Here is a 53,233-nt window from a genome sequence, read left to right as displayed (position 1 = left end):
CGACAAGCAATTGCCAACCGTCTACCAACACAAACAGCATCAGCTTGAACGGTAGCGCGATCGTGGCCGGGGGGACCATCATCATCCCGAGCGCCATCAGCACGCTGGCGATGACCAGGTCGATAATCAGAAACGGAATAAAAATGGTAAAGCCTATCTGGAATGCCGTTTTCAGCTCGCTGGTGACATAGGCTGGAAGCAAAATCCGCATCGGTACGGCTTCTGGACCCTGTAGGGGACCGCTGTTTGCTAAGCGCGCGAAGAGTGCCAGATCGGCTTCACGGGTCTGGCGCAACATAAACTCGCGCAGCGGCTGTGCGCCTTTCTCCATGGCTTCCTGCATAGAGATTTTCTCTTCGCTGAACGGCTGATATGCGTCGACGTAGATTTTGTCGATTACCGGCGACATGATGAAAAAGGTCAAAAATAGCGCCAGGCCCAGTAGCACCTGGTTCGGGGGGGCCGAAGGGGTTCCCAGCGCATTTCGTAACAGACCGAAAACGATGATGATGCGGGTGAAGCTGGTCATCATCAATAAAATGGCGGGCAGGAACGTCAGCGAGGTGATAAACACCAGCGTTTGCACGGGTAAAGACCAGCTTTGTCCGCCGCCAGGCAGCGGCTGGCTAACCAGACCCGGGAGCTGGGCGAGGGCTACTGGGCTGAAAAGCCATAAGCCTGCCAGCGTGATGGATAACAAACGGCGCATCAGGATCTCCCGGGACGCTTAAGCAAACTCTTCATCATGGCCTGGAAATCCGCGGGGGAGGCCGGTTTTTCTTCTGCATCAGCAGGCGCCGGGGGCAGGGTGTGCAACACGTTAATTTGCGAGGCCGTGACGCCCAGTACCAGGCGCGCATCTTCAACCTCAACAATCACCACGCGCTCACGTGGACCCAGTGAGGTACTTGCCGCAACTTTCAGTCCGCGCGTACCGGCGCTTTTGGGGGCAAACCCCATACGCTTAATCACCCAGGCTGCAGCCAGGATCAATACGATGATCCCAAGCAGCGCGCCGCTTACCTGAACCAGCGGTGAGCCGGGTACGGCGGCTGGCTGAGAAACTGTAGCCTGGGTATTCATGATTAACGGCTCAGACGGCGCATGCGTTCAGATGGGGTAATAATGTCGGTGATACGTACGCCGTATTTGTCTGCGACAACCACCACTTCACCCTGGGCAATCAGGTAACCGTTGATCAGGATATCCAGCGGCTCGCCCGCCAGACCATCCAACGCGACGACCGAACCCTGCGTCAGACGCAGCAGCTCTTTGATGGTCATGCGGGTTCGGCCCAATTCGACGGTCAGTTTGACCGGAATGTCCATGATCAGGTCGATGTCCTGCAAGGCACCGCTGACGTCGCCGCCACCTAACTGCTGGAATACCGCATCGGCCGCACTTTTGGTGGGCGTAGTTTTTTGCTCGTTTAACGCGTCAGCCCACAGATCGTCCAATGCACCAGTGTTCTCATCGGACGGATTATTCATATCACTCATTTGGGCTGTTCCTCATTCAGCGAATTCAAAATCGGGTTTATCAGATGTTCTACGCGTAACGCATACTGACCGTTCACCGTGCCATACTGGCTGGTCAGTACAGGCACGCCGTCCACATGAGCAATAATGCGGTCGGGTTTTTCAATCGGCAGTACATCGCCGGGTTTCAGTTTTAAAATCTGGGATAGCCGTAGCGGAATGTCAGCAAAGTTTGCCACCAGCTCCAGCTCAGAATGCTGAACCTGACGCACCAGATTATTGCGCCAGTTCTGATCTTCATTACGCGAGTTTTCCAGCGGCGGGTTCACCAGCAGCTCACGCAACGGTTCAATCATGCTGAATGGCAGACAGATGTTAAATTCACCGGTCAGGTTGCCAATTTCAACGTGGAATGGGGTATTGACCACGATGTCGTTAGGAGACGTGGTGATATTGGTAAATTTCACCTGCATCTCGGAACGAACGTATTCCACTTCCAGCGGATTGATGGCCTTCCACGCGTCGCTGTAGCTTTCCAGCGCCAGCTTCAGCATGCGGTTGATAACGCGCTGTTCGGTATGGGTAAATTCACGGCCTTCCACTTTCGTCGGGAAGCGGCCATCACCGCCGAACAGGTTATCGACGGCGATAAATACCAGACTCGGTGAGAACACCACCAGACCCGTACCGCGCAGCGGCTTCAGGTGGATTAAGTTCAGGTTGGTCGGAACCGGTAAGTTGCGCGCAAACTCGTGGTATGGCTGGATACGGATCGCACCCACGGTAATATCCGGGCTACGGCGCAGCAGGTTAAATAATCCCATACGGAACTGGCGCGCGAAGCGTTCGTTAATGATCTCCAGCGCCTGTAAACGCTCACGTACCACGCGGCGCTGGGTGTTGGGATCGTAAGGACGAATATCGCTTTCTTTTGCGATACCGGAAATGGGTTCGTCTTTAGTTTCGCTATCGCCATTAAGCAATGCGTCGATTTCAGCCTGAGAAAGAATACTGTCGCCCATGTCTTTACCGCAGAATAAAAGCTGTATAAAGAACGTCGGTGACAACCTGTTTGGGTTGCCCAACAACGAGCGGAGTCGCGAGCGTCTCTTTGATGGCGGCAATGAGCTGTTGCTTACCTTCTTCGGTGGCGAGCGTAGCCGCGTTCTGGCGAGAGAACAGCAGCAGCAAGCGGCTGCGCACTTCCGGCAGATATTCGTTAAGACGTGAACGCGTTGCCTCGTCTTTCATGCGCAGCGTGATACCGATATACAGTACACGGTCCGCATCACCCAGATTGACGGTAAAGGTATCCAGCGCAAAGAATACCGGGGCTGGCGGTGGAGCCGGTTCCGCTTTGACGCTGGCGGACGGCTGCTGCTGCATGCGCCAGTAGCTATAACCCGCAGTTGCGCAGGCGGCGAGGGTAATCAATACCAGCAGAGGGATCCAAATAGCGCGTTTACTTTTTTTGTTAATCGCGGAGTCAGTCATCAGATACGGGCTTCCTGTTTCGGTACAGCTTATGGGCTGATTATCCCGTGTCCTGTCCACGACAAAGCGTGGAAAAGACGCGGATAATCATGCTACCTCTGGCGTTAGGCGAAGATGTCTACTGCTCCATCACCGCGTGCTGCGGCTTGCAGTGAGGCTGGCGCTGCCAGTACGGCGTCATCTTCAGCGGCAAAAATGTCTTGTCCCTGAGCGCGACCCGCCTGCTGTTGCTGCCCGGAAGACTGCTGATTACCGGCAAAGCTTTCACTGCTGATACTGCTTTGCCCAAGCTGGATCCCGCTTTCAGCCAACTGCGTACGCAGCATCGGTAACGCAGCTTCCAGCGCAGCGCGCACGTGACTGTGTGGCGATACCATTTGCAACTGCGCGAGGTTGTCATCCAGCTTGAGGGAAATGTGCACCTGGCCCAGATCCTGTGGATGCAGACGCAGTTCTGCGCTTTGCTGGCCCTGGCGAGTAAACAGGGTGACGTGCTGGCTCAGTGATTGCTGCCATTCCTGGCTACCCAATGGCGCGCTTAGCACAGGTGCGGCGGTCGGTAACGGCTGAGCGTGGGACTGCGGGCCACTTAACGGCGCCGTCGTCATGCCAATGCTGGTCGGCGAAGGGGAGCTTTCAATTTCCGCTCTGGTCGTCGCCGCTGCCGTCAACGGGGTTAATGTCGGATTGTTTGTCTGATCTACGCTGCTGGCAGGCGTTGCAATATCCGCTTTGCCTTTTTTGGCATCACCTGGCAGCAATTCGCCAGCATTATCGGCGATAGCGCTGTGTACCGAGCCTCGTGACAACGCCGAAAGCGTCGCATCAACGGGGGCTGGCGAGCTGTCGACGGCCGGCGTGGTCTGCGGTTGTCCTGGCAGCATGGCGAACAACGCGCTCAGGTTGGCGAGATCCTCATCGCTCAGTGCGGTGTTTTTTTCATCCTGCTGAGCGACTTTGCCCAGAGTCGTCAGGGCATTAACTTTCAGTGAGGGCGTGAGGGCAGACAACAGTTGCTGAGCGTCTGTCATGTCGACAAGAGAAGCATCAGTGTGCATCTCTTTTTGCGCCAGTAGTTCGGTCAACTTGAGCGACGGTGCTGAATCGCCATCTTTTTGCAATAACCCTTTTTGCAGTTTGCTACCGGCCGCCTGTAAGTCGGCAAACGACAGCGGGGCGTCTTTACCCTGCGCGTTGTCCGCACCTAATGCACCCGCCAGCAGCGCTAAAAAATCCTCGGGTGAATCAACCGCTTTGCCTGACTGAAGACCTGCGGCTACGTCGGTGTCGGTGGTAATCAGTTGGGGTAAAGTAATCATTCGGGTTTCCTCATAGCTGCGCGCTGAGCAAATTCATCCATTTTTTTCTGATCCAGGCGGTTTTCGGCCAGTAACGCCGCCGAGGTTTGTCTGTCCTGCAGAGTCTGCCACGCCTGTAAACGTTGTTTTTTGTCGCGCCAACTGTTCAATGCCTGGTCTACTTTCTGCGTCCACTGATTGAGCTGTTGGCGGTGTTGCTCAATCGCTTTTTCCAGCGTCTGAATAAATTGTTGGTAATTGATCCAGCGATTACTGGTAATCCCCTGACCCATGTCACTGTTCAGATTGTTGCGGTACTCATGCTGATAATCGATCAGCATTTTCAACTGCTCTTCCGCCTGCTGACAGCCACGACGCATCTCTCCCAATAAGACAGCGGCGTCATCTACCTCTTTTTCAGCCAGGTCTTTCAGTGTGGCTAATGCACCATGTTGTGCCATGACCTATGCTCTCCTGCTTACTCACACACCAGGGAAAATCAGTTCTAACGCGTGCAGAGAATCTTCCCAGTCCGCCCGTTCAAAAATGCCTTGCTGTAAGAATGCTTCCAGCTGTGGCCATAGGGCGATGGCTTTATCCAGCATGGGATCGCTGCCTTTGGCATACGCCCCCACGCTGACCAGATCGCGGTTGCGCTGGAAGCTGGATAGCAGCTGTTTAAAGTTACGTACCCGCGCATAGTGTTGTTCACTAATAAGCGCGGTCATGGCGCGGCTGATCGAGGCTTCAATATCGATGGCCGGATAGTGACCCGCTTCGGCCAGATGACGGGACAGCACAATGTGGCCGTCCAGAATCGCGCGCGCGGAATCCGCAATGGGGTCCTGCTGGTCGTCACCTTCGGTCAGTACCGTGTAAAACGCGGTAACGGAACCGCCGCCGTGAATACCGTTCCCGGCGCGTTCGACCAGCGCCGGTAATTTGGCGAATACTGAGGGGGGATAACCTTTCGTTGCCGGCGGCTCTCCGATCGCAAGGGCGATCTCACGTTGCGCCATCGCGTAGCGGGTGAGGGAATCCATAATCAGCAATACGTGCTGTCCACGATCGCGAAAATCTTCGGCGATACGCGTGGCATAGGCCGCGCCTTGCATACGTAACAGCGGCGAGACATCTGCGGGAGCGGCAATCACCACCGAGCGTGCACGACCGTCGGTACCGAGAATATTTTCAATAAAATCTTTAACTTCGCGACCACGTTCGCCAATCAGACCCACGACGATAACATCGGCCTGGGTATAGCGCGCCATCATGCCGAGCAGAACGCTTTTACCGACACCGGAGCCCGCGAAAAGTCCCATACGCTGACCGCGACCGACGGTTAACAACGCGTTGATGGGACGTACGCCGGTATCCAGGACGTGTTCAATCGCGGTGCGTTGTAGCGGGTTAAACGGCGGCGTAATCAGCGCCCCGGTTTCGGTGGTATCCGGGGCGGGCAGACCGTCGAGCGGTTTGCCGCTCCCGTCCAGCACACGACCCAGCAATGCAGGGCCAAGCGGTAATTGCTTCCCGCTTTGCAGGCCTTCTCCGGCAATGTTTTTTGCGTACACGCGTGCGCCGGGCAGAACGCCTTCAACCTCTTCGAGGGGCATCAGAAACAGACGCTGACCGTTAAAGCCCACGACTTCACTTTCGACCTCCTGGGTTTCGTTGCCGTCCTGGCGTTCAATAACGCAGGTGGCGCCCAGCGGTAACTGTAATCCCGTGGCCTCCAGCACCAGCCCGGTGGCGCGGGTCAGGCGACCGTAACGGCGCACCGCAGGCAGCAGCGACATTTTCTCTTCGAAGCTGTCCAGCGTGTTGAGCCAGCGAGTCAGGCGAGTGGTCATTACACGACTCCCGGCGCTGCCAGACGGCAGAGTTCTTGCCAGCGCGTGGCGACGCTGGCATCCAGATCGCCTTCATCGGCAGAGACTTTACAGCCGCCGTGATGCAGCGTCGGATCGCCGCGCAGCCGCCAGCCGTGCAGGCTGAGGGTCGCACCGAGCATCTCCTCTACACGCTGGAGATCGTCCGGATGTACGCGTAGCTGCGGTTTACCGCTAAACAGCGGTTCTTGCTGCAACAGCTGTTGGATTTGTTTAATCAGCGCAGCGTTATCCACAATAGGCGTCTGACCTATAACCTGACGCGCAGCTTCCAGCGCCATTTGCATCAGACGCGAGGCAATGACGCTGTCCAGCGCGTCCAGCGTATTCTGAAACTCGCTCACCAGTTGCTGCATGCGGGCGTGGATCGGCGCATGCTGAGCGCGCGCCTGGTTCTGGCCTTGCTCCAGCCCCTGACTCAGGCCTTCCTGATAACCTTGTTCGTGGCCTTTTTGTCGACCTTCCGCCAGACCCGCGTTATAACCTTGCTCATGGGCCTGCAGTTGCAGCTGTGCGAGCTGCTGTTCAAGCTGTTGCTCTGCGGAAAGCTCTGGTTCTTCTGTTTCTTCTGACAGCGGGGTTTCGCTGTGGTCAGCCAGGACGAACTCCGCCATCGGTGGGGCGAGGTCGTCCGGGGTCCAGACTTTCCACGGCAGTTCGTTAGACATAGGTATCCTCGCCGCTGCCTATCACCATCTCGCCGGTTTCCGCCAGACGACGCACAATAAGCAGAATGGCTTTCTGTTCGTTTTCCACCTGCGACAAACGCACCGGACCGCGGTTGGCGAGGTCGTCGCGCAGAATATCGGCAGCACGTTGCGACATGTTGCGCAGGAACTTCTCGCGCAGCGGCTGTTCGGCACCTTTCAAGGCAATCAGCAACGATTCGGAATCCACTTCCTGCAGCAGGCGCTGGATACTGCGATCGTCGACATCCACCAGGTTCTCGAACAGGAACATCTCGTCGATAATTTTCTGCGCCAGCTCGCCGTCGAATTCGCGTACGGCGGTAATAACCGCTTCTTCCTGCTGGGTTTTCATCAGGTTGATAATTTCTGCCGCCGTTCTCACGCCGCCCATTTTGCTGCGCTTGAGGTTCTGGCCATCGAGTAGGCCGTTGAGTACCTCGGTCAGTTCTGCCAGCGCGGCAGGCTGTACGCCGCCAAAGGTGGCGATACGCAGCATCACGTCGTGACGTAAACGCTCGTCGAACAGCGCAAGAATATCGGCGGCCTGGCCCCGCTTGAGGTGCACCAGAATGGTGGCGATAATCTGCGGATGCTCGTCGCGGATAAGGTCGGCGGCGCTTTGCGGCTCCATAAAGTTAAGCGTTTCAATGCCGCTGGTGGTATCGCGGGTTTCCAGAATATCTTCCAGCAGACTGGAGGCACGTTCCTCGCCCAGCGCTTTCACCAGCACGGAGCGCAGATATTCGTTGGCGTTGATATTCAGCGCGGCAAACTGTTCGGCTTCTTGTTCAAATTCGGCCAGCACTTCCGTCAACTGCTTGTTGGAAATCTGGCGAACGTTGGCCATCGCCGTACTGAGCGCCTGAACTTCGCGCGTGGAAAGGTGCTTAAACACCTCCGCCGCGCGATCTTCGCCAATGGTCATCAGCAGGATGACGCTTTTATCGGTACCGGTAAGATTACTCATGATCGTTACTCATCCACTGGCGAATGACCAGCGCCACGACGCGCGGATCGTTATCTGACATTTCACGAATACGCTGACTCATGACTTCTGCTCCCAGACGCTGATTAGTACGACGCTGCTGGGTTTGTTCGTCTTTGCTGAGGCGAACTTCTACCGCTTCTTCGGTTTCCTGACGGACACGCGTTTGTTCTTGTACGGCTTTCGCTTCTTCACTGCGACGGACCAACTGCGGACGAACGGCTTTCCGCCACAGGATCCACGCCACCAACAGAACCAGCAACCAACGACCTGCGGACATTAACTGATCAATAAAGAACGGCTGTTTCCAGAACGGTAGCTCGCCAATGGAATCGTCGGTCGCCGTGAAGGGAGAGTTCACCACGTTCAGGGTATCGCCACGCTTGTCGGAGAATCCCATCGCTTCGCGGGTTAGATCCTCAATCTGTTTCATCTGCTCGGCGGTTAACGGCAACGGTTTGCCGTCTGGTAACGTTTTGTAGTTGACCACGACAGCCACCGAGAGACGCTGCACATCGCCAACGTTCATTTTGGTATGGCGAATGGTGCGGTCAACTTCATAGTTGCTGGTTTCATTGCGCTGAGTATTGCGCGGGCCGGCATTATTACTGTTATTCGCCGTCTGTGCGTTTTGCGTATTTTGCGCGTTTTGCTGATTAGCGGGTGGGTTGGCGATTGGCGCAGTATTTGCCGGAGCGGGCTGATTTGACAACGCGCCCGGGACGCCGCCTGGTGCTCCGCTACCGACCTGCTCACTGACGTTCAACTGACGAGAACGCAGCACGGCCTGGGACTCATCACCGTTTGGACGGTACTGTTCTTCGGTTTGCTCTTTGTTGGCAAAATCCAGCTGCGCGGTGACCTGCGCATGTACGTTACCGTTGCCGACAATCGGCGACAGAATTGATTCGATACGGCGCTGAACGCGGCCTTCGACGTCGCTGGCGTATTTCAGCTGCGCATCGTTAAGATCGCGGCTACTGGTATTCGACTGGGTTAACAGATGCCCCGCCTGGTCGACCAGCGTAACGTTGCCCGGCGGCAAGCCTGCAACAGCGCTGGAAACCAGATGCGTGACCGCACTGATCTGACCTTCATCCAGCGCGCGACCCGGCTCCAGGTTGACGGTGACGGAGGCTGAAGGCGCTTTTTGCTCACGCACAAACAGCGACGGTTTCGGCATAGCCAGATGCACGCGGGCGCGTTTTACCGGTCCCAACGTTTCAATCGTACGGGCTAATTCACCTTCCAGCGCGCGCTGGTAGTTGACCTGCTCGCTAAACTGGCTGATACCAAACTTTTCCTGATCCAGCAGTTCAAAACCCACCGCGCCGCCTTTGGGCAGACCTTGCTGCGCCAGACGTAAACGCAGTTCGTGGACTTTATCGGCAGGAACTTCAATGGCGCCGCTTCCCTCAGTAAAACGGTAGGGAACGTTCATCTGCGTCAGTTGGGTGACGATCGCGCCACCATCCTGATCGGAAAGATTGCTGAACAGCGTGCGGTAGTCAGGCGCTTTGGCCCACAGGACCATCGCCACGATGATCGCGACGGCAGCGGCTCCCGCCACAATCAGAGGAATTCTGGGATTCGCGCGCAGGCGGTTTAACCACTCGAGAGGTTTAAGCTGGGTTGCAGTCGATGCTGTCGCACTCATCTCGCACCTCGTGGCTTATCGTGGACGGCGTTTTTTGCAAAGTGGAACAAGACTCACTCCCGGGTCAGCAAACTCGAAAAATTGACGGTCTCATTATTTGCGGTTTCGAATTTTTCTATGCGTTAAAAACCGTGGTTTTTTATCGTTATTTAACGCCTTTATCTTATTGACTAACTGGTAATCTCAACTACGTAAAAAATTATCCAGGGGATCAGAATGTCGGCAATACAGGGGATTGAAGGGGTCATCAGCCAGCTACAGACCACGGCGATGTCAGCAAAAATGCAGGATATGCAGCCACAACCGACCGTGAGCTTTGCCGGTCAACTGCATGCGGCGTTAGACAGGATCAGTGATGTACAAACCGCATCCCGTGTGCAGGCTGAGAAATTTACCCTCGGTGAACCGGGTATTGCGCTGAACGATGTGATGACCGATATGCAAAAAGCGTCGGTATCGATGCAGATGGGGATCCAGGTGCGCAACAAACTGGTGTCGGCGTATCAGGAAGTGATGTCGATGCAGGTGTAGCAAGCCGAACATTCTCCCGCTGCGTCGGGCAACGGGAGAATCGCATTACTTCTGAATTAAATAACGAATCGTTGGACCATCCTGCTGAATATCCAGCACCGTGTAGCCGTGATTACGCGCATCCAGTGGAATATTGTTGATTGACTGCGGGCAATCGCTCACCACTTCCAGAATCTCACCTTTCTTCAATTGCGGCATCGCTTCCAGTGTGGCGACAGCCGGGTACGGACACGGCTCGCCGACCATATCGAGGCGATAATCAGGCACGATATTTTTCATACAGACTCCTTGGCAGGCGTCAGCCCAGCGCGACGGAAGAAGCGTTTTTCCCAGCCGATGATGAGCATCAGCGCGGTAAATAACAGCAGATAGGTTACCAGCAGGCCACCGAGCGGGCCGAAGGTGTTGAGCAGATTCACTTTGTCCCAATTGGTGGCAAGCGCGGGAGCAAAATCATCCCAGTAGTAGGCCAGTATGGTCGAGCCAATAACGTTGCCCAGACCCACCCACCAGTAATGCACCTGGCCTTCAACGGCGCGGTACATCCAGCCGGTTTCACACCCGCCCGCCAGAACAATGCCGAAGCCGAACAGCAAGCCGCCGATCACCGCATTCGGACCTGCCCACATGATTTTAGGCTCGACGCCCAGTTGTACGTAGCTAAAGATACCAATGGCGCTGACCGCCATCCCGAAGATGATCGCTTTCGCCATATGGGTGCGACCGGAAATCCACAGGTCGCGGAAGGCGGAGGTGAAGCAGATTTGCGCCCGTTCAATCAGCAGCCCGAACCCGACGCCGAACAGCATAGCCAAACCAAGTTTGGGCTTATCCATCGCAGTGAGGAGCGCCCAGCCGATCATGGCGATAAACACCAGCATGCCGAGGCGGAAACGGCGACGGGCCTGATCCGGCTTTTGCGTTAACGGAGAAGCGGCGGAGACTTTCTGCATTTTGACCGGAATACGAAACATCGGCAGCAGGGTAAAGCGTGCGCCAAACCATGAGCCAATAGCCGTTGCCAGGGCGAAAAACCAGGCGTGTAGCGAGAACTGTGGAATACCGGTGAAGAATGCGGCCAGGTTACAGCCCATTGCCAGCCGGGCGCCGAATCCGGCAATCATTCCGCCGACTATCGCCTGCATAATGCGCACCCGACTGCGCGGCATGCGTAATTTGACGTTGTTTGCCCACAATGCGGCAGCAAAACAGCCCCCGAACATACCGAGGATCATCATGCCGTCAATGCGGGTCAGGGGTGAGCCTTCGAGATGGATCAGCTTGTAGTATCCCCATTCTTCGGCGTGAACGCCAAACAGTTGCAGGATTTGACCACCCCAGCGAGTGAATTCGCCGGTAACGGCCCAGAAGGTTCCCGTAATGCCGAAATAGTAGGTAGAGAGAATACCCGCTGCGATGACCGCAGGGGCGGGGGCCCAAAATTTAATTAACCAGGCCTGTTTGAAGTGTTGCCATGACATGCGTTGTGCCTCTGAACTCAGAAGGTATGTAACAAGAAGTGTGGATACTACACCGATCAGAATTTTTGACTATGAGTAATAAGAGGTAACACCGTCTGGATCAATCTTTCTCGACACTGCCGAAAGGCTGGCGACATCAGGCCTTTAATGCCACAATCCCATTTTCTTCGCATGCAGGATGAATGATGAAAAAATTAGCAATCGTTGCTGTATTTCTGGCGCTTACCGGATGCGCCGAAGTAGAAAATTATAACGACGTGGTGAAAACGCCAGCGCCAGCCGGTCTGGAAGGATACTGGCAGTCAAAAGGTCCGCAACGCAGTCTGGTGAGCCCGGAAGCGATTGCCAGCCTGGTGGTAACAAAAGAGGGCGACACGCTGGATTGTCGCCAGTGGCAGCGAGTGATCGCGCTGCCGGGGAAACTGACGATGATCTCTGGCGATCTCACCAACGTGACGGTGAAACGCGAGCTGTATGAGATTGAGCGGGAAGGCAATACGCTGGAATATAACGGTATGACGCTGCAGCGGGTCGACCGCCCGACGCAGGAATGTGCTGACGCGTTAAAGAAAACGCCGCTGACCACGCCACTGCCATAAGCTATACGCCCCGGTAGCCAACGGCCACCGGGGTTGAGCTTTATAACACGTCTTCAATCACCCACACGCTGACGCTACCGCCGTTACAATAAAACGTCGCTTCACCGTTTTCATCGGTGACCACGCTTTCTTCGCGATTTCCCAGATAGTCGCGCCAGGTTTTATTCCCGTAATTCGCACCGAGATTGATGGTCTTTTCCCCGTCATCGCCGTTAGACAGAACAACCACACAGCCGGGATCGTCGTCCGTTCCGCTGCGGCTAAAAGCGATACAGTTAGGGTGATCGAAAAAGAGCGTCTGTACCCCGTGTGCGAAGCGCTGGCGCGCGAGGATCAGTTCATCAAGCTGTTCAATGATCGGCATGTCGATAGGATAGGTTTCGCCATCGCCGCCGGTGTCTTCGTAATGCGCTCCGTAGAGGTCAGGATAAAACACTGACGGCACGCCGTTTTCGCGCAACAGGATCAGCGCATAGGCCAGCGGCTTAAACCACGCTTCGACAGGGGCTTCCAGCGCCTGCAAGGGCTGAGTGTCGTGATTGGCCACCAGCGTGACGGCATGAAACGGATCGGCTTCCACCAGGGTGTCGGTGAAAATCTGACTCATGTCGTAATCGCGTCCCTGACGGGAGGCTTCGTGGAATTTCATCTGCAAAGGGGCGTCGAATAACATGGTTTTCCCCTCCACCTGATTAATGTAGGTTTGCAGCTTGTCGACTTCATGCGACCAGTATTCCGCGACGATAAACAGCGGCTTGGGGGCGACTTCCTGCACGTGCTCAATCCACTCTTTATAAAACCATGCCGGAATATGTTTCACGGCATCTAAACGAAAGCCGTCACACTGGGTTTGCTCCATCACCCAACGCGCCCAGTATTTGATCTCTTCGGTGACCGCGTGATTGCGAAAATCGATGTTTTCGCCCATCAGATAATCAAAATTACCCAACTCATCATCAACCTGATCGTTCCAGCCTTCGCCGGTGTAGTCGTTCACGATTTTAAAAATGCCGTCTTCGGTTGGATTTTCGATATGGTCAATACCGCTGAAGCATTTAAAGTCCCAAATGAATTGCGAGTACTTGCCTGCGCGGGCAGGGAAGGTGTAGCGCGTCCAGCCTTCGCATTCGACGATCTCATCGTCTATTTGCGTGCGATCCTCGGCGTTAACCCGCTGGACACGAATATTCTCTTTCTCATCTGCGCCCATTTTGTGGTTAACCACCACGTCGAGCAGTACGGCAATATCATTGTGTTTTAGCGCGTCTATCGCCGCCAGCAGCTGGTTTTTATCGCCATATTTGGTGGCGACGGTTCCCTTTTGGTCGAATTCGCCCAGATCAAACAGATCGTAGGAGTCGTAGCCAACGGAATAGCCGCCGGATGCGCCTTTATAAGCGGGAGGTAACCACACCATATTGATGCCGATGTCATTGAGTCCACCTGCGCGTTCGGCAAGTTCGGGCCAGAGTTGACCGCCCTCGGGGTAATACCAGTGAAAATACTGCAATAACGTGGGATTTTTCATCTTCCGTGCTCCAGAAGTCGTTTGGCCGACCTCTGGAGTATGGAAGATTATTCAGACGAGACGGGAAATTATTGTGGTGCAGTGGGGGCGTCGGGAACTAACAGCATGCCGGAAAGACGGCCATAAGCGTTATTTAGCGTCTTTTGGCGCGTCGACTGACCGATGAGATTGCTGAGTTCATCCAGACGCTGCTGCAACAATGTTTTGAGCAGTTGTTCGTTATCCAGCGTCTGTTTAATGTACCCGGCCACTAAATCCTGAATACTTCGCGTAATGCCTGGTGGAGTTTGCTCTTCCATGACCACTTCAATACTTTGCAGATAGGTAACTTCCTGTTCCAGTAAAAGGTCCCATTCACCGCGCTGCGCCAGTTCCAGCAGTGAGTGACTGAGCAGCGCGATGCGCTGCCAACGGTTGATAAACTCCACGGCTGAGGTCATTAACGAGACTCCTGGGAAGATGCTTTCGGTGAGATCTGTTTCCAGGCATCTGCAATGTTGCCGAGTAACCCTTCGACTTCTTCAATGGCCTGACAATCATTACGCAAGTTAGCTTGCAGTAAACGGCGAATCATATAGTCATACAGAGAAGACAGATTGGTGGCGATTTCGCCGCCATTCTCTTGATCAAGTCCTGCCTTCAGGCCATTGTCGATAATATTAATGGCTTTACTTAACGCCTCACCTTTGGCGACGATATCACCCTGTTGCATAAACAGGCGAGCGCGCACCAGGGCGCTGTTCGCGCCATCAAACAACATTTCAATCAGCTGATGTGGGTTGGCGCTCATTACGCCACTCTCTATGCTGACCTGTGCATAGGCTTTGGTACCGCTCGCGGTATACATGCTTACCTCGTGTTATCAGGAATTACTCATCGCCGTAAATTGCTGGCCCAGATAGTTACTGGTGCTATTCAGCTTGCTCATCATGCTATCAAGCTGCGTAAACTGTGCTTTGTAGCGCGCGACGGTATCGTCGATGCTGTTGCTGACGGCCAGATACTGTTTGGTCAGCTTTTTCAGCGTGGCGTTAATATTGTCCTGGGCAACGTCAATAATGCCGTCATCGGCCAGGTAACCTTTTACTTCGGTGGCAATTTTGGTGGTAATACCGGTTTCTTTACCATCACCAACCAGTAATTGACGAGTCGCCGCGGTGTTATCTTTCAGCGCTTTTTCGAGCTTAGTGTCGTCAATCTTCAGCTTGCCTGAGGTACCGTCGGTGGTAATACCGATTTCGCCCAACGTTTTAAACGCACCGTCGCTGGCGCCGTTGGCAAACTGGGCGCGTATGCCTGTCTGAATAGTACGCACCGCGCTGTCGCCGAGCAGTGCACCATTATTCGTATCCTGAGTTTCGGCACCAGGATCAACTTCAGTGTATTTGGTCAGCGCGGAGAAAGTATCCAGCAGCGAGTTGTAGGCATCAACCCAACCTTTGATTGCTTCTGTCGCTTTTTCATTGCTCTTGGTGACGGTGATCCGCGCGTCGGTGACTTCTTTAGTCAGATTCAGCGTCACGCCCTGCGGTGCATCGGTAATGGTGTTGCTTGGGCGTTCAATATCAATGCCGTTAACTTTCAACAGTGCATTTTTAGCTTCCACCAGCTGTTTCATATTTCCGCTGCCGGCGGTGCTGTCGTAGGCCAGTAAATCATTGAGCTTACTGTCGCCGCTGACGGAAATGGTCATCTTATTATCGACACCGCTATCGGCCGTTAATACCAACTGATAATCATTTTCTTTAACTTTAACGATGCTGGCGGAAATACCGCTGTCGGCGTCGTTAATGGCATCACGGATCCCTTCCAGCGACGTTTGGTCTCTGCTGAGTTTAATTTCCAGCGGCTCTTTGCGACCTTTTTGCTCAATTTTAATGGTGCGGCTGTCGGAGGAGGTATCACCTAACGCCTCTTTCACCGAACTGATACCGCTTTTGGTACTTAATGATTGCGCCTGCGCCAGTTGCGCTACGCTAATCATATAGGTCCCCGGCGCTGCGCCAGCAGTGGTCGTGGCCGTCAGATCTTCTGTACTGCTGGTTACGGTTGTGCTTTTAAACAGATCGGCGCTGTTCAGCGTTGTATTTGCCGTCTGGAATTTTTCCAGCGCGCTTTTTAGCGTGCCGTAGGCGGTTAATCTGGCCGTATTCGTACTCTGCTGTTGGGTAATTGGGGTTAAGCGTTTTTTTTCAGCAGTAGTCAGGTTTGTTAGCAATGTATCCAGTGGTAAGTTTGAGCCGACGCCCAATGAAGTAAATGAAGGCATGCCTAATTCCTTGTGATTGCAAACAGTAGTTAAGCGGGTTATCGGCAATCTGCGCGCAAAGTTTAATGATAGTTTTGTAAAAATAATGCGCAGAATAATGGCATATAAAGAGGGTATTTCAGGGGCTAAGAAAAAAGAGAGCGGAAAGTAAAAATTTCCTAAAGTTCGAATTTAAGGTGCCGATACATGGGTTACGGTGAGAAACCGTGGGCAACAGCCCAATAACATCAAGTTGTAATTGATAAGGAAAAGATCATGGCACAAGTCATCAATACAAACAGCCTGTCGCTGTTGACCCAGAACAACCTGAACAAATCTCAGTCCACTCTGAGCTCCGCTATCGAGCGTCTGTCCTCTGGTCTGCGTATCAACAGCGCGAAAGACGATGCTGCTGGTCAGGCGATCGCAAACCGCTTCACCGCAAACATCAAAGGTCTGACTCAGGCTTCCCGTAACGCTAACGACGGTATCTCCATCGCGCAGACCACAGAAGGTGCTCTGAACGAAATCAACAACAACCTGCAACGTGTACGTGAACTGACCGTTCAGGCAACTAACGGTTCTAACTCCGATAGCGACCTGACTTCCATCCAGAACGAAATCACTCAGCGTCTGGGTGAAATTGACCGCGTATCCGGTCAGACTCAGTTCAACGGCGTGAAAGTACTGGCTCAGGACAACACTCTGAAAATTCAGGTTGGCGCTAACGATGGCGAAACTATCTCCATTGACCTGAAAAAAATCGATACTCAGAGCCTTGGTGTAGCTGATTTCCGCGTGAACGGTGCGCAGAAAGCCACTGCCAGCGATTTGGTCTCCAAGTTTGGCGCGACTGGTACTGATAACTACAGCGGAAAAGTTAAAATTGGTGCTGCTGCTGCTGCTGATGTTACAAACATCACTGTTGATATAAAAACTCAGGGTGTACAGGTTGGCGGCAAAGACATGTATGTCAGCGCCAAAGATGGAGGATTAACTGACAATTCCTCAGAAGTTAACACAGCATCAGCAGTCTATACGACGACGTCAACTGCCAACGCCAGTGCAACGAGTATGGCAACTTTGGGTGCAAATACCAAAGTTGGTGAGAAATTCAATTTTGACGGTATGGAGTTTACTAAAACTGCTGAAGGTACCGATCCAACATTTGGTAATGGTACCTATACTGCAAAAGTTGATGGTAAAACAGTTACCTTTACCATTGGGGCATCAACTGATGCTTCTGGTACCGATGCTGAAGTGAAAACTGACGTGGCTTTACATACCAGCCAGAATGGTACACTGACAACTGCAGCAACTACCGCAAACAAAGCCGCTACCGTTACCGATTTGCAGAATGCGAACGCAACCAAAACTGGCAGCACGCTGAAAGCGAGTGGCGCAACTTATGCCGTTGATATTGATGGTAACGTGACCACTGGCGGTAAAACCATGTATGTTACTACCGATAAAAACGGTAGCGCTAAACTGGTTAACGAAGACGTTGCTAAAGCAAGCACCAGCACTGCAGATCCGCTGGCTGTTCTTGATAAAGCTCTGGCACAGGTCGATGCGCTGCGTTCTGACCTCGGTGCGGTGCAGAACCGTTTCGACTCTACCATCACCAACCTGGGCAACACCGTTAACAACCTGACTTCTGCACGTAGCCGTATCGAAGATGCTGACTACGCGACCGAAGTGTCCAACATGTCCAAAGCACAGATCCTGCAGCAGGCAGGTACTTCTGTACTGGCACAGGCCAACCAGGTTCCGCAGAACGTACTGTCTCTGCTGCGTTAATTTACGCTTACTGCGCAAACCCCGCTCCGGCGGGGTTTTTTACATTCAGCTTTACCCGTAACCCCCAAATAACCCCCCATTTCACCCACTATTCACCCGATTAAAACCCCTGCAGAAACGGATAATCATGCCGATAACTCATTTAACGCAGGGCTGTTTATCGTGAATTCACTGTATACCGCTGAAGGTGTAATGGATAAACACTCGCTGTGGCAGCGTTATGTACCGTTGGTGCGTCACGAAGCATTGCGCCTTCAGGTGCGTTTGCCGGCGAGCGTAGAACTGGATGACCTGCTACAAGCGGGCGGCATCGGGTTATTGAATGCAGTCGACCGATATGACGCTTTGCAAGGAACGGCATTTACCACTTACGCAGTGCAGCGTATTCGTGGAGCGATGCTGGACGAACTACGTAGCCGGGATTGGGTGCCGCGTAGCGTTCGGCGCAATGCTCGCGAAGTGGCACAGGCGATGGGGCAACTGGAGCAGGAATTAGGGCGTAACGCGACGGAAACCGAAGTGGCGGAGCGTCTGGCTATTCCTGTGCAAGAGTATCGTCAGATGTTGCTTGATACCAATAATAGCCAACTCTTCTCCTACGACGAGTGGCGGGAAGAGCATGGCGATAGTATTGAGCTGGTGACGGAAGAACATCAGCAGGAAAACCCGTTACAGCAGCTACTTGAGGGTAACCTCCGCCAGCGCGTGATGGACGCGATCGAAGCGTTGCCGGAACGCGAAAAGCTGGTGTTAACGCTGTACTACCAGGAAGAGCTGAATCTGAAAGAGATTGGCGCGGTACTGGAAGTGGGGGAGTCACGGGTTAGCCAGTTGCACAGTCAGGCCATCAAACGTCTACGCACCAAGCTGGGTAAGCTATAGGGGTACATCATTACCCCTGAACAATGCCGCATTACGAATTGACTACCAGGAGTTCTCATGACGGTGCAGCAATCAAAAAGACGGCCTCTAAGCCGCTACCTCAAAGATTTCAAACACAGCCAGACGCATTGCGCCCATTGCTTTAAGTTGCTCGACAGGATCACGCTGGTTCGCCGCGGGCAAATTGTGAATAAAATCGCCATCGCCCGACTGGACACGTTGCTGAATGAAGCAGAGTGGGAACAGGAGAAAAAAGAGTGGGTGGCGCTGTGTCGTTTTTGTGGTGATTTGCACTGCAAAGAGCAGAGCGACTTTTTTGACATTATCGGCTTCAAGCAATTTTTATTCGAGCAGACCGAAATGAGTCACGGCACGGTACGCGAATACGTTGTGCGCCTGCGTCGCCTCGGGAATCATCTGACCGAACAAAATATCTCTCACGATCTGCTGCAGGAAGGGTTTCTCGACGAAAACCTTGCCCCGTGGCTACCGGAAACCAGCACCAACAATTACCGCATCGCCTTGCGTAAGTATGAGCAGTTTAAAGCCCATACGCATATGGGACATATGCAGAAATCCTCCTGGACAGCCAGTTCTGATATATATTAAAAACGAATAAGGTGTAACAGAGTCGTGTTTGTGGATCACGGCAAACGCTTTACACTGTAGTCATAAATGATAGTCACTAATGACAATATTCGGGGTAACTATGAAATTAGCACTTCTGGGACGTCAGGCTCTGATGGGTGTAATGGCTGTTGCACTTGTCGCCGGAATGAGCGTGAAGACTTATGCAGATGAAGGTCTGTTAAATAAAGTTAAAGAGCGCGGCACGCTGCTGGTGGGCCTGGAAGGGACCTATCCCCCGTTTAGTTTTCAGGGCGATGACGGCAAGCTGACCGGTTTCGAAGTGGAGTTTGCCGAGGAACTGGCCAAGCATCTTGGAGTGAAAGCCACGCTGAAGCCGACCAAATGGGACGGTATGCTGGCTTCTCTTGATTCCAAACGCATTGACGTGGTCATCAACCAGGTGACTATCTCTGATGATCGTAAGAAAAAATACGATTTCTCTACCCCGTATACGGTCTCTGGTATCCAGGCGCTGGTGAAGAAAGGCAATGAAGGCGTTATTAAGACTGCTGCCGATCTGAAAGGTAAAAAAGTCGGCGTGGGTCTGGGAACCAACTATGAAGAGTGGCTGCGCCAGAACGTGCAGGGCGTGGATATTCGTACCTATGATGATGACCCGACCAAATATCAGGATCTGCGTGTAGGTCGTATCGACGCCATCCTGGTTGACCGTCTGGCCGCGCTGGATCTGGTGAAAAAAACCAAGGATACGCTGGCCGTTACCGGTGAAGCATTCTCCCGCCAGGAGTCCGGCGTGGCGCTGCGTAAAGGCAATGAAGATCTGCTGAAAGCGGTGGATGCAGCCATTGCTGAAATGCAGAAAGACGGTTCACTGAAAGCTCTGTCTGAAAAATGGTTTGGAGCAGATGTGACGAAATAATCGTCATCTGATGAAAAAAGGCGCCTTTAACAGCGCCTTTTTTTATTTCATTGCGCCTGAACGTGCATAATAAAAGAACATCACAACAACGAATACCGGAGGCTGTATGCCGCTGCATAATTTAACGCGCTTTCCACGTCTGGAATTTATTGGCGCGCCAACGCCACTCGAATATCTTCCGCGCCTCTCAGATTACCTCGGGCGCGATATTTTCATTAAACGCGATGACGTCACGCCGATGGCTATGGGCGGCAATAAGCTGCGTAAGCTGGAGTTTCTGGCCGCAGACGCGCTGCGTGAAGGCGCGGATACGCTGATAACCGCGGGTGCTATTCAGTCTAACCATGTTCGCCAGACGGCGGCGGTCGCCGCTAAGCTAGGCCTGCACTGCGTGGCGCTGTTGAAAATCCGATAGGCACCACTGCCGAAAACTATCTCACCAATGGCAACCGTCTGCTGTTGGACCTGTTTAATACGCAAATTGAAATGTGCGATGCGCTGACCGATCCGAATGCACAGCTACAGGATCTGGCGACGCGGATTGAAGCGCAAGGGTTCCGCCCGTATGTGATCCCGGTTGGGGGCTCCAATGCACTGGGTGCGCTGGGCTATGTGGAAAGCGCGCTGGAAATTGCCCAACAGTGTGAAGGGGCCGTTTCGCTCTCTTCCGTAGTGGTGGCCTCGGGTAGTGCGGGAACCCATGCCGGACTGGCCGTGGGCCTGGAGCAATTGATGCCTGACGTCGAACTTATCGGCGTGACCGTCTCACGCAGCGTGGCGGATCAAAAGCCCAAAGTTGTTGCACTTCAGCAGGATATTGCCAGGGAGCTGGAACTGACGGCCTCAGCGGAAATCCTGTTATGGGACGATTATTATGCGCCGGGCTACGGTACGCCAAACGAAGAGGGCATGGAGGCGGTAAAACTGCTGGCGCGTCTGGAAGGCATTTTGTTGGATCCGGTGTATACCGGCAAGGCGATGGCGGGTCTGATTGATGGCATTAGCCAGAAGCGCTTCAAAGATGAAGGGCCAATTCTCTTTATTCATACTGGTGGGGCGCCTGCGCTGTTTGCCTACCACCCTCACGTGTAACGACCAGGTAGAAAAACGCTAATGCATGAAAGTATCCAACTGGTGATTGATTCTCTGCCGTATCTGCTCAAGGGCGCAGTGTTTACGCTGCAACTGAGTATCGGTGGGATGTTCTTTGGTCTCGTGCTGGGTTTTATCCTGGCGCTGATGCGTCTGTCGCCGCTGCTGCCTGTGCGCTGGCTGGCGCGCTTTTATATCTCTATCTTTCGCGGAACGCCGTTGATTGCCCAGCTGTTCATGATCTATTACGGTCTGCCGCAGTTTGGTATTGAGCTTGATCCTATTCCGGCGGCGATGATTGGCTTATCGCTTAATACGGCGGCCTACGCTGCGGAAACGCTGCGTGCGGCAATCTCCTCCATCGACAAAGGGCAGTGGGAAGCGGGTGCCAGTATTGGTATGACGCGGTGGCAAACCATGCGCCGGGCAATCCTGCCGCAGGCTGCGCGGGTTGCGCTCCCGCCGCTGAGTAACAGCTTTATCAGCCTGGTGAAGGACACCTCTCTGGCCGCGACTATTCAGGTACCGGAACTGTTCCGTCAGGCGCAGTTGATTACCTCGCGTACGCTGGAGGTATTCACGATGTATCTGGCAGCCTCGTTGATTTATTGGGTGATGGCGACGGTGCTTTCTGCACTGCAAAACTATTTTGAAGAGCAACTGAATCGCCAGGAGAGAGAGCCGAAATGAGTGCTATCGAAGTCAGAAACCTGGTCAAAAAATTCCATGGGCAAACGGTGCTGCATGGGATCGATCTTGACGTCAAACCCGGTGAAGTTGTGGCGATTATCGGGCCGAGCGGTTCGGGCAAAACGACGCTGCTGCGCAGCATTAATTTGCTGGAGCAACCGGAGGCGGGCACCATTAAGGTGGGTGAGATTACCATTGATACCGCGCGTTCGTTAACTCAGCAGAAAGGTCTGATTCGTCAGTTGCGCCAGCACGTGGGCTTTGTGTTCCAGAACTTTAATTTGTTCCCGCATCGCACGGTGCTGGAAAACATTATTGAAGGTCCGGTGATTGTTAAAGGCGAACCGAAAGCCGAAGCGACAGCCCGAGCGCGCGAACTGCTGGCGAAAGTCGGGTTAGCTGGTAAAGAAACCAGCTATCCGCGGCGTTTGTCCGGCGGGCAGCAGCAGCGCGTGGCTATTGCCCGGGCGTTGGCGATGCGACCTGAGGTTATTCTTTTTGATGAGCCTACCTCCGCGCTTGATCCTGAACTGGTTGGTGAGGTACTTAACACCATCCGCCAACTGGCGCAGGAAAAACGCACCATGGTGATTGTGACGCATGAAATGAGCTTTGCGCGCGACGTTGCCGATCGGGCGATATTTATGGATCAAGGACGGATAGTGGAGCAGGGGCCCGCTAAGTCCTTATTCACGCATCCGCAGCAACCGCGAACCCGTCAGTTTCTTGAAAAGTTTCTGATGCAATAAATAGTGCATGCAGCACTCGTCGAAATTGTTTTTTGGTGAGTGCTGTTCGCATAACTATTTATAATTATTGCTTTATTATTAACTCCCAATACTGCTACTTCCTGCCGTCGTTGAGTAATACTCAAGTAATTGACCATTTGTCCGATAATTTGCATATATAAAATACATTTATGTGTTAGCTTGTTTCATATGTTTGGATGATTATCAATCTCAGGGGTATTACCACTTAGTATGCAGGGTCATGATTTCTTCACCTGGCGACGGAGTATGCTGTTACGCTTTCAGGAAATGGCGACGGCAGAGGATGTCTATAATGAACTACAACAACAGACGCAGCATTTAGAGTTCGATTTTTACGCGCTCTGTGTTCGTCATCCCGTACCTTTTACCCGACCTAAAACGTCGCTTCACACGACCTATCCCAAAGCATGGGTGGCGCATTATCAGTCCGAGAATTATTTCGCTATTGATCCGGTGCTGAAGCCTGAAAACTTCAGTCAGGGGCATTTACCCTGGAACGATACCTTATTTCGCGATGCACAGCCCCTGTGGGATGCTGCGCGCAATCACGGTTTACGTAAAGGGATGACGCAATGCTTAATGTTGCCTAATCGGGCGTTGGGTTTTTTATCGGTATCGCGTGCGAGTGTCCGTAATAGTCGCTTTGCAAACGATGAGGTAGAGCTCAGGATGCAACTACTGGTGCGGGAAAGCTTGTCGGTACTGACGCGGCTGCAAGATGACATGGTCATGGCGCCAGAGATGCGCTTTAGTAAGCGGGAAAAAGAGATATTGAAATGGACGGCAGAGGGGAAAACCTCTTCAGAGATAGCGATAATTCTGTCGATTTCTGAAAATACCGTTAACTTTCACCAGAAAAATATGCAAAAGAAATTTAATGCACCCAACAAAACGCAGATCGCCTGTTATGCCGCGGCAACCGGGCTGATCTGAGTAAATTATCGTTCTGAGTGTCAGACGCAAACCCGGCTGAGAGCATCGCTGTCAGCCGGGTTCTTATTACTGGCGGTAGGCCTGTTTAATTTGCTTAACAGTGCTGGAAAATACCGCAGCCTGTGATTGATCTTCAATCAGCGCGATCTGTTTTTCCATTTTAAGAATCACGCGCCCTGCATCGGCTTGGCCCATTGCCTGCAGCATCAGCGTTAACATGGCTTTCAGGCAGGTGACTTCGTTGGCCAGTTCCTGGTTATTCTCAGCAGTGGAAAAGTCAGGCGTACTCATTTATTTTCCTCGTTATGTTTCAATGAAAAAGTGCGATGTCAAATCTTAAGGCGCCGGAGTATACCATAAGCGAGGCTAAAAATATCAGCGGTTGTTTTCTGCGCAAACATAAGTCGCGGACATTAAAATAAACAACATGTTGCGCTGCATATATTTTCTCCACCTGTTGTTTATTTCGAGTATTTTACTCGTTAATTATTGTTACAACTTTAGCTGCCTATTTTGCATTCAACGGACGAATATGAATTTTTTGTCACTATTCTGAAACAGCTATGCAGATATAACCGTGGCAAAAGGTTGCCATAACAGAAAGTTTCCACTCGTCGTACCTTCTAATTTCCAAAAACGAGAGCAAAATCGAAAGACGGCGATTTTTACATTTCAAAGTTGAGATAAAACCCGTTAACATAGGACCGATTAACTATCGGTAGCGTTATCCCTATTCTGGAGATATTCCTTTGATCAACGTTTTTCTTGTTGATGACCACGAACTGGTGCGCGCAGGGATACGACGCATTCTTGAAGATATAAAAGGCATTAAAGTTGTCGGCGAGGCGTGCTGCGGTGAAGATGCGGTAAAATGGTGCCGCTCAAATTCCGTTGACGTTGTGCTGATGGACATGAATATGCCCGGTATTGGTGGCCTTGAGGCAACGCGTAAAATTGCGCGTTCAACGGCTGACATTAAAGTGATCATGCTGACTGTCCATACCGAAAACCCGTTACCTGCAAAAGTCATGCAGGCGGGAGCCGCGGGCTATCTCAGTAAGGGGGCTGCGCCCCAGGAGGTCGTGAGTGCGATTCGTTCGGTTTATTCTGGCCAACGTTATATTGCCTCCGATATCGCTCAGCAGATGGCGCTTAGCCAGATTGAGCCTGAGAAAACGGAAACCCCGTTTGCCAGTTTGTCTGAACGTGAGTTGCAGATTATGCTGATGATCACCAAAGGTCAGAAGGTCAATGAGATCTCAGAGCAACTGAATCTTAGTCCTAAAACGGTGAACAGCTATCGCTATCGAATGTTCAGTAAATTAAACATTCATGGCGATGTTGAGCTGACTCACCTGGCAATTCGCCATGGCCTGTGTAATGCGGAGACATTAACAAGCCAGTGACCGATCAGTTTGATGCCAAAGCGTTCCTGAAAACCGTGACCAGTCAGCCCGGCGTTTATCGTATGTATGATGACGCCGGGACGGTCATCTACGTCGGGAAAGCGAAAGACCTGAAAAAAAGGCTTTCCAGCTACTTCCGTAGCAACCTCGCATCGCGTAAGACCGAAGCACTGGTCGCGCAAATACAGCAGATTGATGTCACGGTAACGCACACCGAAACCGAGGCGTTATTGCTTGAGCACAACTACATCAAGCTGTATCAGCCGCGTTATAACGTTTTGCTGCGCGACGATAAATCCTATCCTTTTATTTTCCTCAGCGGCGATACCCATCCTCGCCTGGCAATGCATCGCGGGGCCAAGCATGCCAAAGGCGAGTACTTTGGACCGTTTCCTAACGGCTATGCCGTACGTGAAACGCTGGCGTTGCTGCAGAAAATCTTCCCTATTCGTCAGTGCGAAAATAGTGTTTATCGCAATCGCTCGCGGCCCTGTCTGCAATATCAGATTGGCCGCTGCCTCGGTCCGTGTGTGGCGGGTCTGGTGAGTGAGGAAGAGTATGCGCAGCAGGTTGATTACGTTCGTCTGTTCCTGTCCGGGAAAGACGATCAGGTATTAACGCAGCTGATCGCCCGGATGGAAAAGGCCAGCCAAAATCTCGAGTTTGAAGAGGCTGCCCGCATTCGTGACCAAATTCAGGCCGTACGCCGCGTGACCGAAAAACAGTTTGTCTCTAATACCGGAGACGATCTGGACGTCATCGGCGTGGCGTTTGACGCCGGCATGGCCTGTGTACACGTGCTGTTTATTCGCCAGGGTAAAGTGTTAGGCAGTCGTAGCTATTTCCCGAAAGTACCTGGTGGAACAGAACTCGGCGAGGTCGTTGAAACCTTTGTCGGACAGTTTTATCTGCAGGGAAGTCAGATGCGCACCTTACCCGGTGAGATCCTGCTCGATTTTAATCTTAGCGATAAAACCCTGCTGGCGGACTCTTTGTCTGAGCTGGCCGGGCGGAAGATCAACGTTCAGACGAAACCGCGAGGCGATCGCGCGCGGTATCTGAAGCTGGCGCGTACCAACGCGGCGGTGGCGTTAACCACAAAACTTTCCCAGCATTCGACCATAACTCAACGCCTGACGGCGCTGGCATCAGTACTCAAGTTACCCGCAGTGAAACGCATGGAGTGCTTTGATATCAGCCACACGATGGGCGAACAGACGGTAGCCTCCTGCGTGGTATTCGATGCCAATGGACCACTGCGCGCCGAGTATCGCCGCTATAACATCACGGGTATTACGCCGGGTGATGATTATGCGGCAATGAATCAGGTTCTCCGCCGGCGCTACGGTAAGGCAATTGAAGAAAGTAAGATTCCGGACGTCATATTGATCGATGGCGGGAAAGGTCAACTGGGGCAGGCGAAAGCCGTGTTTGCTGAACTGGACGTGCCCTGGGACAAACAGCACCCGCTTTTGTTGGGCGTGGCAAAAGGGGCCGATCGTAAAGCTGGTCTGGAAACGCTGTTCTTTGAGCCGGAAGGTGAGGGCTTTAGCCTTCCGCCGGATTCGCCTGCATTGCACCTTATCCAGCATATCCGCGATGAATCTCACGATCATGCGATTAGCGGGCACCGTAAAAAACGGGCGAAGGTGAAAAGTACCAGCACGCTGGAGACTATTGAAGGTGTCGGGCCGAAGCGTCGGCAGATGTTGTTGAAATATATGGGCGGTTTGCAAGGTCTTCGTAACGCGAGTATTGAAGAAATTGCAAAAGTGCCGGGTATTTCGCAAGCTCTGGCAGAAAAGATCTTCTACTCGTTGAAACATTAGGCCCTCTGTAGCAACATAGGGGTAATTTTACTGACAACAGATAGTTATCCGTCATATGCAATTTAATATCCCTACGTTGCTCACGCTGTTTCGCGTCATCCTGATCCCATTCTTTGTATTGGCTTTTTATCTGCCATTCACCTGGGCTCCCTTCGTTTGTGCGCTGATCTTCTGTATTGCGGCGGTCACCGACTGGTTTGACGGCTATCTGGCGCGTCGCTGGAACCAAAGCACGCGTTTTGGCGCCTTCCTCGATCCGGTCGCTGATAAGGTACTGGTGGCTATCGCGATGGTGCTGGTGACCGAGCACTATCACAGCTGGTGGGTAACGCTTCCTGCCGCCACGATGATCGCGCGTGAAATTATTATCTCTGCGCTGCGTGAGTGGATGGCTGAACTGGGTAAACGTAGCAGTGTGGCGGTGTCCTGGATCGGCAAAGTGAAAACCACTTCGCAAATGGCCGCGCTCGCATGGCTGCTGTGGCGTCCAAATATTTGGGTAGAGTACGCCGGGATCGCACTTTTCTTCGTTGCCGCGATACTGACGTTGTGGTCAATGTTCCAGTATTTGAGCGCTGCGTGGGGAGATTTGCTTGAACAGTGATCGTTTCGGCGCAAATTTCAGCAAACGATCGTCAGTGGTGAAAAATATCGTTGACTCATTGCGTCAGGTAAGTAGAATGCAACGCATCGAACGGCAGCACTGATTGCCAGACGATAACAAAATCAAGTGATTAACAAAGTTACTTGGTGATGCGGGAATAGCTCAGTTGGTAGAGCACGACCTTGCCAAGGTCGGGGTCGCGAGTTCGAGTCTCGTTTCCCGCTCCAAATTAAAGACATCGGCAATAGCGGATGTCGGCTGAAAAGCCAGAAGATTTCGGCGCGTTAGCAAAGCGGTTATGTAGCGGATTGCAAATCCGTCTAGTCCGGTTCGACTCCGGAACGCGCCTCCAATTTCTTCCCGAGCCCGGATGGTGGAATCGGTAGACACAAGGGATTTAAAATCCCTCGGCGTTCGCGCTGTGTGGGTTCAAGTCCCACTCCGGGTACCATGGGAAAGAACAGAATAATCAAAGCAATAAGCAGTGTCGTGAAACCACCTACGGGTGGTTTTTTTGTTTTTGTCGTTTGCCAGTGGCAGCAAAATGGCAGCAGCGTGGCAGCATATTTTTGTGTTTGTCTATTTTGCCTCTTGGCGGTTATCGAACGGGTTAAGTGCTACCGCAGCATCAAGGTGGTTTGGGGCAAAATGCGCATACCTCATTGTCATCATGATCGTGCTGTGCCCGAGAATTTGCTGTAACACCAAAATATTCCCACCTCGCATCATGAAGTGACTCGCGAATGTATGACGTAGTACATGGGTACGCTGTCCTTTGGGTAGCTCTATACCTGCGCGTGCGAGAGCTGCCTTAAAAGCCTCGTATGCGGGTGAGAAAAGGGCACCACGCTTTTTAGGGAGCATCGCCTGTAGTTGTTGTGAAATTGGCACTGTGCGGTTCTTCTTGCTTTTGGTTTGCGTAAACGTCAGACGACCAGGAAGGATTTGAGATTGCTTTAAGTCTTGAGCCTCGCTCCATCGTGCACCGGTCGCCAGACAAATCCGTACGATAATCCCTAAATCTTTATTTGCGGACTGGTCGCATGCTGCAAGCAATCGGTCAATTTCTTCCTCATACAGAAAAGCCAGCTCCTGATCACCTTCTTTGAACTGCCTGATTCCAGACAGCGGGTTATCTCCTTCCCATTCCCCCAGCCGCTTCATTTCCGAGAATACTGCATGCAGATAAGACTGCTCGCGGTTTACTGTCGCTTCACTCAGCTTCTTCTTGCCTTTCTGATTCCATTCACCACTCAAACGCCGTTCCCGGTATACAGCGAAAGTGTTTTTATCAAAGTGAGAAGCCAATGGATCACCAAGACGTTCGCATATGGCCAGTAATTTCACCTTTCTTTCATCACCAGATGAGAGCGTTTTGCCATGCATCTCGTACCAGCGTTCAACGAATGCCGAAAGAGTCACTGCGCTGTCGTTTACCGGCTGGTTTGCAGCGTTATTCATTAAACGGCGCTCATGGGAGAGCGCCTCACCTTTGGTAGCAAATTGCTTACGTATGCGTTTCCCATCACGCCCGTAAGGGAAGCACTGACAAAGCCATTTACCGGAGGGTAGTTTTCGGACGGTCAATTACTCACCTCTGCATCATCATCAGATCCTGCATACGCGAGTGAAATGAACATTTCCGCAGCGTTATCAAGATGTGCATAGGTTGATGTAAATTCGATATCTCGACACCTACAAACGAATGGGCGCGTTTGATTTTCTGGTTGGAAGGATAAACTTACAACTGGAGTTTTGCGTGGTTTACCATTTTTGAAAAAGTCACAGACATCCAAACGATTGCAAAGGCCTGCATCATCTTGATAAGTAGCAACATGCCACCCCATACCATGAAGTGTATCGGCAAATGCTAAATGCACTTCTTCGATATTTTTATATAAGCCAACGGAGTATTGTTTTTTCTTACTCTCATTACGTTTTCTTGGCAGGGATGGGAGCCTTGCTACACCAGGTATTTCAATTTTTTCCAAGCTGAATGTTTTTACCGGGTGAGTCGGAGATGATAGGTCCGCTGCTCGCAGCGTAAAGTTATCAAGCAATGTCAGAGGAAGGATATCTCTTGCTGCTCCGGATCGTTCACCTCCGTGATAAATGATTGATAAATTATCTTTGGTATCAATTGACGACCAGATCAGGTCCAGAAGAGGGTGTTCATCATGGATTGTAAATGTTGGTGTATTGCCCTTTTGACCTTCTATATTTTGCGCATCCGACAAGGGGGATAGGTTTAGAAATTGCTCGGTCGACAGCACCTCTGAACCTTGCTGAGATGCCTTTTTTATTTTGCTCGGACCAGCATTTTCACCGCAACAGAGATAGTTAAGATCCTTGGTGACATCACTTCTAACGACATATCCACGAGCCTTAGCAATTTCAATAAGCTCATTTTTGTCTTTTTTCCCAAAACCTGTAAAACAAATAGTCCTCATATAAAACCCCACGAAGTCAGAAAAATAATGAACCTAACAGGAAACCAATTAAGAAGATGACAATGAATTCTTTAGCGTGGGATCGCAGCAATGTAGTGACATCCAATGGAGAGTGATTCTCTCTCGGGGGAGAAGGCGGAATATCTTGTGTTTGCTGGTCCAGCCACGATAAACACATTTGAAGCTGGTTGCGTGTTAGGTCATTCAGTCGACCAGTTCCGAAGTTAACATGGCAATAACGAATCAGTTTCTGCCTCAATTCGCTGTCTTCACTATTTCGAAGGAGAAGGCTAACAAGTGCTTTACTTGCATCTTTATCCTTAGCGCGTTCGAGCATGGACTGCAAAAAGCTAACTGCAGTCTGATATTGGTTGACGGTCATTTCTTCGATACTCGAAACGCCAATCTCTGCATGCAGCTTTTGCCAGATCTCATATGCTTCATTGCCGTAGGAATCAGAAACAAGTGCTACTAGGGCATTAAGTTCTTTTCTCTGCGCCCTAACCAAAGGACGCTCATCGTGAGTATCTGAGGGAATCGCAATGTTGATGGTGTGACGACCATCAAATTTATCGATCTGAACGCGGTTTTCTGTGAAGTCGCGTCCAGCGGTGCGGTTTTGATCTCCAGAGGAATTCACTTCCATACTGCTTCCCTATTTATTTTTTTTCGTTGTAATCCCTGCCAGCCACTCGGTTGCCATTTCCTGACACATTGACTGAGTTTGAGACGGAGTTGCCAGCCGTTAAGGCTGCAAATACAGCAGCTTTGATGGCTAATGGGGCGTTTCTGAAATGATTAATTAGATCATGCTCGTCCCGTGTTAGTGCAACACCACCAGATTCTTGCCCTGTCAAAATGAACTGGACGTTAGCCCCATTGAGGGCGAAGGAACACAAAACATTGCCGCCGGGAACGGCAGCGCCTCGCTCATACTTCCCCCAAATTTCTCTGGATATACCGCAAAGTTCTGCAATGGAGGCTTGATTAAAGCCCAATCTTTTCCGTTCATTTTTCAATCTGATAGCGCATTGAGAATCAAAGTTCATAAAACACCGTTTGACAATGAGAACTGCTGTTCTCATAATGTTTTCCACAGACACTTAGCAGATCACAATATACCACTATGACACAAGCACAAAACACACAGCGGGCGCGTACGCCCAAAAACAGCGTTGCGGGAGGGTCTTTACCGCTACGTCTGTCACCTGAAGAACGCACTGAGATTGAAGCAATGGCAGAAGCTGAATGCCGATCCGCTTCAAATATGGTTCGCATAGTTTTTTTGCGCGGGCTTGAGTGCATGAAATCCACACATTTGCCGCAATCTGGTAACTGATACTAGCGTGTGAGGTAGAAATGACGGGCGTGACCATCAATATGAATGTTGCTGCTCCTTATGTATCTCTCAAGGAGTATTCCAGACTAACCGGCATTCCATTCGACACATGCAGGTTAATGGTTCGCGACGGAAGGATAATTATCAGGCCTAAAGAGCTATCAGGGGGCAAGGTGGAAGTAAACATGATAGCCATGCTCAAGGATGCCATTGCAAACAGTTGACAGGAAAATCATGAATCAGCTAATCCAACTGAGTCGACACAATTATGTGTATCGGGGATTCACTATCCACATGTGTCCTAAAAACTCCAGAACAATGCAGCGCGCATATCGCGTGATGAATGATGGGAATTATTTCGGCAGAGACTTTGCATTAGCAGAGGCAATGCGAACCATTGATAAACTAAAAAATGGTGGAAGAAATGAAACTTGAAATGGCTATCGGGCTTTTTATTTTTGCCGTGTTTGTTTTGAGCCTGATTCAGATCCTGATAAGAATGCACTGTAAAAAGATAAACCAGAAAAAAGATAAAGCATTATCTGAATTTAGGTCTCGACGTGAAGAAGTGGAGCGCAAGGCGCGAAGACAATTGTAATAGGGGCATTTTATGAACGATAACACGCCGTCACTTGCCAGTCTGTTAAAGCATGGTTGTCAGGTTACGCATTACAGTAACACTCGCGGATGGATTGAAACTCCTGACGGACGTTTCTTTAAGCCAGAACCTAATAAGGTTCGTTTTATTAAAGAAATGAATAAACCGTTTGTTTATACGGCAAAAATAAATAAGGGTTTATTGAGTGCTGTAATCCACCTTTTTAAAAAGTGTGGCTGCAAATGAGTCTGATCGGAGCGCACCAGCTTTCGCAAGCTACCCAGCAAGCAATGCGGAAAGCTCGAAGAGTTAGAGTGGCAAAGGCGGAACTTGCGCTACTGCGGATTCAATCGCTTCTTGGCCTGAGTGATAACGAGCTGGTCTATGCCGCTAAAAGAGTGGCAGAACTGGATGTAGTTGCTGAACCATGTATGCCACCAAACAAACCATGAGGTTTATATGTTTACAGAAGAGAAAACATCGTGGGAACGGGAAATGCTGATTCGCGAAGCGGTAGAAAACGCGGAGAAAGGCTTTACTGTTAATTTAAAAAATGGTGCGCGCATTGTTGTAACTCCTGACAGCCCATCAATTGATTTAATCATTTATGGTCTTGAAAAAACAATTCGCGGGAATCATGCGCGGGCGCGAATGACTTTTATTGATTTTCTTTATTACTGGCACGAAAGGTTGTTTAAACAAGTTAAAAGAAAACCTCGCCCTAACCACTAATTAAGAAGGCTTAAATTAACGGCATTCATTTTGCCGGGGATTCGTTTTGCCTTTTTCAGGAGGTTGCATGTCGATTAAGTCAATAAAGCTGGATAGCGAAATAAGTGATCCGGAGTTTGTAGAGATAAGCACCAATGCACGAAAACACGAACGCGCTCACCTTTTGGGGTTGCTTCGTATTTTTGTCGGCCAGTTGAAAAAGGAAAGCGCTACCCCGGAAGAAATTTATTCATCAGTCGAGCGGTGGATCAGCAACCGTGAATTAATCATCAATGAGGATAAAAGCTAATGAACAACATCATGTTAGATATTCGCGTATTGGGGAAATCCCCTGATTCTCCAGTATTCGCTATTGAGTGCGTTTTTTTCGAACCCTCAACGGGGAAGATAGGTCCGCAATATTACCGAGCCATTGATATCAGAACTGTGGGCGGTATTTACCCCGAAGCAGTTTTGCAGCTCATGAAGGGAGATGCTGAACAGCGAGCCGAAGTTATTAATGCAACATGTAGCGAGATCTCTGCTGTTGGTGGCGCTTGCCATTTTATTAAGACAACAGCATCAAAACACGAAAAACTCATTTGCTGGTCTGCTGGCGACTCAGCGGACGTTGCTACGCTTGCGTATGCTCTTTCCCGACATGGTCTCGGGCAGTCTTTACCGTCTTTCGACATTCGTTACCTCTCGACATTAATTCATATTGCTGGCGTTACCGGATACGTCCCGCATCCGCGCCGCTCTACTGCAACTTACATGCTGACAGATGCTGTTTATCGCGCCGAGCAGGTTAGCGAGGTCTGGCAACGCCTGACTTCCCCACACCTCGAATCGTTGTGAGGGCAAGATAATGATCAGATCACCAATCAAATGGGCGGGCGGTAAAACTCGCGTTATGCCGCAGCTGCTGGAGCACTTGCCGAAGGCCGATTGTCTGATTGAGCCATTTGTAGGAAGCGGAACTGTGTTTATGAACACGGAATACCGCCGCTACATTCTTTGCGACAGCAATCGCGCGCTGATCAATTTCTTCCGCGTGGTCACGATGGATACCGAACGCCTGATCAACATCACGAGATCGATGTTTCATGGCGATAACACCGAAGATCGCTACTACGCACGAAGGACGCTTTTTAACTCCATGCAGTGGAGTGATACCTCCAGGCCTGATCAGGCTTTGCTGTATGCCGCATTATTTCTGTATCTGAACCGCCATGGATTTAACGGGCTGTATCGCACTAATCTGAGGGGGGAATTTAACGTTCCATTCGGTAAATATGCCGCGCCTTACTTCCCTGAAAAGGAAGTGCGCTTATTCGCCGAAAAGGCCAATAACACAAACACCGTTTTCATCCATTGTGACTTTCGCCATTCCATTCGCTACATCGTGGAACTGGATTTTGACAAAGTCATTTACTGCGATCCGCCATACATTCCAGCCAGTGAAACCGCCAACTTCACCGCTTACGGTAAGCCATTCACCCTGGACGATCATCGTGAGCTGGTTAAAGCCTTGCTGGATGTCAATCGCCAGCATGGCATCCGCTCGATCATCTCAAACAGCGACACGCCTGATACCCGCGAAATTTATTCCGCCTTCAACCTTCACTCCCTGAGTGTCCGCCGCTCTGTGAGCGCCAAAAGCCGCGATATGGCTGGCGAGGTTATTGGCGTTCTTCGCGTGTGTGATGGCTGCGATCGTGCTGGCGGTGGCTGCTGCCCGGATTGTGGACCGGTAATGGGGAATGCAACTTACGGCGAGATGTTTTTAGGCTTCGACCCTGCCAAGGGCTGTGAAACGCAGGAGCCTTTCTGATGACCATCAAAAAGACTCATACGGGCATCGTTATTACCAAAGATGGCCCGCAGCGCAAGAAGTTGCACCAGACGGAATCCATGTGGGTAGTCGGTAAAACAGAGTGCTACCGGAAAGACACTGGCAAACGTCACTTTGCCGAACGTACCCGCCGTCGACTGCTGCTTGATTCAATCGAAGAGATTCGGGAGGTCGCCACCCGATGAACACAGTTGATGCAGTGATCACTCGCGTGCTCGACGTTCGCCCATACCGCCATTTCTGGATCGTTGAGGTGGAGGTGTTGAGCTGGGGCAGGTACAGCAGCACGACCATTATCCGTGATACCGAAAAAGACGCCCGGCAGGTTAAGCCCGGCGACACCGTGACGGTGTAGGTGGTGCGCGATGACGGCTTATTACAACGAAATCGACCCTCATGCAGCGCAGCATCTGCGCAACTTAATCGACGCCGGCCATATAGCGCCTGGTGTTGTTGATACACGCTCAATTGAGGATGTAACCCCCAATGATCTCAAAGGTTTCAGACAATGCCATTTCTTCGCAGGAATTGGCGGATGGTCACTCGCATTACGTCGCGCAGGCTGGCCCGATGATCGTCCTGCATGGACAGCATCATGCCCTTGCCAACCTTTCAGCACGGCAGGCAAAGGACTTGGGTTTGCTGACGAGCGGCACTTATGGCCCTTCACACATTGGCTTATCGGCCAGCGCCGCCCTGTCGTGGTATTTGGCGAACAGTCTTCAAGTAAAGATGCTGAAGACTGGATCGACCTTGTACAAACTGACATGGAAAGTTTGGGATATGCCTTCGGGGCGTCGGCGTTTCCGTCTGCGGGCGTCGGTGCGCCGCACATCCGGGAGCGTACTTACTGGCTGGCCGACTCCAACCGCGAGCAATACGAAGAACGCTTATCAGGATGCCGAGAAGGTGATCGCAAGGAAGCTGGCTGGTCGGCAGTCGAACTTACAGGATTTTGCTTGTCTTGCGGGCTGGCCCACCCCTGCGGCGAGGGATGGAAAGGGCGGTTATCAGGGGGGCAGAGTGAGGAATGGGAAACTGTCAACGGATACGCTGGATGTGGTAGCACAGATAGCAGGCCCGGCTCGGTTAACGGCTTCTGGGGAGCTTCTGACTGGCTCTTTTGCAGAGATGGAAAGTGGAGGCCAGTTAAACCCGGCCTTAAGCCTCTGGTTAATGGGGTTCCCGCCAGAGTGGGAAGATTGCGCACCTACGGAAACGCCATCAACATCGAAGCGGCGGCGGCATTCATAAGTGCTTATATGGCGACGGTGAGTTATGTCTGATCTCGCCGCGCTAGCATGGGAATGGAATACCAAACGGCAGGCCATCAACCCCCATAAAACCGAAAGTTCAGCCATTGAGTATCTGACACCGAAAGGCGAGCGCAGAGCGCTCTCTTATGGCGATCTGGTTGATACGGTCTACCGCGCACCATTGCGCCCGCGCGAGGGCGAGGCGCGAGAGGCATTTGATCGCAATGGCCGCGCTAACTACCTCCGCCGCCGGGTGCAGACGCTCCCGGCATTTATCCGTAAGCGCTTCTCGCAGCACCTTGAAAACCTCGAACGCAGCAAGCCAAAAGACGTTGTGCGCTGGCTGTTCGGTACGTTTGAGCGGCATGTTTTACGCCGTGTTGATGCGGTTAACGCGCAATACCTCCCACAAAGTACGCTCCCGGCGCTTCTTCTTCCGCTGCGTGATGAATTTCATCTGTTGCCGTGGGCGGACAAAAAACGCCTGAAAAGACTGGCGTATAAACTTGCGAATCTGATGAAAAGCGAGTTTATGCGCGAGTTTGATTTTCAGTATGAGCAAACATCCGATCTCGAGTTTTCGTCGATTTACGCGTATGGGGCTATAGCGAGCAAAACGGCGACGCTCAATATCGCGATCCCCGGATGGGCGCGTTATTGCGACGAAGAGCTGGACGCCGATGAGGCGCTGCGTGCCGCTGGCAGACTTCATTCCGAAAAATGGTGGCTTAACAAAATCCGCCGCATCCATGACTGCTGGCGCGAACATCTAATGATCGCGACCGGCTACGTCAGCAAAGTGGCTTCACCATATTGCTCTGATCCCTGCTTCAGGGAATGGGTGACGCAGAAAAAAGCGAACTTCGAATACCTTCAGGCGATGGAGCTGGAAGACCAGGACACCGGCGAGCGCAGCTCATTACTGGATAAGGTGATGGGTAGCGTTTCCAACCCGAAGATCGCGCGGCATGAGCTGATGGTGCGCATGCGCGGGTTTGAGGATATGGCGAATGAAATGGGGCTGGTTGGCATGTTTTACACGCTGACAGCGCCGTCGCGTTACCACTCAACGCATGTCCAGTCAGGCAGACGAAACGATAAGTACCAGCACGCCAGCCCGCGTCAGACGCAAAAATACCTTTGCAAAGTCTGGGCGCGCGTCAGAGCCAAATGGAGTCGCGAAGGTATTCGCACGTTTGGTTTTCGTGTTGCAGAGCCTCACCACGATGGAACCCCTCACTGGCATCTGTTGCTCTTCCTCCGCCCTGAGGAAGTAGAGCATGCAACAGCCATTTTCCGCAAACACGCCATGAAAGAGGACGGTAACGAGAAAGGTGCTTCAGAGCACCGTTTTACCGTTACGCCGATGGACGAGCAATTTGGGTCTGCAACAGGCTATATCGCGAAATACATCTCGAAAAACATCGATGGCTACGGCATGGATGGTGAAGTGGATCTTGAGTCAGGCCAGCCGGTCAGGGAGATGGCAAAGCGTGTGCGCGCCTGGGCTTCGCGCTGGAATATCCGCCAGTTTCAGCAGATTGGCGGCGCGCCGGTGACCACCTGGCGGGAGTTGCGCCGGTTAGGGAACCGTGAGCTGGTATTACATCCGGAGCTGGAAGCGGCGCGGGCCGCCGCCGATGCGCCAGACTGGCCGGGATATACCAATGCTCAGGGCGGCCCGTTTGTTGCGCGAGATTGCCTGCGCGTTCGCCTTAACTATGAATTCACCGAAAACGGCAATGATTATGGTGACACGGTCGCCAAAATTACTGGCGTTTATTGTCCGTACACGGGCAGCGAATCAGTCATTTTCACCCGCACCACCGATTACAAAATTGTGCCGAAGCGTAAGCCATCGCCGGTCGAGATTTTGACCTTAGAAGGCCGCGCAGCGGCCCCTCGGAGTTCTGTCAATAACTGTACGGGGCGCTCCGGAACGGATGAAAAACCACCGTTAAAAGTGGCGGTGCTAGCTGGTACCACACCGTCAAAACCGACGATGCATGCCGGTATTGATCACCCGGACAGTCAGATGACAGAACTTCCGCTGAATATCGAAGATTTGCGCCGATATTCACGCCAGCAGCGGCAGGAAATCACCAGCAGACTGAAAAACTTAGGCCGCGAAAGCTCAGATCAAGCCTTCGAGCGTACCGCGCGCGGCCTGCGCACGTCTGTTGATGATGAAACTGCGTTGACGTGGGGGCCAAAAGTGGCTGCTGCGAAAGATATGAGCCTGACACCGGAAGAGGCTGAACAGCGTTGGCGCGAACAGCTGCGGACCGAAGCGGAGCGGCGTGCGGATAACTATGCCGCCGCAGTTGCGGAATACCAGAAGAAAAAAGCCGAAGCGGCACTGCGGCAGGTACAGCAAAGAGATGCTGCGAAACAAAGCGGAGTCAGCGAGGAAACCATCGCCAGCATCGGCGCGCAACTGCGTAGTTGCAGGATTTTCGTCAGCGATGACGTTGTGAGGTCGATTGCTGGCGGTGCCCGAGTTCGCCACGGCGGCGGACTGATCGCCATGAACAATGGCCGGTTGCAGGAAGTGAAGGCATGGCGTGCCGGGGATAAAGATAAACCGACGTCTGAATATATGGCGGTGTGTGACCTGGTCACGCGCTGGAAGAAGGCGGCTAAACGAAAAAGCCGGGATTGATGCTAAGGAGCAAAAATGAAATCAAGTTACATCAGCTATTTCGAAGGGTACGACGCAGAAGGGCGCATTGTTTACAACGGTAATGGATCGGTAACCGTTGAGCATGGGACGGGGCAATGTGTCAATCCCGATGAACTGAAAGACCAGCATTGCTCTTATATCCTGGAAAAAGCTAAGCAGACTAACGGCCTTGTCTCCAGGATTGTGATCAAAAACCTGATGAAGCTGTGAGGGCGCTGGTCTGCCATGGTCACTTTTGGCTGTGCTGGCCATTCTATCGAGCGCCGTCATTTTTGGCGGTGCTGCAGGTTTGTTTTTTGGAGCAAGAAAGTTATGAGCTATCTGGGAAGTAAAGCGGCGAGTGGGGTTTATCAAAAGATTATTGCTGAAATGCCCCCGCATGATACGTACATTGAAACGCATCTGGGCAGCGGTGCGGTGATGTTTTTCAAGCCGCTTGCAGCCAGGACGATTGGAATTGATGTGGATGAAAATTCTTTTAAATTAACGCGGGATCGCTGGTCAAAGATGGGGAAAAAGCCGCCTCGGTGGAATCTATATCACGGTGATGCGGTAGGTTTTCTGGAAAGAGAAGACTTTACTCAACATGGCCGCGTGCTGGTTTATTCCGATCCTCCCTACCTGCCAGAAACGCGCACCAGCCGCGCCCGCTACCGTCATGAATATACCGTTGCCGATCATGAGCGTCTGTTAGCCTGCCTCATGAGCCTGCCGGAGAACGTCAGCGTGATCCTTTCTGGCTATCCGTCGCAGCTTTATGACGAAACGTTAGTAGGCTGGCGCAGCAAAGAGTTTCAGGCTATGACGCGAGGTGGGGTGAGGACAGAGAAAATCTGGATGAACTACCAGGAGGGGCGAGCTTATTCGCATGCTTTTGCAGGTAAAAATTACAATGACCGCTATCGAATCAAGCGAAAAGCGCAGCGCTGGAAGGAAAAATTTGCAGCGTTACCGCCTGCCGAGCGCCTGGCGATCATGGTGGCGCTCGGCGAGGTTGATCAGGTGTAAAAATGGGGCCGCGCGGATGCAAAAAGATGCACAAATTTGCACAATTTTTGAAACAACGTTTTTTCCATGCCGCCCCAGCACTGGCGGAGCCTGGGCGGCCTGCACAAAGTGCACAAAAAGAGGTCGGTTTAGCGCGCAGGCGAGGCGGGGGAGCAAGCGCGCGTAAAGGGGGTCAGGCAGGGGGTCATATCCTTCGCCATTCGCCGCCTGCCGGGCGCTCATGTTGATGGTTGAGCGAAGCGGCAGCGCGAGAGAAGTCGCGGCAGAAGCCCGCAGGTTGCGTCTGGTAGGGGAGTGATTTATTTGTGTTTCGTGAGTGGCCGATATGGACGGAAATGATGGTGCTGCGGGTGGTACCGCACCGCCAGAAATGACGATGCGGCCAGGAGATCACTTCGTGGGTTCAAGCAATGCATAAGGGTTGAAGCGAATCACCTCCTCACCCAGCCAGTCGTTAACATGCTTCATGGCTTCCATGTAGGGTGTCAGCTCGTTGACGGCGAACACGCGGGCCGCTTTCTCAATATCACCGAATGAACCGTTCCCTTCCGGAATGGCGCCCATTAGCTGCGGCGGCACCCGGTGCGCTGCCAGCATGTCATCGCGGGTGGAAGACTTTACCCCCACAAACTCATCCTTAGCCGATATCTGGCTGAATGGCAGTATTTGCACGGAGTCTTTGCCGCCGTTAGGTGCGTGCAGAAGGATGTTCTTAAACGCACCGCCGCGCCGGGTATCAGTCAGCGTCTTTTTGAGCTTATCAAGGCTCTCCTGGTCGGCCATCGCGCTGTTAACGTAGACGATGCAGCCAGCGTGTGAGCCGTTGTCGTAGTAGAGCTTTCTGAACTTGTCAGCAGAATGGGCCAGGTTTGCTGACAGCAGGCCAGCGAAATACTCAGGCATGCCGTATATTTCCTGGTGAATATCCGGGCTGAGAACGTGGCATACCGAGCCCGTTGAAAACATGTGATCCTGTAGCCCGGCCTGAATAAACCAGTAAGTATCCAGGTCAGATCCACGGCGTGTGTATTTCGCCAGCGAGTGGCGAAAGCCAAAGGAACCACCAAGCCGGTTTTTTCGCATCTCAAGATAGCCATTCCCGAAGACAAACCAGTCCAGCGCGAAGGCGGAGAACACCTGGCGGGAAAGAAGTTTGTGCGGGATAAAGCATCCGGCAAGGACATTGCGCTTGAAATAAAGCGCCGACTGGTGCCAGCTCGCATAGCCAAACTGACGGGCGAGGCCATACCAGTCAATGGGGGTTTCGTAGTATCGCCCGTTGTCTGCGCAATACATGTTATCAAGCAGGTCGCTGGCACCACTCACCGGCCATGGGCCGTCGAAGGTGAATGAGTTCAGCTCCGGTGACGCTTTCAGTGAGGCGGCGAGATCTGCCTGCTCCCTGGCATACTTCCTGCCGCGTGTGGGTCTTTGTTTGCTCAAGGTTAATACTCCGTAACTGTCATACTGCTGCCGCCTTCTTGTCCCAGCGGTTCGTTAATGGTGGCAAGCATCGTCGCCCATGCGAGATCGCCATGACTGACGCCGCGAGAGCGGTCCGTGTCGTAAGTGACAACGCCGCCAGGGGTAACGATCTTGCGGACAGAGTTGAATGCACCAACCAGGTCAAGCTCACCACGATCAAACTCCCAGCGCCCGCCACGAATCAGCTGTTGCATCTTCAGCACGAGCATTCGCTTGCTGGACGGTGAGAACTGGTAACAAACCGCTGCCGGGAAATGCTTTTTAACCAGCTGATAAACCGCTTCACCAATACCGGTGCCATCGATCCCAATGTGCTGCACGTTGTACCGGGTGAGCATGCCGATAATGAGATTGGCCTGCTCTTCGAACTCCATCCCTCGTATGCGTAGTGTCTCAATCGTGCGGAACTTGCCGCCGGGCACCATCGGCACAGCGTTAACGGATATGGCTCCACTGTCCCCCTTGCCGCTGGCGCCGTTCGGGTCGTAGCCAATCCAGACGGGACGATCAGCCATGGGGCGGGCCGCATATGGCCGCCAGTCGGGCCAGTCGTCATAACCATCAGCACCGCATGCCAGTAGCCTGTTATAGTCAAAGGCGCTTTCACCGCTTTTGATGAACTGGCATCCGTACAGGTTGTCGTATTCTTCCGGGCTGTTCTCTTCCCGGATTTCGTCGATATCAGTCAGATCCCATCCATGGTTGATAGCATCCTGCAACGTGACAATCTGCCTCCAGATCTTGTCCGGGCACATCAGGCCGCTGTTAAGTGTTTTCCAGGATGTATCAAACTCAATGCGCTTGCCATGGCTGCGACCTTTGTTAAATGCTTCACCTGTCCAGAATGGATAAGCCTCATGGCTTTCGGCTGAAGGGGTGGAGAAATAGGTACGCGTTAGGCCTTTTAGCGTTGCCATGGCGCCCGCGACTTTTTTCAGGTTGGCAAACTGGCCTACCCAAAAGAATTCGTCGAAATACAGGTTGCCCGTGTATGACTGAGCTGTAGCCGCTGACGTGCCAAGAAAATGCAGCTCGGCGCCGTTGAACAGCTGGATCATGTCGCCGCCCTTGAGCTCCACGTCAACTTCTTCTGCGGCCGAGCGAATGAAACTACGAAACTGGTACGCCTGGCGGCGGCTTGCCGATAAAAAGATTTGGTTGCGCTGATGCTTGTATTTCACATCCTCAGACAGGGCGCGCACCAGAGCTTCACGCGCGAAATACCACGTCGCACCAACCTGGCGGCTTTTCAGGATCATACGGTTGCGCCAGTGGTGATTGTCATACCACCCTTTCTGGTGCCAGTGCAGAGAGCCGAGAATGTTCTCCCGCAGCGCGGCAATCTGCGACTCTGAGAAATAGTTTTGCTTTTTGCGGATCTTTTTCTTCGGCTGGGTGGCTGCTGTGCCGTTATCCAGCTTTTTTAGCTGACGGGTGAGCAGGTCAATCTCTTTGAAATCACCGCCGGTCTTTTTGTCTTTGCCTGTGAGCTGAATTAGCCTGGCATCAATGGATGTTGTCACGCGCTGGATCGGCGGTGTGGTGTCCCATTCATCTCGCTTTTTCCATGAGTAAACCGTGTTCTGGTTGATCCCCATCAGGCGTGCGATCTCTGCTGGCGGGTAGCCCTGCCAGTAAAGCTGTCGTGCACGCTGCATGATGAATGCTTCTTCAATCGCCATTAATCCTCCTCGCTTCCTGCCGGGGAGATTAACCCGCGCGCGCGTACCCTTGCGCTCGCTTTAGGTTGTAGTGCTCCGCTCACAACAACAACGCGTTGAGGGGGGATGCGTCCCCCTGCCATCATCTCCGGGAACTCAGAAAACAAGCGAGTAAACGAACATGGCAGGCACAGCAAAACCACGTAAGAAGTTTCGCGTGGCCGTCTCCGGAAATACCGTTGACGGGCGCGAAATTCAACCGCAGCACCTTCGCGATGCAGCAGCAAATTACAACCCTGAGGTGTATGGCGCGCGGGTCAACATTGAGCACTATCTCTCTATGTTCCCGAATAGCGATTTTGGTGCGATGGGGGATGTGGTAGCCCTCAGCACTGAAGACATCACCGAAGGTGCACTGGCGGGGCGTACCGCGCTTTATGCCGAAATCGAACCATCCGAGCGCATGGTGCAGATGACCGACAAAGGGCAAAAAGTCTATTCCAGTATTGAGCTGCATCCGCAGTTTGCCCTCAACGGCAAAGCCTATGTTGTCGGGCTGGCAATGACCGATACCCCGGCGAGCCTGGGCACTGAGCGTCTTAAATTTGCCTCACAGCAGCGTGCATCGGTGATGGCCTTCAATAACCAGCAGGGTGAGGCGCCGATGTTCACCGAAGCGCTTGAAGCAGAGGTGATCGAGCTGACCGCCCAGCGCAGCGATGAAGGTGCCAAGTGGTTTAATCGCGTGATGAGCATTATTGGCAAAGGTCAGAAAACGGACGATCAGCGCTTCAGTCAGATGCATCAGGTCGTTGAGGCCGTGGCGCAATCGCAATCCGAGCAAATTGATCGCTTCAGTGCCGCAGAGCAGGAGCGCCAGGAGGATAAGGCCGCTATCCAGAAACTGACCACTGAGTTTGCGGAGCTGCGCCAGAAGCTGGGGAACACTGAAGCTTCCTTCAGTCAGCGACCACCTGCGAACGGCGGCGCCAACGCGCAGCTGGCTGATTACTGATATCCACTACGAGAGCAGAGAACATGGAAAACAATACCCGCCAGCTGTTTGATCAGTACATTGCGCGCCAGGCGCAGTTAAACGGCGTATCGACTGCGGCAGTCGCTGCGAAATTTGCGGTAGACCCGGCGCGTCAGCAACGCCTGGAGCAGGCCGCACAGGAGAGTGATTCTTTCCTGAGCAAAATTAACGTGTTTGGCGTTAACCAGCAGATTGGTCAGAAAGTGCTGATTGGCAGCAAAGGTCCGATGGCTGGCGTTAACAACAGCACCACCAACCGTCGTAATCCAGGTGCTAACCATTCAATGGAGCCGTTTGATTACATGTGCCGCAAGGTCAACTACGACTACGGGATCAGCTATGAACAGCTTGATGCCTGGGCGCACATGCCGGAATTCCAGCCTCTAATCAGCAAGGCGATGGCTCGTCAGATGTCACTTGACCGCATCATGATCGGTTTCAACGGCACCAAATACAGCGATCCATCAGACCGCGCGGCTAACCCACTGTTGCAGGATTGTGGCATTGGCTGGCTGGAGAAAATCCGTACTGAAGCCTCACACCGCGTGATTTCCGGCGTCACGATCACTTCCCGTGATGAAGATAACAAGGTTATTGCGAAAGGGACTTACGGCAACCTGGGTGCGGCGGTGTACGACGCCAAAAACAGCCTGATGGATGAATGGCACAAACGTAATCCTGACAACGTGGTGATCCTGGCGGGCGACCTGTTGACCACCGGCAACTTCCCGGCGATTAACGCCATGAGCCAGACCAACCCGAACACCGAAATGCTGGCCGGTCAGCTGATTGTTGCGCAGGAACGTGTCGGCAACATGCCGACCTTCATCGCGCCGTACTTCCCGGTCAATGGCGTACTGATCACGCCGTTTAAAAACCTGTCCGTGTACTACCAGCGCGGTGGACTGCGCCGGACGATCAAGGAGGAGCCGGAATACAACCGTATTGCGACTTATCAGTCATCGAATGATGACTTTGTGATCGAGGACTACGGCAATGTCGCATTCATTGACGGCATTACCTTTGCCGAGGCGCCGGCAGGCGGCGCATAACCGCACACTGGCGGGCTTCGGCCCGCCGTTCATCGGGGAAGAAACAATGCTGACACCGGCACAACGACATTTTCAACGCGTCATGGCTGAACGCCATGGCAAGGCAGATGATCTGTCAGAAACAGCGCGTACTGCGCACGAGCAAATTCTGCACCGCATGCGTATGGATATGAGTGCGCTGAAGAAAATTCAGGGCGAACAGGCAAAAGCCGCGCTTAAACGCCAGCTGCTACCCAATTACGAGGGGTGGATTGAAGGAACGCTGGAGGGAGACAGCGGGCGACAGGATGAAGTGATCACGCGCCTGATGATTTGGGCGATTGATATTCGGGATTATCCGCTGGCCGTGCGCATCGGGCGGTATGTCATCGCGCACAACCTGGCAATGCCAGACCGGTTTAACCGCACGGCAGCGACAGCGCTGGTCGATGAGATTTGCGATCCCATTCTGGTGCAGGTCAAGGCGGATGACAGCACTGATATTAAGCCATATCTGGCGGTGCTCGATGAGGTCCAGGAGATCACTGAAAACAGCGATATGCCAGACGTCGTACGGGCCAAGCTGTATAAAGCCCGCGCTTTTGCATTGTGCAACGGCACTGCGGATGAACAGGCGACTGCGCTGGAGTTGTTGCGTCGCGCGCTGAACCTCGACCCCGGCGCCGGGGTGAAAAAGCTGATCGATAAGCTTGCCAGGCAGGTAAAAAAAGCCTCTGCGGAAAATGCATCAGGCAGTGAGGGTGCAGACCAGAGCGGGGGCGAAGGGGGCAATAATCAGGCTGCAGCAACGCCGGAAGTGACGGTGCCAGCTGCCAAAAAGCCAGCCACCAAAAACAACCCCGGAAGCACAACACGTAAAACGGCGGCCCGCAAAACAACGACGAAAAAGCCCACCGCCGATAAAAAATAACCGACTTGCGCCCCGTGCGCTGGCGGCGCGGGCGGAAATCTGCAACGCATCGCGTTAGCTTTTCTCCGTCCGCTCACCGCCAACCTTTTCTGGAGACTACACGATGAGCCTTGTGGCCCCTCGCACAGTTACCTCCTCTGCGGAGGATGTGCCGGACGTGGATGACGGCGGAGAGAAAGTCACCGCCGGGGAGTTCTGGCCCGAGATAGTGCTGAGCAACGTCCGTAAGGAGATGCGGATCACCGGTGCGGTTACCACTTCGCGTTTAAAGCAGGTGGTCATTGAAGCCGTAGCCCACACAGCTGATCAGCTGAAGCAATGGCAGGCTGAACAGATTGGGGCCGGATATGCCAGTTTGGCCGCCGTACCGGCCATGGTGATTAACGACGAGAGCGTAAAGGTATATCGCTGGCGCCGCGCAGTTTACAGCATCTCGCGGGCCCTTCTGATCGAGACTTTCCGCGATGTTGACACCACGGGTGACGCGGGAGAGAAGCGCGCCGCCGCACTCGCAACCCAGGCGAATGATCACTGGCGTGATGCGCGCTGGGCTATCTCGGATATTCAGGGCGTGGTCCGTAACTCTGCGGAGGCGTTCTGATGAAAGTGAAGGCATTGCAGGGCGATACAGTGGATTTGTTGTGTCAGCGTCACTACGGCATCACCCAGGGCGTGACCGAGATCGTACTGGCTGCGAATCATGCGCTGGCCGGCCAGATCTTTCTTGATGCAGGGCAGGAAGTTGAGCTGCCTGACGTCGACACCTCTGCGACAAAGGAGACTGTTCAATTATGGAGCTGATAAACCGCCTCTGGAACTGGACGGTGTACCTCTGGTCGATGCTGCTGACGGGCGTCGGCATGATGACGCAGAAGGACTGGCTGGCTTTCATTGCTGCGCTCACCGGGATCGTGGTTGCCGTGCTGGGTGAGCTCCATCGCCGCCGGATGTCCCGCATCCATGAAACCAATAATGTTCTGCTGAATGAATTGATCGATGCGATTCGGGACGATACCGAGAACCGGCAGGACGTGAAGGAGTTAATCCGGACTATCAGGGAGTCACCGCGATGAAAAGAGGAATTATTGCCTGTTCTGTTGCGGCGATTGTCTCTCTTGCAGCGGCACTCTGGCCGCAGACGCTGCGCACAAGTCCTGAAGCGCAGCTGAAGATGGCGAAATACGAGGATTGCCGAAAGACGCCGTATTACTGCCCGGCAGGTGTGCTGACCGTAGGCATGGGGTCGACCAGCAACGTGCAGAACCGCGAATACGCCGAGCGCGAGATCGCCGAGCGATGGGTGAATGATCTGGTTCGCGCTGAGAAATGCGTAAATCGCGAGTTCAATGGTGCAGCTGCTCCGCAACGTGTTTTTGAGGCGCTGACCGACGGCGTATTTAACGTTGGATGTAGTGGCCTGGCATGGTTCACCAACAGGCAGGGCCAGAAGGTCAGAACAACAATCTGGCGTAATGCGCAGACGGGCAACTGGCAGGGGGTATGCGAGCGACTGACAGACTTTGTGAACTCTGGGGGAAAACGCCTGCCGGGGCTTGTCAAACGGCGTGAAGAGTTCCGGTACTGGTGCCTGTCAGATCCGGTACTGAAGGGGGTGAAATGAAGTGGGAACTTAGCGCCATGGTGATGGCTGCGACCCTGATTATCGTGATGGGCCTTCAGATTGAATCGGAAACAGGTAAGCGAAAAGCGACAGAAAAAGAACTGAGTGACACCCGACAGGAACTGAAGCAAACCGGTGATGTGCTGGCCGAGGTCAGGGCACTGCGGCAGGACGTAAACGAGGTTAATGCCAGGTTGAAAACACTCGATCAGGCGCGCAGCGAAACAGGGGAAAAGCGACGTGAAAACATCAAAACCGAGCTGGCCGGTGATAAGTGCGCCGCTGTACCTGTGCCTGACCGTGTGGCTGACAGCCTGTACCAGCGAGCCACCGAAGTCAGCGCCGGTGATTATTCAGGAGCCTTTACCGGAAAACCTGACAGCAAAAACTGAAACGCCAGCGCCACCCAGGCCGATGACTTACGGCAGCCTTGCGCCATGGTCTGATGCGCTACTGGATGCACTGGATAGTTGTAATGCCGATAAGGCGGGTATTCGTGAACTGGAACTGCGGCGAATTGCCAGGGGGATAAAGTGAAAAAAGCAGAGCTGATGCGTGATGCACTGATTGCCGGTAACACCTGGTGTAAAGCCAACCCGGAAAAAATCACTGTCTGGGTGGAGAAGGGGCATATCGGTATTGAAGCAACGGGCGAGCCGTCTTTCATGTACCTGTACACCATCAATGTTCTGGCGGTGGAGTTCCCTGGCCAGGTTGATGACCTCATGCTGCCGATCATGGCGTGGGCCTGGCAATATCAGCCTGATTTGCTGCTGAATCCTGAAAATAACCGCAAATTGGAATTTGACGCTGACATTATCAGCGACGACCTGGCCGATCTTCTGTTCAAGGTGCCGGTGTGGGAGCGCGTGATAGTGGAGAACGTAGACGGAAAACCCGTCGCGAAGCACCTGGGCGAGAACCGCCCACGTATCAGCGGTGGTGAGTGGGCGGTTGTGTTTACTCCTGATTTCGAAGGCGAGTTGATATGACAAACGATGCCGCGCTGTTTCAACAACTCGATCAGGTGTTCGCGGAAATTCTGTCCGCCATGACGCCGGCACGCCGTCTGCGTACTGCGCGCGGAATAGCGACCTCGTTGCGCCGCAGTCAGAGCCAGCGGATCGGAAAACAGATGGCGCCAGATGGTACGAAATACCCGAAGCGGAGCCGTCGAGTGCTGCGCTCGCAAGCCGGAATTGGTTTTATCTGGGAGGGGGATGAGCGTCGTCTGCGCAACTGGCGGGCAACTCGCGGAAGCCGGGGCCGCATGCTGACTGGTTTTGATGAAGGACGTGGCGCAGTACGATCATTCTACCGGGAAGATATTGAGCGTTATCTTGATATCAGCTTCAGCGAGACGCGCCGTGATACCACGAAACCAGATCCAATGTTCCGCCGCCTGCGTACAGCTCGCTTTCTGAAGGCACGCGCCACATCGGACGGCGCTGTAGTTGGTTTTTCTGGTGTCGCTGCACGCATTGCCCGCGTTCACCAGTACGGGCTACGGGACAGGGTAAACGACAGCGGAGCGGTGGCGAATTACCCGCGCCGTGAGTTGCTCGGCCTGAGTAAAGCGGACCGCATGGCTATCGCCCGCCAGGTCATAGACTCGCTGGGGGGGAACTGATGGACCTGGCTGAAGTCATCCGCCTGCTGGAAAACATCGTTCGCACCGGTACGGTGACGCAGATCGACGAGAAAAAATGGCGGGTACGGGTGCAGAGCGGTGAACTGGATTCCACCTGGCTGCGATGGAATGCACAAAGAGCAGGCGCTTTCAAAGTCTGGGTGCCGCCGTCTGTTGGCGAGCAGGTATGGTTCCTGTGCATGGGAGGGAACACCACCGCTGCGATCATCGGTGGCAGTCTTTACAGCAACGACAATCCGGCACCAGGCACATCGACAAAAGAGATGATCGTGACGGCACCGGATGGCGCGAAGTTTCGCTATGACGCGGAAGCGGGGGCATTGCAGGCCAGTGGTATCAAATCCGCAACGATTGAGGCGTCGGTTAAAGTCTTGCTGGCTACGCCACTGGTCGAGTGTACCGAGATGCTGAAGACCAAAAACCTCAATGTTACGGAAGGCGGCAAGATGCAGGGAAACTTTGTGCACACTGACGGTAAGTTCACCTCAAACGGTGTTCAGGTTGATGATCATGATCATGGTGCCGTGGAACGTGGCGGAGACTGGACGGAGGGCACGCGATGACGGTGCGCTATACCGGGATGAATCCTGGGGGGACGGGAACGCTGACGGACGCCGCCCACGTGTGGCAGTCAGCCAGTGACATTCTGAACACCCCAATTGGCTCAAGGATCATGCGTCGTGACTACGGTTCTCTTGTTCCGGACCTGATTGATGGCCCGCAAAACGATGTTACACGCATGCAGTTGATGAGCGCAGTAGTTATTGCGCTGGCGACATGGGAACCGCGGATCACGCTGAGCATCGTGGATGTGCGTTATTCGCAGTCCGGAGCAGTGGAGGCGGGATTGTCAGGGGCTCTGGCGGAATCTATGGAACAGCAGACGACAACCTTAACACTCAGGAAAAGCAGCAATGGCAACAGTTGATTTGGCGCAGCTACCGCCGCCGCAAATTATTGAGGTGCTGGATTTTGAAGTGATTCTGGCGGATGTCAAAGCCGTCATGATCGCGGCTTTCCCTGATGAACAACAGGCTTCTGTTGCCGCTGCGTTAAAACTTGAGTCTGAACCCCTGACCATACTGGCGCAGGTGATTGCCTACCGGGAATTAATGCTGCGCCAGCGAATCAATGAGGGTGCTGCGGCCTGCATGTTGAGCCATTCCGTCTCCACCGATCTTGATAACCTTGCGGGTAACCTGAACACCGAGCGCCTGGTTCGCATTCCGGCTACCGAAACCACCGATGCAGAGATGGAAAGCGATACCGCACTGCGTCTGCGTGCGCAATCCGCTTTTGAAGGGTTGAGCGTTGCTGGCCCTACCGGGGCATACGAATATTTTGCGAAGAGTGCCAGCGGTAAAGTTGCAGATGCCAAGGCAACCAGCCCCTCACCCGCTGCTGTCGTCGTGTCCATTCTGTCTACCGAAGGGGATGGCACGGCGAGCGACGAGCTGATCGCAACAGTAAACGACACGCTCTCAGCGGATGATAAGCGACCTGTCGCTGACCGGCTAACCGTCAAGTCAGCGGAGATTGTGAATTATGAAATTGACGCTCTGCTTTATCTCTATCCGGGTCCGGAATCTGAGCCGATCCTGAGTGCGGCAGATGATGCGCTGCGGGCGTGGCTGGAAGTACAGGGGAAAATCGGTAGCGATGTTGCGCGTTCGGCCATTATGGCCGCTCTGCATGTACAGGGGGTGCAGCGCGTAGTCTTGCTGAATCCTCAGGAAGATATCGTGATCGATGATACCCAGGCGGCACGATGTATTTCGCACGCCATCAGCGTAGGGGGAACGGATGAATAACAGCCTCCTGCCGCCTTCAGCCAGCACTTTCATGCGGAATGCAGAGAAACCGACGGCGCGGATCAGCGGTATTCCTGTTGACCTTCGAAATCTCTGGAATCCGGATGAATGCCCCGTGGAGTTTTTACCCTATTTGGCCTGGGCGTTGTCTGTTGATCGCTGGGATAAGCGCTGGTCTGAACAGACCAAGAGGCAGGTAATCAAAGCCTCCTGGCTTGTCCATCGCCACAAAGGCACGATTTCAGCGCTGAGGCGCGTTGTTGAACCTTTCGGCTATTTGCTGAGGGTGATTGAGTGGTGGCAGAACGGCGAGGAGCCAGGCACTTTCCGGCTTGAAATTGGCATCCAGGATGAGGGGATCACCGAGGAAACTTATCGGGAGCTTGAGCGCCTGATCGACGATGCAAAACCCAGAAGCCGTCACCTCACCGGCCTTTCGCTTTCGCTTCAGTCTCAGGGTTATATCGAGATAGGGGCGGGGTGTTACGTGGGCGATACGCTGACGGTATATCCCTATTTTCCTGAAACTATCGCTGTGGGTGGCAATGACTACACCGGCGCAGCAATCCATTTAATTGATACCGTGGAGATCGCAAGTGGCGACTAAATATCTTGCCCTGTTGACCAATATCGGGGCGGCAAAACTGGCAAAAGCCACGGCGTTGGGTACGAAAGTTGAGATTACCCAGCTGGCCGTTGGTGATGGCAATGGTGTACTGCCTACACCGAATCCGGCACAGACTGCTCTCGTACATGAGTTACGCCGCGCCCCTTTGAATATGTTGACGGTGGACCCGGCGAACGCCAGCCAGATCATTGCGGAACAGGTCATACCGGAAGACGTCGGCGGGTGGTGGATTCGTGAGATCGGCCTTTTCGATAAAGATGGCGATATGGTGGCGATTGCCAATTGCGCTGAAACCTATAAGCCTCAGTTGCAGGAGGGGAGCGGGCGCGTTCAGGTTATTCGCGTGATCCTGATTGTCAGCAGCACCGAAGCCGTTACGTTGAAGATTGATCCGGCTGTTGTACTGGCAACACGCCAGTATGTTGACAGCCAGCTGCGCGCGCATGAGCAGTCACGTAATCACCCGGATGCGTCAACGACAGAGAAAGGTTTTGTGCAGCTCAGCAGCAGTGTGACCAGTGACAGCGAATCGCAGGCGGCAACATCGAAGGCCGTTAAAATTGCGATGGACAATGCGAATGCTCGGCTGGCTAAAGAACGCAATCTCGCTGATTTACCTAATCCGGCACTGGCGCGCCAGAATCTGCAACTTGGTGACAGCTCGACGAAAAACACCGGTACAACGGCCAATACTGTTGCGGCGGGTGATGATGCACGTATCACCGGCGCAATGCAGAAAAGCCAAAACGGCGCGGATATTCCAGATGTGGCGAAGTTTCTCCAAAACCTTCAATTGGGAGAAGCGGCAAAACGGGATGTGGGGACCGGGGAAAACCAGATACCTGATATGTCTTCTTTCGTCTTCTCTGTATCCGGTGGGGTCAATATTTACCGATTCCCGAACAGGATGTGTATCCAATGGGGGAACAGCAATACCGATGCAAATGGCGGTGCCATTGTCTCTCTTCCCGTCGCAATGTCAGCGTATGTCCCTGTGGTGATTGAAGGGCTATCGGGAAACTGGGCGGGGAATGGAGGGGTGTATGACTTCTTCACGGTATATGGTGCACAAGTTTCCACAGCGTCTTCATTTCTCGCTAAATCATCTTCATATCGTGGCAGTGACGGTAAATTTGTCGCTCAGTCTACTAACTTTAACTGGGTTGTGGTGGGGACTATCTGATGCACACTTTCTTTTATAGCTCAGAACAGAACGCATTCTGGTTCGCTGATAGCACGTCAGCACCTGCTGATGTGGTTTCTGTTGAGAAATCTGTTTTTGAAGAGTTTTGTGTTACGCCTCTGGATGGAAAGCGTCGGGTTGCCGGTGATGATGGCCTCCCGTCATGGGAAGAGATTCCACCACCAACGGCAGAAGAAATTAAAGCCTCGGCAATTGCAGCGGCTGAGCAGCAAAAATCTCAGTTNTTTATAGCTCAGAACAGAACGCATTCTGGTTCGCTGATAGCACGTCAGCACCTGCTGATGTGGTTTCTGTTGAGAAATCTGTTTTTGAAGAGTTTTGTGTTACGCCTCTGGATGGAAAGCGTCGGGTTGCCGGTGATGATGGCCTCCCGTCATGGGAAGAGATTCCACCACCAACGGCAGAAGAAATTAAAGCCTCGGCAATTGCAGCGGCTGAGCAGCAAAAATCTCAGTTCCTCGCTGAAGCATCAGAAGTTACCAAAGGGTGGCAGATTGACCTGNCGGGTTGCCGGTGATGATGGCCTCCCGTCATGGGAAGAGATTCCACCACCAACGGCAGAAGAAATTAAAGCCTCGGCAATTGCAGCGGCTGAGCAGCAAAAATCTCAGTTCCTCGCTGAAGCATCAGAAGTTACCAAAGGGTGGCAGATTGACCTGCTGCTTGGCACCATTAGTGATGAAGACAAGGCGAAACTAATTGAGTGGAGAACTTATATCAAGGAACTGGAGGGGGTAGACACCTCCAGTGCGCCAAAGATTAACTGGTCTGAGAAACCGGCGGTGTAGGCCAGACAGGATTTATAGTATCAACCCGCATCAAATCCAGCCTGTAATCCTGCCATTCAATCAAAGCGTCGGCTTCTTCCTCCGTCGCTT

At 52.9% G+C, this 53,233-nt stretch carries 68 protein-coding genes, 3 tRNA genes and 3 pseudogenes (1 of these 74 cut by a window edge); 49 read left to right on the top strand and 25 right to left on the bottom strand.

Annotated elements, in window-relative coordinates; all coding sequences use genetic code 11:
* The 11 genes from fliP to fliF form a co-directional block, all read right to left on the bottom strand.
* Nucleotides 1-709, bottom strand: the 5' portion of a protein-coding gene (gene fliP / locus B9P82_RS23415) for a flagellar type III secretion system pore protein FliP (protein ID WP_006684053.1). The gene continues 29 nt to the left of window position 1, outside the view; the window shows 709 of its 738 coding nt (coding positions 1-709); it begins with the start codon at nucleotides 707-709; its stop codon lies beyond the left edge, outside the window.
* Nucleotides 709-1,086 carry a flagellar biosynthetic protein FliO gene (fliO, locus tag B9P82_RS23410; RefSeq protein ID WP_029139581.1) on the bottom strand — a complete coding sequence of 126 codons (378 nt, stop codon included), beginning with the start codon at nucleotides 1,084-1,086 and terminating at the stop codon, nucleotides 709-711. The genes fliP and fliO overlap by 1 nt, the downstream gene beginning before the upstream one ends.
* Nucleotides 1,086-1,499: a flagellar motor switch protein FliN gene (fliN, locus tag B9P82_RS23405; protein WP_003030433.1), complete on the bottom strand. Its 414-nt coding sequence runs from the start codon at nucleotides 1,497-1,499 to the stop codon at nucleotides 1,086-1,088. The genes fliO and fliN overlap by 1 nt, the downstream gene beginning before the upstream one ends.
* Nucleotides 1,496-2,500 (bottom strand): flagellar motor switch protein FliM, encoded by a 1,005-nt coding sequence (fliM, locus tag B9P82_RS23400; RefSeq protein ID WP_003030434.1) that lies wholly within the window; start codon nucleotides 2,498-2,500, stop codon nucleotides 1,496-1,498. The genes fliN and fliM overlap by 4 nt, the downstream gene beginning before the upstream one ends.
* Nucleotides 2,501-2,504: 4 nt before the next feature.
* A complete protein-coding gene (fliL, locus tag B9P82_RS23395; RefSeq protein ID WP_016153493.1) occupies nucleotides 2,505-2,972 on the bottom strand; it encodes a flagellar basal body-associated protein FliL in 468 nt (155 codons plus the stop codon).
* A gap of 104 nt (nucleotides 2,973-3,076) precedes the next feature.
* On the bottom strand, nucleotides 3,077-4,291 hold the full coding sequence (gene fliK / locus B9P82_RS23390; RefSeq protein ID WP_101701029.1) for a flagellar hook length control protein FliK: 1,215 nt from the start codon (nucleotides 4,289-4,291) through the stop codon (nucleotides 3,077-3,079).
* The gene (gene fliJ / locus B9P82_RS23385; RefSeq protein WP_016153491.1) at nucleotides 4,288-4,731 is read right to left on the bottom strand and encodes a flagellar export protein FliJ; all 444 of its coding nucleotides are present in this window, start codon (nucleotides 4,729-4,731) and stop codon (nucleotides 4,288-4,290) included. Before fliJ ends, fliK begins: the two co-directional genes overlap by 4 nt.
* A gap of 21 nt (nucleotides 4,732-4,752) precedes the next feature.
* Nucleotides 4,753-6,123 (bottom strand): flagellar protein export ATPase FliI, encoded by a 1,371-nt coding sequence (fliI, locus tag B9P82_RS23380; RefSeq protein ID WP_016153490.1) that lies wholly within the window; start codon nucleotides 6,121-6,123, stop codon nucleotides 4,753-4,755.
* The gene (gene fliH, locus B9P82_RS23375; protein WP_046274966.1) at nucleotides 6,123-6,830 is read right to left on the bottom strand and encodes a flagellar assembly protein FliH; all 708 of its coding nucleotides are present in this window, start codon (nucleotides 6,828-6,830) and stop codon (nucleotides 6,123-6,125) included. Before fliH ends, fliI begins: the two co-directional genes overlap by 1 nt.
* Nucleotides 6,823-7,818 (bottom strand): flagellar motor switch protein FliG, encoded by a 996-nt coding sequence (gene fliG, locus B9P82_RS23370; protein ID WP_016153488.1) that lies wholly within the window; start codon nucleotides 7,816-7,818, stop codon nucleotides 6,823-6,825. Before fliG ends, fliH begins: the two co-directional genes overlap by 8 nt.
* Complete coding sequence (fliF, locus tag B9P82_RS23365; protein WP_016156841.1) at nucleotides 7,811-9,493, bottom strand: flagellar basal-body MS-ring/collar protein FliF; 1,683 nt, start codon at nucleotides 9,491-9,493, stop codon at nucleotides 7,811-7,813. Before fliF ends, fliG begins: the two co-directional genes overlap by 8 nt.
* Nucleotides 9,494-9,709: 216 nt before the next feature.
* Here fliF and fliE point away from each other — a divergent pair, with 216 nt between their 5' ends.
* The gene (fliE, locus tag B9P82_RS23355) at nucleotides 9,710-10,024 is read left to right on the top strand and encodes a flagellar hook-basal body complex protein FliE (protein WP_016153486.1); all 315 of its coding nucleotides are present in this window, start codon (nucleotides 9,710-9,712) and stop codon (nucleotides 10,022-10,024) included.
* A 45-nt stretch (nucleotides 10,025-10,069) separates the two neighbouring features.
* On the opposite strand, the gene yedF is transcribed toward fliE, so the two are convergent.
* Both yedF and yedE read right to left on the bottom strand, forming a co-directional pair.
* Nucleotides 10,070-10,303: a sulfurtransferase-like selenium metabolism protein YedF gene (yedF, locus tag B9P82_RS23350; RefSeq protein WP_000790504.1), complete on the bottom strand. Its 234-nt coding sequence runs from the start codon at nucleotides 10,301-10,303 to the stop codon at nucleotides 10,070-10,072.
* The gene (gene yedE, locus B9P82_RS23345; RefSeq protein WP_225622987.1) at nucleotides 10,300-11,526 is read right to left on the bottom strand and encodes a selenium metabolism membrane protein YedE/FdhT; all 1,227 of its coding nucleotides are present in this window, start codon (nucleotides 11,524-11,526) and stop codon (nucleotides 10,300-10,302) included. Before yedE ends, yedF begins: the two co-directional genes overlap by 4 nt.
* Nucleotides 11,527-11,690: 164 nt before the next feature.
* Between yedE and yedD the strand changes: the two genes are divergently transcribed.
* A complete protein-coding gene (yedD, locus tag B9P82_RS23340; protein ID WP_101701028.1) occupies nucleotides 11,691-12,104 on the top strand; it encodes a lipoprotein YedD in 414 nt (137 codons plus the stop codon).
* Nucleotides 12,105-12,144: 40 nt separating this feature from the next.
* Here the strand turns inward: yedD and amyA are convergent, their stop codons facing one another.
* The 4 genes from amyA to fliD form a co-directional block, all read right to left on the bottom strand.
* Nucleotides 12,145-13,632 carry an alpha-amylase gene (gene amyA, locus B9P82_RS23335; RefSeq protein WP_101701027.1) on the bottom strand — a complete coding sequence of 496 codons (1,488 nt, stop codon included), beginning with the start codon at nucleotides 13,630-13,632 and terminating at the stop codon, nucleotides 12,145-12,147.
* 68 nt (nucleotides 13,633-13,700) lie between these two features.
* Complete coding sequence (fliT, locus tag B9P82_RS23330) at nucleotides 13,701-14,072, bottom strand: flagella biosynthesis regulatory protein FliT (protein ID WP_003030458.1); 372 nt, start codon at nucleotides 14,070-14,072, stop codon at nucleotides 13,701-13,703.
* Nucleotides 14,072-14,479, bottom strand: coding sequence for a flagellar export chaperone FliS (fliS, locus tag B9P82_RS23325; protein ID WP_046274968.1), 408 nt, complete (start codon nucleotides 14,477-14,479; stop codon nucleotides 14,072-14,074). The genes fliT and fliS overlap by 1 nt, the downstream gene beginning before the upstream one ends.
* 15 nt (nucleotides 14,480-14,494) lie before the next feature.
* Nucleotides 14,495-15,901, bottom strand: coding sequence for a flagellar filament capping protein FliD (fliD, locus tag B9P82_RS23320; protein WP_101701026.1), 1,407 nt, complete (start codon nucleotides 15,899-15,901; stop codon nucleotides 14,495-14,497).
* 255 nt (nucleotides 15,902-16,156) lie between these two features.
* On the opposite strand from fliD, the pseudogene B9P82_RS29500 reads away from it, so the two are divergent.
* The 9 genes and pseudogenes from B9P82_RS29500 to sdiA form a co-directional block, all read left to right on the top strand.
* Nucleotides 16,157-16,525: pseudogene (locus B9P82_RS29500) on the top strand (flagellin FliC); the annotation flags it as partial.
* Nucleotides 16,526-16,846: 321 nt separating this feature from the next.
* The gene (locus B9P82_RS29495) at nucleotides 16,847-17,680 is read left to right on the top strand and encodes a flagellin (RefSeq protein WP_371412089.1); all 834 of its coding nucleotides are present in this window, start codon (nucleotides 16,847-16,849) and stop codon (nucleotides 17,678-17,680) included.
* Between the two features lie 162 nt (nucleotides 17,681-17,842).
* On the top strand, nucleotides 17,843-18,562 hold the full coding sequence (gene fliA, locus B9P82_RS23305) for an RNA polymerase sigma factor FliA (RefSeq protein WP_016153479.1): 720 nt from the start codon (nucleotides 17,843-17,845) through the stop codon (nucleotides 18,560-18,562).
* Between the two features lie 57 nt (nucleotides 18,563-18,619).
* Nucleotides 18,620-19,171: a flagella biosynthesis regulatory protein FliZ gene (gene fliZ, locus B9P82_RS23300; protein WP_016153478.1), complete on the top strand. Its 552-nt coding sequence runs from the start codon at nucleotides 18,620-18,622 to the stop codon at nucleotides 19,169-19,171.
* Between the two features lie 100 nt (nucleotides 19,172-19,271).
* Nucleotides 19,272-20,072 carry a cystine ABC transporter substrate-binding protein gene (gene tcyJ / locus B9P82_RS23295; protein WP_016156835.1) on the top strand — a complete coding sequence of 267 codons (801 nt, stop codon included), beginning with the start codon at nucleotides 19,272-19,274 and terminating at the stop codon, nucleotides 20,070-20,072.
* 106 nt (nucleotides 20,073-20,178) lie between these two features.
* Nucleotides 20,179-21,164: pseudogene (dcyD, locus tag B9P82_RS23290) on the top strand (D-cysteine desulfhydrase).
* Between the two features lie 21 nt (nucleotides 21,165-21,185).
* The gene (gene tcyL, locus B9P82_RS23285) at nucleotides 21,186-21,854 is read left to right on the top strand and encodes a cystine ABC transporter permease (protein ID WP_003030474.1); all 669 of its coding nucleotides are present in this window, start codon (nucleotides 21,186-21,188) and stop codon (nucleotides 21,852-21,854) included.
* The gene (gene tcyN / locus B9P82_RS23280) at nucleotides 21,851-22,603 is read left to right on the top strand and encodes an L-cystine ABC transporter ATP-binding protein TcyN (protein ID WP_003030477.1); all 753 of its coding nucleotides are present in this window, start codon (nucleotides 21,851-21,853) and stop codon (nucleotides 22,601-22,603) included. Before tcyL ends, tcyN begins: the two co-directional genes overlap by 4 nt.
* A 231-nt stretch (nucleotides 22,604-22,834) precedes the next feature.
* On the top strand, nucleotides 22,835-23,557 hold the full coding sequence (sdiA, locus tag B9P82_RS23275; RefSeq protein WP_016156833.1) for a transcriptional regulator SdiA: 723 nt from the start codon (nucleotides 22,835-22,837) through the stop codon (nucleotides 23,555-23,557).
* Nucleotides 23,558-23,623: 66 nt separating this feature from the next.
* Here sdiA and B9P82_RS23270 read toward each other — a convergent pair whose 3' ends face one another.
* A complete protein-coding gene (locus B9P82_RS23270) occupies nucleotides 23,624-23,848 on the bottom strand; it encodes a DUF2594 family protein (protein ID WP_016153474.1) in 225 nt (74 codons plus the stop codon).
* Nucleotides 23,849-24,306: 458 nt separating this feature from the next.
* On the opposite strand from B9P82_RS23270, the gene uvrY reads away from it, so the two are divergent.
* The 6 genes from uvrY to B9P82_RS23240 all read left to right on the top strand — a co-directional run bounded on the left by uvrY (nucleotide 24,307) and on the right by B9P82_RS23240 (nucleotide 27,847).
* Nucleotides 24,307-24,963 (top strand): UvrY/SirA/GacA family response regulator transcription factor, encoded by a 657-nt coding sequence (gene uvrY / locus B9P82_RS23265; RefSeq protein WP_006684079.1) that lies wholly within the window; start codon nucleotides 24,307-24,309, stop codon nucleotides 24,961-24,963.
* The gene (uvrC, locus tag B9P82_RS23260) at nucleotides 24,960-26,792 is read left to right on the top strand and encodes an excinuclease ABC subunit UvrC (protein WP_101701025.1); all 1,833 of its coding nucleotides are present in this window, start codon (nucleotides 24,960-24,962) and stop codon (nucleotides 26,790-26,792) included. The genes uvrY and uvrC overlap by 4 nt, the downstream gene beginning before the upstream one ends.
* A 55-nt stretch (nucleotides 26,793-26,847) precedes the next feature.
* Nucleotides 26,848-27,396, top strand: a complete 549-nt coding sequence (gene pgsA / locus B9P82_RS23255) for a CDP-diacylglycerol--glycerol-3-phosphate 3-phosphatidyltransferase (RefSeq protein WP_016153472.1) — start codon at nucleotides 26,848-26,850, stop codon at nucleotides 27,394-27,396.
* Nucleotides 27,397-27,547: 151 nt separating this feature from the next.
* Nucleotides 27,548-27,623: transfer RNA gene (locus B9P82_RS23250), tRNA-Gly, on the top strand.
* Nucleotides 27,624-27,674: 51 nt separating this feature from the next.
* Nucleotides 27,675-27,748: transfer RNA gene (locus B9P82_RS23245), tRNA-Cys, on the top strand.
* Nucleotides 27,749-27,760: 12 nt separating this feature from the next.
* Nucleotides 27,761-27,847, top strand: a tRNA-Leu gene (locus tag B9P82_RS23240).
* Nucleotides 27,848-27,975: 128 nt separating this feature from the next.
* Here the strand turns inward: B9P82_RS23240 and B9P82_RS23235 are convergent.
* The 4 genes from B9P82_RS23235 to B9P82_RS23220 are packed head-to-tail and all read right to left on the bottom strand — an operon-like array spanning nucleotide 27,976 to nucleotide 30,931.
* Nucleotides 27,976-28,983: a phage integrase gene (locus B9P82_RS23235; RefSeq protein WP_039268413.1), complete on the bottom strand. Its 1,008-nt coding sequence runs from the start codon at nucleotides 28,981-28,983 to the stop codon at nucleotides 27,976-27,978.
* Entirely contained in the window at nucleotides 28,980-29,846 is an 867-nt protein-coding gene (locus B9P82_RS23230; RefSeq protein WP_101701024.1) for a BRCT domain-containing protein, read from the bottom strand. Before B9P82_RS23230 ends, B9P82_RS23235 begins: the two co-directional genes overlap by 4 nt.
* A 16-nt stretch (nucleotides 29,847-29,862) precedes the next feature.
* Nucleotides 29,863-30,492, bottom strand: a complete 630-nt coding sequence (locus B9P82_RS23225; protein ID WP_039268412.1) for a membrane protein — start codon at nucleotides 30,490-30,492, stop codon at nucleotides 29,863-29,865.
* Nucleotides 30,493-30,505: 13 nt separating this feature from the next.
* Nucleotides 30,506-30,931 (bottom strand): helix-turn-helix domain-containing protein, encoded by a 426-nt coding sequence (locus B9P82_RS23220; protein ID WP_246842154.1) that lies wholly within the window; start codon nucleotides 30,929-30,931, stop codon nucleotides 30,506-30,508.
* Nucleotides 30,932-31,205: 274 nt separating this feature from the next.
* Here B9P82_RS23220 and B9P82_RS29100 point away from each other — a divergent pair, with 274 nt between their 5' ends.
* The 14 genes from B9P82_RS29100 (at nucleotide 31,206) to B9P82_RS23150 (ending at nucleotide 39,296) form a co-directional block, all read left to right on the top strand.
* Nucleotides 31,206-31,409 carry a hypothetical protein gene (locus B9P82_RS29100; protein ID WP_024142410.1) on the top strand — a complete coding sequence of 68 codons (204 nt, stop codon included), beginning with the start codon at nucleotides 31,206-31,208 and terminating at the stop codon, nucleotides 31,407-31,409.
* On the top strand, nucleotides 31,390-31,620 hold the full coding sequence (locus B9P82_RS23205; protein WP_306414255.1) for a DUF4761 family protein: 231 nt from the start codon (nucleotides 31,390-31,392) through the stop codon (nucleotides 31,618-31,620). The genes B9P82_RS29100 and B9P82_RS23205 overlap by 20 nt, the downstream gene beginning before the upstream one ends.
* Nucleotides 31,610-31,783 carry a hypothetical protein gene (locus tag B9P82_RS28565; RefSeq protein ID WP_168188465.1) on the top strand — a complete coding sequence of 58 codons (174 nt, stop codon included), beginning with the start codon at nucleotides 31,610-31,612 and terminating at the stop codon, nucleotides 31,781-31,783. The genes B9P82_RS23205 and B9P82_RS28565 overlap by 11 nt, the downstream gene beginning before the upstream one ends.
* A 12-nt stretch (nucleotides 31,784-31,795) precedes the next feature.
* Nucleotides 31,796-32,029 carry a phage filamentation protein Fil family protein gene (locus B9P82_RS23200; protein ID WP_016155217.1) on the top strand — a complete coding sequence of 78 codons (234 nt, stop codon included), beginning with the start codon at nucleotides 31,796-31,798 and terminating at the stop codon, nucleotides 32,027-32,029.
* Nucleotides 32,030-32,242: 213 nt separating this feature from the next.
* Nucleotides 32,243-32,515, top strand: coding sequence for a hypothetical protein (locus B9P82_RS23190; RefSeq protein WP_016155219.1), 273 nt, complete (start codon nucleotides 32,243-32,245; stop codon nucleotides 32,513-32,515).
* 67 nt (nucleotides 32,516-32,582) lie between these two features.
* The gene (locus B9P82_RS23185) at nucleotides 32,583-32,804 is read left to right on the top strand and encodes a hypothetical protein (RefSeq protein WP_101701022.1); all 222 of its coding nucleotides are present in this window, start codon (nucleotides 32,583-32,585) and stop codon (nucleotides 32,802-32,804) included.
* Nucleotides 32,804-33,352 (top strand): 3'-5' exonuclease, encoded by a 549-nt coding sequence (locus B9P82_RS23180; RefSeq protein ID WP_101701021.1) that lies wholly within the window; start codon nucleotides 32,804-32,806, stop codon nucleotides 33,350-33,352. The genes B9P82_RS23185 and B9P82_RS23180 overlap by 1 nt, the downstream gene beginning before the upstream one ends.
* 10 nt (nucleotides 33,353-33,362) lie before the next feature.
* A complete protein-coding gene (locus B9P82_RS23175; RefSeq protein WP_003835833.1) occupies nucleotides 33,363-34,328 on the top strand; it encodes a DNA adenine methylase in 966 nt (321 codons plus the stop codon).
* Nucleotides 34,328-34,534: a hypothetical protein gene (locus B9P82_RS23170; RefSeq protein ID WP_003835835.1), complete on the top strand. Its 207-nt coding sequence runs from the start codon at nucleotides 34,328-34,330 to the stop codon at nucleotides 34,532-34,534. Before B9P82_RS23175 ends, B9P82_RS23170 begins: the two co-directional genes overlap by 1 nt.
* Nucleotides 34,531-34,704: a hypothetical protein gene (locus B9P82_RS28560; protein ID WP_016155221.1), complete on the top strand. Its 174-nt coding sequence runs from the start codon at nucleotides 34,531-34,533 to the stop codon at nucleotides 34,702-34,704. The genes B9P82_RS23170 and B9P82_RS28560 overlap by 4 nt, the downstream gene beginning before the upstream one ends.
* Nucleotides 34,705-34,714: 10 nt before the next feature.
* Nucleotides 34,715-35,635, top strand: coding sequence for a DNA cytosine methyltransferase (locus tag B9P82_RS23165; RefSeq protein WP_101701020.1), 921 nt, complete (start codon nucleotides 34,715-34,717; stop codon nucleotides 35,633-35,635).
* Complete coding sequence (locus tag B9P82_RS23160) at nucleotides 35,628-38,267, top strand: replication endonuclease (RefSeq protein WP_101701019.1); 2,640 nt, start codon at nucleotides 35,628-35,630, stop codon at nucleotides 38,265-38,267. Before B9P82_RS23165 ends, B9P82_RS23160 begins: the two co-directional genes overlap by 8 nt.
* Before the next feature lie 15 nt (nucleotides 38,268-38,282).
* Entirely contained in the window at nucleotides 38,283-38,498 is a 216-nt protein-coding gene (locus tag B9P82_RS23155; RefSeq protein ID WP_101701018.1) for a hypothetical protein, read from the top strand.
* 102 nt (nucleotides 38,499-38,600) lie between these two features.
* Complete coding sequence (locus B9P82_RS23150) at nucleotides 38,601-39,296, top strand: DNA adenine methylase (protein WP_101701017.1); 696 nt, start codon at nucleotides 38,601-38,603, stop codon at nucleotides 39,294-39,296.
* 390 nt (nucleotides 39,297-39,686) lie between these two features.
* Here B9P82_RS23150 and B9P82_RS23145 read toward each other — a convergent pair whose 3' ends face one another.
* Both B9P82_RS23145 and B9P82_RS23140 read right to left on the bottom strand, forming a co-directional pair.
* Nucleotides 39,687-40,739 carry a phage portal protein gene (locus B9P82_RS23145; RefSeq protein WP_057063502.1) on the bottom strand — a complete coding sequence of 351 codons (1,053 nt, stop codon included), beginning with the start codon at nucleotides 40,737-40,739 and terminating at the stop codon, nucleotides 39,687-39,689.
* 2 nt (nucleotides 40,740-40,741) lie between these two features.
* Entirely contained in the window at nucleotides 40,742-42,463 is a 1,722-nt protein-coding gene (locus B9P82_RS23140) for a terminase large subunit domain-containing protein (RefSeq protein ID WP_101701016.1), read from the bottom strand.
* Nucleotides 42,464-42,623: 160 nt separating this feature from the next.
* Between B9P82_RS23140 and B9P82_RS23135 the strand changes: the two genes are divergently transcribed.
* The 18 genes and pseudogenes from B9P82_RS23135 to B9P82_RS23050 all read left to right on the top strand — a co-directional run bounded on the left by B9P82_RS23135 (nucleotide 42,624) and on the right by B9P82_RS23050 (nucleotide 53,143).
* Nucleotides 42,624-43,457 carry a GPO family capsid scaffolding protein gene (locus B9P82_RS23135; protein WP_101701015.1) on the top strand — a complete coding sequence of 278 codons (834 nt, stop codon included), beginning with the start codon at nucleotides 42,624-42,626 and terminating at the stop codon, nucleotides 43,455-43,457.
* Between the two features lie 23 nt (nucleotides 43,458-43,480).
* The gene (locus tag B9P82_RS23130; RefSeq protein ID WP_000430111.1) at nucleotides 43,481-44,530 is read left to right on the top strand and encodes a phage major capsid protein, P2 family; all 1,050 of its coding nucleotides are present in this window, start codon (nucleotides 43,481-43,483) and stop codon (nucleotides 44,528-44,530) included.
* 46 nt (nucleotides 44,531-44,576) lie between these two features.
* On the top strand, nucleotides 44,577-45,440 hold the full coding sequence (gene gpM, locus B9P82_RS23125) for a phage terminase small subunit (RefSeq protein ID WP_101701043.1): 864 nt from the start codon (nucleotides 44,577-44,579) through the stop codon (nucleotides 45,438-45,440).
* Nucleotides 45,441-45,543: 103 nt separating this feature from the next.
* Nucleotides 45,544-46,041: a head completion/stabilization protein gene (locus B9P82_RS23120; protein ID WP_023305074.1), complete on the top strand. Its 498-nt coding sequence runs from the start codon at nucleotides 45,544-45,546 to the stop codon at nucleotides 46,039-46,041.
* A complete protein-coding gene (locus B9P82_RS23115; RefSeq protein WP_000864915.1) occupies nucleotides 46,041-46,241 on the top strand; it encodes a tail protein X in 201 nt (66 codons plus the stop codon). Before B9P82_RS23120 ends, B9P82_RS23115 begins: the two co-directional genes overlap by 1 nt.
* Nucleotides 46,232-46,513 carry a hypothetical protein gene (locus B9P82_RS23110; protein WP_000420349.1) on the top strand — a complete coding sequence of 94 codons (282 nt, stop codon included), beginning with the start codon at nucleotides 46,232-46,234 and terminating at the stop codon, nucleotides 46,511-46,513. Before B9P82_RS23115 ends, B9P82_RS23110 begins: the two co-directional genes overlap by 10 nt.
* Nucleotides 46,510-47,061: a lysozyme gene (locus B9P82_RS23105; RefSeq protein WP_101701014.1), complete on the top strand. Its 552-nt coding sequence runs from the start codon at nucleotides 46,510-46,512 to the stop codon at nucleotides 47,059-47,061. The genes B9P82_RS23110 and B9P82_RS23105 overlap by 4 nt, the downstream gene beginning before the upstream one ends.
* A complete protein-coding gene (locus B9P82_RS28340) occupies nucleotides 47,058-47,453 on the top strand; it encodes a DUF2570 domain-containing protein (protein WP_143704284.1) in 396 nt (131 codons plus the stop codon). The genes B9P82_RS23105 and B9P82_RS28340 overlap by 4 nt, the downstream gene beginning before the upstream one ends.
* 141 nt (nucleotides 47,454-47,594) lie before the next feature.
* Nucleotides 47,595-48,053 (top strand): phage tail protein, encoded by a 459-nt coding sequence (locus tag B9P82_RS23095; protein ID WP_101701012.1) that lies wholly within the window; start codon nucleotides 47,595-47,597, stop codon nucleotides 48,051-48,053.
* A complete protein-coding gene (locus B9P82_RS23090) occupies nucleotides 48,050-48,691 on the top strand; it encodes a phage virion morphogenesis protein (RefSeq protein ID WP_101701011.1) in 642 nt (213 codons plus the stop codon). Before B9P82_RS23095 ends, B9P82_RS23090 begins: the two co-directional genes overlap by 4 nt.
* The gene (locus B9P82_RS23085) at nucleotides 48,691-49,275 is read left to right on the top strand and encodes a phage baseplate assembly protein V (RefSeq protein ID WP_101701010.1); all 585 of its coding nucleotides are present in this window, start codon (nucleotides 48,691-48,693) and stop codon (nucleotides 49,273-49,275) included. Before B9P82_RS23090 ends, B9P82_RS23085 begins: the two co-directional genes overlap by 1 nt.
* Nucleotides 49,272-49,640 (top strand): GPW/gp25 family protein, encoded by a 369-nt coding sequence (locus B9P82_RS23080; protein ID WP_101701009.1) that lies wholly within the window; start codon nucleotides 49,272-49,274, stop codon nucleotides 49,638-49,640. Before B9P82_RS23085 ends, B9P82_RS23080 begins: the two co-directional genes overlap by 4 nt.
* Nucleotides 49,627-50,523 (top strand): baseplate assembly protein, encoded by an 897-nt coding sequence (locus B9P82_RS23075; RefSeq protein ID WP_101701008.1) that lies wholly within the window; start codon nucleotides 49,627-49,629, stop codon nucleotides 50,521-50,523. The genes B9P82_RS23080 and B9P82_RS23075 overlap by 14 nt, the downstream gene beginning before the upstream one ends.
* Complete coding sequence (locus tag B9P82_RS23070; RefSeq protein ID WP_101701007.1) at nucleotides 50,516-51,130, top strand: phage tail protein I; 615 nt, start codon at nucleotides 50,516-50,518, stop codon at nucleotides 51,128-51,130. The genes B9P82_RS23075 and B9P82_RS23070 overlap by 8 nt, the downstream gene beginning before the upstream one ends.
* Complete coding sequence (locus B9P82_RS23065) at nucleotides 51,120-52,334, top strand: phage tail protein (RefSeq protein ID WP_246842153.1); 1,215 nt, start codon at nucleotides 51,120-51,122, stop codon at nucleotides 52,332-52,334. Before B9P82_RS23070 ends, B9P82_RS23065 begins: the two co-directional genes overlap by 11 nt.
* A pseudogene (locus B9P82_RS29490) lies at nucleotides 52,334-52,570 on the top strand (tail fiber assembly protein); the annotation flags it as partial. The gene B9P82_RS23065 and the pseudogene B9P82_RS29490, both read left to right, overlap by 1 nt.
* Before the next feature lie 68 nt (nucleotides 52,571-52,638).
* A complete protein-coding gene (locus B9P82_RS23055; protein ID WP_246842152.1) occupies nucleotides 52,639-52,872 on the top strand; it encodes a tail fiber assembly protein in 234 nt (77 codons plus the stop codon).
* Complete coding sequence (locus B9P82_RS23050) at nucleotides 52,781-53,143, top strand: tail fiber assembly protein (protein WP_101701041.1); 363 nt, start codon at nucleotides 52,781-52,783, stop codon at nucleotides 53,141-53,143. The genes B9P82_RS23055 and B9P82_RS23050 overlap by 92 nt, the downstream gene beginning before the upstream one ends.
* On the opposite strand, the gene B9P82_RS23045 is transcribed toward B9P82_RS23050, so the two are convergent.
* Entirely contained in the window at nucleotides 53,115-53,207 is a 93-nt protein-coding gene (locus tag B9P82_RS23045; protein WP_246842155.1) for a hypothetical protein, read from the bottom strand. The genes B9P82_RS23050 and B9P82_RS23045 overlap by 29 nt on opposite strands.
* Between the last annotated feature and the right edge of the window lie 26 nt (nucleotides 53,208-53,233).

Source organism: Citrobacter sp. L55 (assembly GCF_002850715.1).
Lineage (GTDB): Bacteria > Pseudomonadota > Gammaproteobacteria > Enterobacterales > Enterobacteriaceae > Citrobacter > Citrobacter braakii.
This window is presented reverse-complemented; position numbering and strand designations above follow the sequence as displayed.

Excerpts from the sequence above, each read along its gene's own strand:
- fliN (WP_003030433.1), bottom strand. The coding sequence starts at position 1,499 with ATGAGTGATATGAATAATCCGTCCGATGAGAACACTGGTGCATTGGAC.
- fliM (WP_003030434.1), bottom strand. The coding sequence starts at position 2,500 with ATGGGCGACAGTATTCTTTCTCAGGCTGAAATCGACGCATTGCTTAAT.
- fliL (WP_016153493.1), bottom strand. The coding sequence starts at position 2,972 with ATGACTGACTCCGCGATTAACAAAAAAAGTAAACGCGCTATTTGGATC.
- fliK (WP_101701029.1), bottom strand. The coding sequence starts at position 4,291 with ATGATTACTTTACCCCAACTGATTACCACCGACACCGACGTAGCCGCA.
- fliJ (WP_016153491.1), bottom strand. The coding sequence starts at position 4,731 with ATGGCACAACATGGTGCATTAGCCACACTGAAAGACCTGGCTGAAAAA.
- fliI (WP_016153490.1), bottom strand. The coding sequence starts at position 6,123 with ATGACCACTCGCCTGACTCGCTGGCTCAACACGCTGGACAGCTTCGAA.
- fliH (WP_046274966.1), bottom strand. The coding sequence starts at position 6,830 with ATGTCTAACGAACTGCCGTGGAAAGTCTGGACCCCGGACGACCTCGCC.
- fliG (WP_016153488.1), bottom strand. The coding sequence starts at position 7,818 with ATGAGTAATCTTACCGGTACCGATAAAAGCGTCATCCTGCTGATGACC.
- fliF (WP_016156841.1), bottom strand. The coding sequence starts at position 9,493 with ATGAGTGCGACAGCATCGACTGCAACCCAGCTTAAACCTCTCGAGTGG.
- fliE (WP_016153486.1), top strand. The coding sequence starts at position 9,710 with ATGTCGGCAATACAGGGGATTGAAGGGGTCATCAGCCAGCTACAGACC.
- yedF (WP_000790504.1), bottom strand. The coding sequence starts at position 10,303 with ATGAAAAATATCGTGCCTGATTATCGCCTCGATATGGTCGGCGAGCCG.
- yedD (WP_101701028.1), top strand. The coding sequence starts at position 11,691 with ATGAAAAAATTAGCAATCGTTGCTGTATTTCTGGCGCTTACCGGATGC.
- amyA (WP_101701027.1), bottom strand. The coding sequence starts at position 13,632 with ATGAAAAATCCCACGTTATTGCAGTATTTTCACTGGTATTACCCCGAG.
- fliT (WP_003030458.1), bottom strand. The coding sequence starts at position 14,072 with ATGACCTCAGCCGTGGAGTTTATCAACCGTTGGCAGCGCATCGCGCTG.
- fliS (WP_046274968.1), bottom strand. The coding sequence starts at position 14,479 with ATGTATACCGCGAGCGGTACCAAAGCCTATGCACAGGTCAGCATAGAG.
- fliD (WP_101701026.1), bottom strand. The coding sequence starts at position 15,901 with ATGCCTTCATTTACTTCATTGGGCGTCGGCTCAAACTTACCACTGGAT.
- B9P82_RS29495 (WP_371412089.1), top strand. The coding sequence starts at position 16,847 with ATGTATGTCAGCGCCAAAGATGGAGGATTAACTGACAATTCCTCAGAA.
- fliZ (WP_016153478.1), top strand. The coding sequence starts at position 18,620 with ATGACGGTGCAGCAATCAAAAAGACGGCCTCTAAGCCGCTACCTCAAA.
- tcyJ (WP_016156835.1), top strand. The coding sequence starts at position 19,272 with ATGAAATTAGCACTTCTGGGACGTCAGGCTCTGATGGGTGTAATGGCT.
- tcyL (WP_003030474.1), top strand. The coding sequence starts at position 21,186 with ATGCATGAAAGTATCCAACTGGTGATTGATTCTCTGCCGTATCTGCTC.
- tcyN (WP_003030477.1), top strand. The coding sequence starts at position 21,851 with ATGAGTGCTATCGAAGTCAGAAACCTGGTCAAAAAATTCCATGGGCAA.
- sdiA (WP_016156833.1), top strand. The coding sequence starts at position 22,835 with ATGCAGGGTCATGATTTCTTCACCTGGCGACGGAGTATGCTGTTACGC.
- B9P82_RS23270 (WP_016153474.1), bottom strand. The coding sequence starts at position 23,848 with ATGAGTACGCCTGACTTTTCCACTGCTGAGAATAACCAGGAACTGGCC.
- pgsA (WP_016153472.1), top strand. The coding sequence starts at position 26,848 with ATGCAATTTAATATCCCTACGTTGCTCACGCTGTTTCGCGTCATCCTG.
- B9P82_RS23230 (WP_101701024.1), bottom strand. The coding sequence starts at position 29,846 with ATGAGGACTATTTGTTTTACAGGTTTTGGGAAAAAAGACAAAAATGAG.
- B9P82_RS23225 (WP_039268412.1), bottom strand. The coding sequence starts at position 30,492 with ATGGAAGTGAATTCCTCTGGAGATCAAAACCGCACCGCTGGACGCGAC.
- B9P82_RS23220 (WP_246842154.1), bottom strand. The coding sequence starts at position 30,931 with ATGAGAACAGCAGTTCTCATTGTCAAACGGTGTTTTATGAACTTTGAT.
- B9P82_RS29100 (WP_024142410.1), top strand. The coding sequence starts at position 31,206 with ATGACGGGCGTGACCATCAATATGAATGTTGCTGCTCCTTATGTATCT.
- B9P82_RS23205 (WP_306414255.1), top strand. The coding sequence starts at position 31,390 with ATGCCATTGCAAACAGTTGACAGGAAAATCATGAATCAGCTAATCCAA.
- B9P82_RS28565 (WP_168188465.1), top strand. The coding sequence starts at position 31,610 with ATGAAACTTGAAATGGCTATCGGGCTTTTTATTTTTGCCGTGTTTGTT.
- B9P82_RS23200 (WP_016155217.1), top strand. The coding sequence starts at position 31,796 with ATGAACGATAACACGCCGTCACTTGCCAGTCTGTTAAAGCATGGTTGT.
- B9P82_RS23190 (WP_016155219.1), top strand. The coding sequence starts at position 32,243 with ATGTTTACAGAAGAGAAAACATCGTGGGAACGGGAAATGCTGATTCGC.
- B9P82_RS23185 (WP_101701022.1), top strand. The coding sequence starts at position 32,583 with ATGTCGATTAAGTCAATAAAGCTGGATAGCGAAATAAGTGATCCGGAG.
- B9P82_RS23180 (WP_101701021.1), top strand. The coding sequence starts at position 32,804 with ATGAACAACATCATGTTAGATATTCGCGTATTGGGGAAATCCCCTGAT.
- B9P82_RS23175 (WP_003835833.1), top strand. The coding sequence starts at position 33,363 with ATGATCAGATCACCAATCAAATGGGCGGGCGGTAAAACTCGCGTTATG.
- B9P82_RS23170 (WP_003835835.1), top strand. The coding sequence starts at position 34,328 with ATGACCATCAAAAAGACTCATACGGGCATCGTTATTACCAAAGATGGC.
- B9P82_RS28560 (WP_016155221.1), top strand. The coding sequence starts at position 34,531 with ATGAACACAGTTGATGCAGTGATCACTCGCGTGCTCGACGTTCGCCCA.
- B9P82_RS23165 (WP_101701020.1), top strand. The coding sequence starts at position 34,715 with ATGACGGCTTATTACAACGAAATCGACCCTCATGCAGCGCAGCATCTG.
- B9P82_RS23160 (WP_101701019.1), top strand. The coding sequence starts at position 35,628 with ATGTCTGATCTCGCCGCGCTAGCATGGGAATGGAATACCAAACGGCAG.
- B9P82_RS23155 (WP_101701018.1), top strand. The coding sequence starts at position 38,283 with ATGAAATCAAGTTACATCAGCTATTTCGAAGGGTACGACGCAGAAGGG.
- B9P82_RS23150 (WP_101701017.1), top strand. The coding sequence starts at position 38,601 with ATGAGCTATCTGGGAAGTAAAGCGGCGAGTGGGGTTTATCAAAAGATT.
- B9P82_RS23140 (WP_101701016.1), bottom strand. The coding sequence starts at position 42,463 with ATGGCGATTGAAGAAGCATTCATCATGCAGCGTGCACGACAGCTTTAC.
- B9P82_RS23135 (WP_101701015.1), top strand. The coding sequence starts at position 42,624 with ATGGCAGGCACAGCAAAACCACGTAAGAAGTTTCGCGTGGCCGTCTCC.
- B9P82_RS23130 (WP_000430111.1), top strand. The coding sequence starts at position 43,481 with ATGGAAAACAATACCCGCCAGCTGTTTGATCAGTACATTGCGCGCCAG.
- gpM (WP_101701043.1), top strand. The coding sequence starts at position 44,577 with ATGCTGACACCGGCACAACGACATTTTCAACGCGTCATGGCTGAACGC.
- B9P82_RS23120 (WP_023305074.1), top strand. The coding sequence starts at position 45,544 with ATGAGCCTTGTGGCCCCTCGCACAGTTACCTCCTCTGCGGAGGATGTG.
- B9P82_RS23115 (WP_000864915.1), top strand. The coding sequence starts at position 46,041 with ATGAAAGTGAAGGCATTGCAGGGCGATACAGTGGATTTGTTGTGTCAG.
- B9P82_RS23110 (WP_000420349.1), top strand. The coding sequence starts at position 46,232 with ATGGAGCTGATAAACCGCCTCTGGAACTGGACGGTGTACCTCTGGTCG.
- B9P82_RS23105 (WP_101701014.1), top strand. The coding sequence starts at position 46,510 with ATGAAAAGAGGAATTATTGCCTGTTCTGTTGCGGCGATTGTCTCTCTT.
- B9P82_RS28340 (WP_143704284.1), top strand. The coding sequence starts at position 47,058 with ATGAAGTGGGAACTTAGCGCCATGGTGATGGCTGCGACCCTGATTATC.
- B9P82_RS23090 (WP_101701011.1), top strand. The coding sequence starts at position 48,050 with ATGACAAACGATGCCGCGCTGTTTCAACAACTCGATCAGGTGTTCGCG.
- B9P82_RS23085 (WP_101701010.1), top strand. The coding sequence starts at position 48,691 with ATGGACCTGGCTGAAGTCATCCGCCTGCTGGAAAACATCGTTCGCACC.
- B9P82_RS23080 (WP_101701009.1), top strand. The coding sequence starts at position 49,272 with ATGACGGTGCGCTATACCGGGATGAATCCTGGGGGGACGGGAACGCTG.
- B9P82_RS23075 (WP_101701008.1), top strand. The coding sequence starts at position 49,627 with ATGGCAACAGTTGATTTGGCGCAGCTACCGCCGCCGCAAATTATTGAG.
- B9P82_RS23070 (WP_101701007.1), top strand. The coding sequence starts at position 50,516 with ATGAATAACAGCCTCCTGCCGCCTTCAGCCAGCACTTTCATGCGGAAT.